This window comes from Rhizobium alarense (assembly GCF_021555155.1).
GTDB lineage: Bacteria > Pseudomonadota > Alphaproteobacteria > Rhizobiales > Rhizobiaceae > Rhizobium_D > Rhizobium_D alarense.
Window position 1 is genome coordinate 35,558 of the sequence record NZ_JAKGBU010000001.1, and the last position, 47,730, is coordinate 83,287.

55 protein-coding genes, 1 other RNA gene and 1 pseudogene are annotated in these 47,730 nt (G+C 64.5%); 28 read left to right on the plus strand and 29 right to left on the minus strand.

Annotated elements, in window-relative coordinates:
• Positions 1 to 297: 297 nt before the first annotated feature.
• From ftsH to LXM94_RS26110, 9 genes are all read right to left on the minus strand, one after another.
• The gene (gene ftsH, locus LXM94_RS00165; RefSeq protein ID WP_235769123.1) at positions 298 to 2,232 is read right to left on the minus strand and encodes an ATP-dependent zinc metalloprotease FtsH; all 1,935 of its coding nucleotides are present in this window, start codon (positions 2,230 to 2,232) and stop codon (positions 298 to 300) included.
• A 206-nt stretch (positions 2,233 to 2,438) separates the two neighbouring features.
• The gene (gene tilS / locus LXM94_RS00170; protein ID WP_235769124.1) at positions 2,439 to 3,770 is read right to left on the minus strand and encodes a tRNA lysidine(34) synthetase TilS; all 1,332 of its coding nucleotides are present in this window, start codon (positions 3,768 to 3,770) and stop codon (positions 2,439 to 2,441) included.
• A gap of 11 nt (positions 3,771 to 3,781) precedes the next feature.
• Positions 3,782 to 4,762, minus strand: a complete 981-nt coding sequence (gene ybgF / locus LXM94_RS00175) for a tol-pal system protein YbgF (protein WP_235769125.1) — start codon at positions 4,760 to 4,762, stop codon at positions 3,782 to 3,784.
• A 154-nt stretch (positions 4,763 to 4,916) separates the two neighbouring features.
• Positions 4,917 to 5,441 carry a peptidoglycan-associated lipoprotein Pal gene (pal, locus tag LXM94_RS00180; protein ID WP_235769126.1) on the minus strand — a complete coding sequence of 175 codons (525 nt, stop codon included), beginning with the start codon at positions 5,439 to 5,441 and terminating at the stop codon, positions 4,917 to 4,919.
• 399 nt (positions 5,442 to 5,840) lie between these two features.
• Positions 5,841 to 7,145 (minus strand): Tol-Pal system beta propeller repeat protein TolB, encoded by a 1,305-nt coding sequence (gene tolB, locus LXM94_RS00185; RefSeq protein ID WP_235769127.1) that lies wholly within the window; start codon positions 7,143 to 7,145, stop codon positions 5,841 to 5,843.
• A 23-nt stretch (positions 7,146 to 7,168) separates the two neighbouring features.
• Positions 7,169 to 8,233, minus strand: a complete 1,065-nt coding sequence (locus LXM94_RS00190; protein ID WP_235769128.1) for a hypothetical protein — start codon at positions 8,231 to 8,233, stop codon at positions 7,169 to 7,171.
• A 9-nt stretch (positions 8,234 to 8,242) separates the two neighbouring features.
• Positions 8,243 to 8,695: a protein TolR gene (gene tolR / locus LXM94_RS00195; protein WP_235769129.1), complete on the minus strand. Its 453-nt coding sequence runs from the start codon at positions 8,693 to 8,695 to the stop codon at positions 8,243 to 8,245.
• A 21-nt stretch (positions 8,696 to 8,716) separates the two neighbouring features.
• Positions 8,717 to 9,433 (minus strand): protein TolQ, encoded by a 717-nt coding sequence (gene tolQ / locus LXM94_RS00200; protein ID WP_235769130.1) that lies wholly within the window; start codon positions 9,431 to 9,433, stop codon positions 8,717 to 8,719.
• 313 nt (positions 9,434 to 9,746) lie between these two features.
• The gene (locus LXM94_RS26110; protein WP_329605570.1) at positions 9,747 to 10,082 is read right to left on the minus strand and encodes a hypothetical protein; all 336 of its coding nucleotides are present in this window, start codon (positions 10,080 to 10,082) and stop codon (positions 9,747 to 9,749) included.
• Positions 10,083 to 10,288: 206 nt separating this feature from the next.
• Here LXM94_RS26110 and ligD point away from each other — a divergent pair, with 206 nt between their 5' ends.
• The gene (ligD, locus tag LXM94_RS00210) at positions 10,289 to 11,233 is read left to right on the plus strand and encodes a non-homologous end-joining DNA ligase (protein WP_408015566.1); all 945 of its coding nucleotides are present in this window, start codon (positions 10,289 to 10,291) and stop codon (positions 11,231 to 11,233) included.
• A 2-nt stretch (positions 11,234 to 11,235) separates the two neighbouring features.
• On the opposite strand, the gene ybgC is transcribed toward ligD, so the two are convergent.
• Positions 11,236 to 11,694, minus strand: a complete 459-nt coding sequence (gene ybgC / locus LXM94_RS00215) for a tol-pal system-associated acyl-CoA thioesterase (protein ID WP_235769131.1) — start codon at positions 11,692 to 11,694, stop codon at positions 11,236 to 11,238.
• Positions 11,695 to 11,852: 158 nt separating this feature from the next.
• On the opposite strand from ybgC, the gene LXM94_RS00220 reads away from it, so the two are divergent.
• From LXM94_RS00220 to LXM94_RS00230, 3 genes are read left to right on the plus strand one after another with little or no spacing between them, the layout of a single operon-like run.
• On the plus strand, positions 11,853 to 13,073 hold the full coding sequence (locus LXM94_RS00220; protein ID WP_235769214.1) for an NAD-dependent epimerase/dehydratase family protein: 1,221 nt from the start codon (positions 11,853 to 11,855) through the stop codon (positions 13,071 to 13,073).
• Positions 13,070 to 13,933: a glycosyltransferase gene (locus tag LXM94_RS00225; RefSeq protein WP_235769132.1), complete on the plus strand. Its 864-nt coding sequence runs from the start codon at positions 13,070 to 13,072 to the stop codon at positions 13,931 to 13,933. The genes LXM94_RS00220 and LXM94_RS00225 overlap by 4 nt, the downstream gene beginning before the upstream one ends.
• On the plus strand, positions 13,930 to 14,865 hold the full coding sequence (locus tag LXM94_RS00230) for an NAD-dependent epimerase/dehydratase family protein (protein ID WP_235769133.1): 936 nt from the start codon (positions 13,930 to 13,932) through the stop codon (positions 14,863 to 14,865). Before LXM94_RS00225 ends, LXM94_RS00230 begins: the two co-directional genes overlap by 4 nt.
• A gap of 36 nt (positions 14,866 to 14,901) precedes the next feature.
• Here LXM94_RS00230 and LXM94_RS00235 read toward each other — a convergent pair whose 3' ends face one another.
• From LXM94_RS00235 to tkt, 4 genes are all read right to left on the minus strand, one after another.
• Positions 14,902 to 16,101 carry a phosphoglycerate kinase gene (locus LXM94_RS00235; RefSeq protein ID WP_235769134.1) on the minus strand — a complete coding sequence of 400 codons (1,200 nt, stop codon included), beginning with the start codon at positions 16,099 to 16,101 and terminating at the stop codon, positions 14,902 to 14,904.
• 12 nt (positions 16,102 to 16,113) lie between these two features.
• Entirely contained in the window at positions 16,114 to 16,677 is a 564-nt protein-coding gene (locus LXM94_RS00240; RefSeq protein ID WP_235769135.1) for a putative glycolipid-binding domain-containing protein, read from the minus strand.
• A 4-nt stretch (positions 16,678 to 16,681) separates the two neighbouring features.
• On the minus strand, positions 16,682 to 17,683 hold the full coding sequence (gene gap / locus LXM94_RS00245) for a type I glyceraldehyde-3-phosphate dehydrogenase (RefSeq protein WP_235769136.1): 1,002 nt from the start codon (positions 17,681 to 17,683) through the stop codon (positions 16,682 to 16,684).
• Positions 17,684 to 17,755: 72 nt separating this feature from the next.
• A complete protein-coding gene (tkt, locus tag LXM94_RS00250; protein ID WP_235769137.1) occupies positions 17,756 to 19,738 on the minus strand; it encodes a transketolase in 1,983 nt (660 codons plus the stop codon).
• Positions 19,739 to 20,069: 331 nt separating this feature from the next.
• Here tkt and LXM94_RS00255 point away from each other — a divergent pair, with 331 nt between their 5' ends.
• Together LXM94_RS00255 and LXM94_RS00260 are read left to right on the plus strand one after the other, a co-directional pair.
• Positions 20,070 to 20,342 (plus strand): DUF4164 domain-containing protein, encoded by a 273-nt coding sequence (locus LXM94_RS00255; protein WP_235769138.1) that lies wholly within the window; start codon positions 20,070 to 20,072, stop codon positions 20,340 to 20,342.
• A gap of 43 nt (positions 20,343 to 20,385) precedes the next feature.
• A complete protein-coding gene (locus LXM94_RS00260) occupies positions 20,386 to 20,757 on the plus strand; it encodes a cell division protein ZapA (protein ID WP_235769139.1) in 372 nt (123 codons plus the stop codon).
• A gap of 47 nt (positions 20,758 to 20,804) precedes the next feature.
• On the opposite strand, the gene LXM94_RS00265 is transcribed toward LXM94_RS00260, so the two are convergent.
• Together LXM94_RS00265 and LXM94_RS00270 are read right to left on the minus strand one after the other, a co-directional pair.
• Positions 20,805 to 22,094 (minus strand): peroxidase family protein, encoded by a 1,290-nt coding sequence (locus LXM94_RS00265; protein WP_329605571.1) that lies wholly within the window; start codon positions 22,092 to 22,094, stop codon positions 20,805 to 20,807.
• Between the two features lie 98 nt (positions 22,095 to 22,192).
• Positions 22,193 to 22,444: a hypothetical protein gene (locus LXM94_RS00270; protein ID WP_235769140.1), complete on the minus strand. Its 252-nt coding sequence runs from the start codon at positions 22,442 to 22,444 to the stop codon at positions 22,193 to 22,195.
• A 212-nt stretch (positions 22,445 to 22,656) separates the two neighbouring features.
• On the opposite strand from LXM94_RS00270, the gene ssrS reads away from it, so the two are divergent.
• Positions 22,657 to 22,814, plus strand: a non-coding RNA gene (gene ssrS / locus LXM94_RS00275) — 6S RNA.
• Positions 22,815 to 22,977: 163 nt separating this feature from the next.
• Here the strand turns inward: ssrS and tal are convergent.
• On the minus strand, positions 22,978 to 23,940 hold the full coding sequence (gene tal, locus LXM94_RS00280) for a transaldolase (RefSeq protein WP_235769141.1): 963 nt from the start codon (positions 23,938 to 23,940) through the stop codon (positions 22,978 to 22,980).
• 307 nt (positions 23,941 to 24,247) lie between these two features.
• Here tal and LXM94_RS00285 point away from each other — a divergent pair, with 307 nt between their 5' ends.
• Positions 24,248 to 25,231, plus strand: coding sequence for a sugar-binding transcriptional regulator (locus tag LXM94_RS00285; RefSeq protein WP_235769142.1), 984 nt, complete (start codon positions 24,248 to 24,250; stop codon positions 25,229 to 25,231).
• A gap of 9 nt (positions 25,232 to 25,240) precedes the next feature.
• On the opposite strand, the gene LXM94_RS00290 is transcribed toward LXM94_RS00285, so the two are convergent.
• On the minus strand, positions 25,241 to 25,513 hold the full coding sequence (locus LXM94_RS00290) for a helix-turn-helix transcriptional regulator (protein WP_235769143.1): 273 nt from the start codon (positions 25,511 to 25,513) through the stop codon (positions 25,241 to 25,243).
• 246 nt (positions 25,514 to 25,759) lie between these two features.
• Between LXM94_RS00290 and LXM94_RS00295 the strand changes: the two genes are divergently transcribed.
• Positions 25,760 to 26,353: a 5-formyltetrahydrofolate cyclo-ligase gene (locus tag LXM94_RS00295; RefSeq protein WP_235769144.1), complete on the plus strand. Its 594-nt coding sequence runs from the start codon at positions 25,760 to 25,762 to the stop codon at positions 26,351 to 26,353.
• Positions 26,353 to 27,174 carry a TIGR00282 family metallophosphoesterase gene (locus LXM94_RS00300; RefSeq protein WP_235769145.1) on the plus strand — a complete coding sequence of 274 codons (822 nt, stop codon included), beginning with the start codon at positions 26,353 to 26,355 and terminating at the stop codon, positions 27,172 to 27,174. The genes LXM94_RS00295 and LXM94_RS00300 overlap by 1 nt, the downstream gene beginning before the upstream one ends.
• A gap of 120 nt (positions 27,175 to 27,294) precedes the next feature.
• On the opposite strand, the gene LXM94_RS00305 is transcribed toward LXM94_RS00300, so the two are convergent.
• Positions 27,295 to 27,543, minus strand: coding sequence for a DUF2735 domain-containing protein (locus LXM94_RS00305; protein WP_235769146.1), 249 nt, complete (start codon positions 27,541 to 27,543; stop codon positions 27,295 to 27,297).
• Positions 27,544 to 27,988: 445 nt separating this feature from the next.
• Between LXM94_RS00305 and LXM94_RS00310 the strand changes: the two genes are divergently transcribed.
• The gene (locus tag LXM94_RS00310; RefSeq protein ID WP_235769147.1) at positions 27,989 to 29,029 is read left to right on the plus strand and encodes a glutamine synthetase beta-grasp domain-containing protein; all 1,041 of its coding nucleotides are present in this window, start codon (positions 27,989 to 27,991) and stop codon (positions 29,027 to 29,029) included.
• Between the two features lie 74 nt (positions 29,030 to 29,103).
• Here the strand turns inward: LXM94_RS00310 and LXM94_RS00315 are convergent, their stop codons facing one another.
• Positions 29,104 to 29,631: a pyridoxamine 5'-phosphate oxidase family protein gene (locus LXM94_RS00315; protein WP_235769148.1), complete on the minus strand. Its 528-nt coding sequence runs from the start codon at positions 29,629 to 29,631 to the stop codon at positions 29,104 to 29,106.
• 182 nt (positions 29,632 to 29,813) lie between these two features.
• Here LXM94_RS00315 and LXM94_RS00320 point away from each other — a divergent pair, with 182 nt between their 5' ends.
• The 3 genes from LXM94_RS00320 to LXM94_RS00330 all read left to right on the plus strand — a co-directional run bounded on the left by LXM94_RS00320 (position 29,814) and on the right by LXM94_RS00330 (position 32,091).
• A complete protein-coding gene (locus tag LXM94_RS00320; RefSeq protein ID WP_235769149.1) occupies positions 29,814 to 30,653 on the plus strand; it encodes an MBL fold metallo-hydrolase in 840 nt (279 codons plus the stop codon).
• Between the two features lie 15 nt (positions 30,654 to 30,668).
• Positions 30,669 to 31,172 carry a hypothetical protein gene (locus tag LXM94_RS00325; RefSeq protein WP_235769150.1) on the plus strand — a complete coding sequence of 168 codons (504 nt, stop codon included), beginning with the start codon at positions 30,669 to 30,671 and terminating at the stop codon, positions 31,170 to 31,172.
• Between the two features lie 172 nt (positions 31,173 to 31,344).
• Entirely contained in the window at positions 31,345 to 32,091 is a 747-nt protein-coding gene (locus LXM94_RS00330; RefSeq protein ID WP_235769151.1) for a YebC/PmpR family DNA-binding transcriptional regulator, read from the plus strand.
• A 54-nt stretch (positions 32,092 to 32,145) separates the two neighbouring features.
• On the opposite strand, the gene LXM94_RS00335 is transcribed toward LXM94_RS00330, so the two are convergent.
• Positions 32,146 to 33,147: an LLM class flavin-dependent oxidoreductase gene (locus tag LXM94_RS00335; RefSeq protein WP_235769152.1), complete on the minus strand. Its 1,002-nt coding sequence runs from the start codon at positions 33,145 to 33,147 to the stop codon at positions 32,146 to 32,148.
• Positions 33,148 to 33,317: 170 nt separating this feature from the next.
• Between LXM94_RS00335 and ruvC the strand changes: the two genes are divergently transcribed.
• The 10 genes from ruvC to LXM94_RS00385 all read left to right on the plus strand — a co-directional run bounded on the left by ruvC (position 33,318) and on the right by LXM94_RS00385 (position 38,648).
• Positions 33,318 to 33,830, plus strand: a complete 513-nt coding sequence (gene ruvC, locus LXM94_RS00340; RefSeq protein WP_235769153.1) for a crossover junction endodeoxyribonuclease RuvC — start codon at positions 33,318 to 33,320, stop codon at positions 33,828 to 33,830.
• A 55-nt stretch (positions 33,831 to 33,885) separates the two neighbouring features.
• A complete protein-coding gene (locus LXM94_RS00345) occupies positions 33,886 to 34,149 on the plus strand; it encodes an AbrB/MazE/SpoVT family DNA-binding domain-containing protein (RefSeq protein ID WP_235769154.1) in 264 nt (87 codons plus the stop codon).
• Positions 34,130 to 34,546, plus strand: a complete 417-nt coding sequence (locus tag LXM94_RS00350; RefSeq protein ID WP_235769155.1) for a type II toxin-antitoxin system VapC family toxin — start codon at positions 34,130 to 34,132, stop codon at positions 34,544 to 34,546. Before LXM94_RS00345 ends, LXM94_RS00350 begins: the two co-directional genes overlap by 20 nt.
• 124 nt (positions 34,547 to 34,670) lie before the next feature.
• Complete coding sequence (locus tag LXM94_RS00355) at positions 34,671 to 34,925, plus strand: AbrB/MazE/SpoVT family DNA-binding domain-containing protein (protein ID WP_235769156.1); 255 nt, start codon at positions 34,671 to 34,673, stop codon at positions 34,923 to 34,925.
• A gap of 1 nt (position 34,926) precedes the next feature.
• Positions 34,927 to 35,340 (plus strand): type II toxin-antitoxin system VapC family toxin, encoded by a 414-nt coding sequence (locus tag LXM94_RS00360; RefSeq protein WP_235769157.1) that lies wholly within the window; start codon positions 34,927 to 34,929, stop codon positions 35,338 to 35,340.
• 13 nt (positions 35,341 to 35,353) lie between these two features.
• Positions 35,354 to 35,971: a Holliday junction branch migration protein RuvA gene (gene ruvA / locus LXM94_RS00365; protein ID WP_235769158.1), complete on the plus strand. Its 618-nt coding sequence runs from the start codon at positions 35,354 to 35,356 to the stop codon at positions 35,969 to 35,971.
• A 60-nt stretch (positions 35,972 to 36,031) separates the two neighbouring features.
• A complete protein-coding gene (locus tag LXM94_RS00370) occupies positions 36,032 to 36,316 on the plus strand; it encodes an AbrB/MazE/SpoVT family DNA-binding domain-containing protein (RefSeq protein ID WP_235769159.1) in 285 nt (94 codons plus the stop codon).
• Entirely contained in the window at positions 36,313 to 36,711 is a 399-nt protein-coding gene (locus tag LXM94_RS00375; protein WP_235769160.1) for a PIN domain-containing protein, read from the plus strand. The genes LXM94_RS00370 and LXM94_RS00375 overlap by 4 nt, the downstream gene beginning before the upstream one ends.
• Complete coding sequence (ruvB, locus tag LXM94_RS00380) at positions 36,708 to 37,748, plus strand: Holliday junction branch migration DNA helicase RuvB (protein ID WP_235769161.1); 1,041 nt, start codon at positions 36,708 to 36,710, stop codon at positions 37,746 to 37,748. The genes LXM94_RS00375 and ruvB overlap by 4 nt, the downstream gene beginning before the upstream one ends.
• Positions 37,749 to 38,648, plus strand: a complete 900-nt coding sequence (locus tag LXM94_RS00385; protein ID WP_235769162.1) for a metallophosphoesterase — start codon at positions 37,749 to 37,751, stop codon at positions 38,646 to 38,648.
• A 23-nt stretch (positions 38,649 to 38,671) separates the two neighbouring features.
• On the opposite strand, the gene LXM94_RS00390 is transcribed toward LXM94_RS00385, so the two are convergent.
• From LXM94_RS00390 to LXM94_RS00400, 3 genes are all read right to left on the minus strand, one after another.
• Entirely contained in the window at positions 38,672 to 38,926 is a 255-nt protein-coding gene (locus LXM94_RS00390) for a DUF2312 domain-containing protein (protein ID WP_235769163.1), read from the minus strand.
• 161 nt (positions 38,927 to 39,087) lie between these two features.
• Positions 39,088 to 39,396: a DUF1244 domain-containing protein gene (locus tag LXM94_RS00395; RefSeq protein ID WP_235769164.1), complete on the minus strand. Its 309-nt coding sequence runs from the start codon at positions 39,394 to 39,396 to the stop codon at positions 39,088 to 39,090.
• Positions 39,397 to 39,427: 31 nt separating this feature from the next.
• On the minus strand, positions 39,428 to 40,219 hold the full coding sequence (locus LXM94_RS00400) for an N-formylglutamate amidohydrolase (protein WP_235769216.1): 792 nt from the start codon (positions 40,217 to 40,219) through the stop codon (positions 39,428 to 39,430).
• Positions 40,220 to 40,520: 301 nt separating this feature from the next.
• Between LXM94_RS00400 and LXM94_RS00405 the strand changes: the two are divergent.
• Positions 40,521 to 40,895, plus strand: a pseudogene (locus LXM94_RS00405) (DUF1036 domain-containing protein); the annotation flags it as partial.
• Positions 40,895 to 42,334 (plus strand): pyruvate kinase, encoded by a 1,440-nt coding sequence (pyk, locus tag LXM94_RS00410; protein ID WP_235769166.1) that lies wholly within the window; start codon positions 40,895 to 40,897, stop codon positions 42,332 to 42,334. The pseudogene LXM94_RS00405 and the gene pyk, both read left to right, overlap by 1 nt.
• A 56-nt stretch (positions 42,335 to 42,390) precedes the next feature.
• Here pyk and LXM94_RS00415 read toward each other — a convergent pair whose 3' ends face one another.
• The 4 genes from LXM94_RS00415 to LXM94_RS00430 all read right to left on the minus strand — a co-directional run bounded on the left by LXM94_RS00415 (position 42,391) and on the right by LXM94_RS00430 (position 46,188).
• Entirely contained in the window at positions 42,391 to 43,395 is a 1,005-nt protein-coding gene (locus LXM94_RS00415; RefSeq protein WP_235769167.1) for an alpha/beta fold hydrolase, read from the minus strand.
• A 415-nt stretch (positions 43,396 to 43,810) separates the two neighbouring features.
• Positions 43,811 to 44,329 carry a protease adaptor protein RcdA gene (rcdA, locus tag LXM94_RS00420; protein WP_235769168.1) on the minus strand — a complete coding sequence of 173 codons (519 nt, stop codon included), beginning with the start codon at positions 44,327 to 44,329 and terminating at the stop codon, positions 43,811 to 43,813.
• Between the two features lie 384 nt (positions 44,330 to 44,713).
• Positions 44,714 to 44,905, minus strand: a complete 192-nt coding sequence (locus LXM94_RS00425) for a DUF1192 domain-containing protein (RefSeq protein WP_235769169.1) — start codon at positions 44,903 to 44,905, stop codon at positions 44,714 to 44,716.
• Positions 44,902 to 46,188 (minus strand): MFS transporter, encoded by a 1,287-nt coding sequence (locus LXM94_RS00430; RefSeq protein WP_235769170.1) that lies wholly within the window; start codon positions 46,186 to 46,188, stop codon positions 44,902 to 44,904. Before LXM94_RS00430 ends, LXM94_RS00425 begins: the two co-directional genes overlap by 4 nt.
• A 178-nt stretch (positions 46,189 to 46,366) precedes the next feature.
• Between LXM94_RS00430 and LXM94_RS00435 the strand changes: the two genes are divergently transcribed.
• A complete protein-coding gene (locus tag LXM94_RS00435; protein WP_235769171.1) occupies positions 46,367 to 46,522 on the plus strand; it encodes a hypothetical protein in 156 nt (51 codons plus the stop codon).
• A gap of 86 nt (positions 46,523 to 46,608) precedes the next feature.
• Here LXM94_RS00435 and rpmE read toward each other — a convergent pair whose 3' ends face one another.
• Positions 46,609 to 46,830, minus strand: coding sequence for a 50S ribosomal protein L31 (gene rpmE, locus LXM94_RS00440; RefSeq protein WP_235769172.1), 222 nt, complete (start codon positions 46,828 to 46,830; stop codon positions 46,609 to 46,611).
• A gap of 189 nt (positions 46,831 to 47,019) precedes the next feature.
• On the opposite strand from rpmE, the gene LXM94_RS00445 reads away from it, so the two are divergent.
• On the plus strand, positions 47,020 to 47,730 hold a 711-nt coding region (locus LXM94_RS00445), incomplete at its 3' end, for an ABC transporter transmembrane domain-containing protein (protein WP_408015567.1).

Below are 47,730 nucleotides of genomic sequence, written 5' to 3' on the forward strand. Positions count from 1 at the left end.
CCGGCGTCATCGGGAAGACATTCGACTGACCGCGGATGCCGTCCGTACCGAAATAACGACGTTTCATGTGGACTCCTGCTGTCTCGGAACGGCCGCGATGTCGGAGAAGGCCCTTCTTCCGCCATGGCGCATATGGTCCGTTCTCTGGACGTTTCTTCGCGTCCGTCTCGCTTCTTTCTGCCACAAATCGCGGCAAAGAGCATCCACCGTGCCATCAGAAATGATTACAGCGCGTTACCGACGAGAAAGCCGGCCCCACAGGGGACCGGCCGGATCGTCGTACAGCGCGAGGTGGCGTTATTGCGGCTGCGGCTCCATGCCGCCTTCCGCCTCGCCATCCTTCGTGCCGGACGGCTTGTGGCCGGCCTTCGGGACAGCGGAGCCGCGGCTCGGCGGCGTATCGTCGCCAAGGTCGCGCGCCGGCTTCTCGCCGCGGATGAGCGCCTTGATCTCCTCGCCGGTCAGCGTCTCGTATTCGAGCAGCCCTTCGGCAAGCGCCACGAACTCGTGGTGTTTCTCGGTGATGATGCGCTTGGCTTCCGCATAGGCCTCATCGATCAGGCGGCGAATCTCGTTGTCGATCTTCTGCGACGTCGCCTCGGAGACGTTCTTCTGCTGCGACACGGAATGGCCAAGGAAGACTTCCTGCTGGTTTTCGCCATAGGCGACCTGGCCGAGCTGGTCGGAGAAGCCCCATTGCGTCACCATCGCGCGGGCGAGCTTCGTCGCCTGCTCGATGTCGGAGGAGGCGCCGGACGTGATGTTGTCCTTGCCGAAGGTGATCTCCTCGGCGACGCGGCCGCCCATCATGATGGCGAGGCGCGAGACCATCCACTTGTAGCTCATCGAATAGCGGTCGCCCTCGGGAAGCTGCATGACCATGCCGAGCGCGCGGCCACGCGGAATGATCGTCGCCTTGTGCAGGGGATCGGCCATCGGCACGTTCAGGGCCAGGATCGCATGGCCGGCCTCGTGATAGGCCGTCAGCTTCTTTTCGGCTTCGGTCATGGCGGAGGAGCGGCGTTCCGCGCCCATCATGATCTTGTCCTTGGCATCCTCGAACTCCGCCATGGTGACGAGCCGCTTGTTGCGCCGCGCCGCCATCAGGGCAGCCTCGTTGACGAGGTTCATCAAGTCGGCGCCGGAGAAGCCGGGCGTGCCGCGGGCAAGCACCTTGAGGTCGACATTCGGCGCCAGCGGCACGTTGCGGACATGCACCTTGAGGATGCGCTCGCGTCCGACGATGTCCGGGTTCGGCACGACGACCTGACGGTCGAAGCGGCCGGGACGCAGCAGCGCCGGATCGAGAACGTCCGGGCGGTTGGTCGCGGCGATGAGGATGATGCCCTCGTTCGCCTCGAAGCCGTCCATTTCGACGAGCAACTGGTTGAGCGTCTGTTCGCGCTCGTCATTGCCGCCGCCGAGGCCGGCACCGCGGTGGCGGCCGACGGCGTCGATTTCGTCGATGAAGATGATGCAGGGTGCGTTCTTCTTCGCCTGCTCGAACATGTCGCGCACGCGGGATGCGCCGACGCCGACGAACATCTCGACGAAGTCCGAACCGGAAATCGTGAAGAACGGCACGTTGGCTTCGCCTGCGACGGAGCGCGCGAGCAGCGTCTTGCCCGTGCCGGGCGGACCGACGAGCAGCACGCCGCGCGGGATGCGGCCGCCGAGGCGCTGGAATTTCTGCGGATCGCGCAGGAACTCGACGATTTCCTCAAGATCCTGCTTGGCCTCGTCCACGCCGGCGACGTCCGCGAAGGTCACGCGGCCATGCGCTTCGGTGAGCAGCTTCGCCTTGGATTTGCCGAAGCCCATCGCGCCGCGCGAACCGCCCTGCATCTGGCGCATGAAGAAGAGCCAGACGCCGAGGATCAGCAGCATCGGCAGCAACGTGCCGATATAGCTCAGGAAGCCGGACGAACCGTCGGTCTCCGGACGCGCGTTGATCACGACATTCTTCGCCTCCAGCCGCTGCATCAGCGCATCGTCGATGGTCGGCGAATAGGTCTGGAACGTGGTGCCGGTCTCGACATAGCTGCCGATCACCTTGTTGCCGGTGATGACGACCTCTTTCACCCGGTTCGCCTCGACCTCCTTGAGGAATTGCGAATAGGGGATATCCCGCGAGCCGGTCTGGGCCGGGCTGGTCTGGAACATGCTGAAGAGGGCGATCAGCAGGAGAGCAATGATTGCCCAGAGGGCAAAGTTGCGGAAATTTGGGTTCATCGAGTTTCCCAGGCACTTTCTCGGCCCCGACTTCACGGGCCGCTTTCGTTCCGCCTAACATAGGGTCGTCGCCGGGCCTTGCCAAGGCGATCCGGGCGCTACCGAGCCATTTCCGACAATATCGTCAACGCATGGGAGCCGCGTTCGGTTTCCGCCAGCGGAAAACTGCAGAGGAACCGGCCCGCAGCCACGCGCGTCCGACCGACTTATAGCACAACGCCCGGTCCGGCGTCGTCATTCGTCGGCGGCGGCGGGAATCTTTCGCGGCCGACGAGCGTCGCAAGGGCATTTGCCATCTCCAGGTCGAAGACCGGCAGAAACCGGTCGAAGGGCGCAAGCGCCCGGATCCGGGAGATTGCCCCGCCGGCCAGGTCCTCCGTGCCCTCGATTTCCGGCAAAGCCCGAACGGCGCGCTTCAGAACGCCGTCCGGAACAGCGTTTCCGTCGCCCGCCATGCCGGGATTGCCTGCCCGCACCGTGAGCACCACGGCCAGGTCATTGACGATGGTGTAGCGACCGTCCCAGACGAGCCGGCCCTTCGGCGGCACCAGGTCCGCCGGCAGCCCGCGGGCCTCCCGGTAGAGGTAGAGACCGTCGCGGCGGCGGTCGAACACGACGCGTCCGGCTGTCGTGCGCGACAGAATGCCTCGTCCGAGAAAGGCGGAAAGCCGTGCGGCCGCTTCCGCTCCGGGGGGATGGCGGCGACCGCCGAGCACCGCCACGAGGTACAGCAGGGCGCGCCAATGGGCAGGATCGCTGCCGAGCACCGCGAGCCCCTGCCGGTCGATCGCCCCGACATCCGGCGCCGGCATGCGGACATGATCTGCGATGAAACCCGCCGCGCGCCGCGCAAGATCCTGGCGCCACGCCTGGTCCGACGTTCGGACAGGCGGGAGGCCGCCGCCGCTTTGCCGCATCCGGACCCGCTCGAAACGCGGATTCTCGTTGCTCGGGTCGTCGATCCAGCCGACGCCCTGCTGCGCCAGATAACGGCGGATCGCGGCGCGATCCACCGCCAGGAGCGGCCGCAGGATCCAATGCCGGCTGTCGAAGAGCGTCGCCGGCGCGATGCCGGAGAGCCCCGCGCCCGCCGCGCGTCGCACGCTGCGCATCGCGATCGTCTCGCGTTGGTCGTCGGCGGTGTGGGCGACCAGGATCGCGTCCGCCGCCTCGACCCGTGCGGCGGCCGCGAGCAGGTCGTAGCGGGCTTCGCGCGCTGCCTCCTGCAAGCCGCTTGCCGGTCGCGGCCCCTCCCAGCGAAGCGTGCGGTGGGGAATACGCAGACGATGACAGAGAGCGGCCACGAGGTCCGCCTCCGCGGCGGAGCCGGCGCGCAGGCTATGGTCGACGGTACAGGCGGCAAGGGAGATGTCGCGGCGCCCGGCGCGCGCCAAAACGTCGTTCAATCCGACGAGCAAGCCGGTGGAATCGCTGCCGCCGGAGACGGCGACCAGCAGCCGGGCGGGCCGACGAAAATGCGTCAGGAAATCTGCGAGCGCGGAAAGAAGCCGATCGGATGGGGGCGCGTTCCCCGTCATGGCCGGGGTCGTCAGCAGGACAGCCGGCTCTGCTCGCTGGAAACCTTGGTCTTGACCGCCTTCGAGGCGCCCGGATAGCGCTTGTTGACTTCGCGCAGGGTTGCGCAGGCGGTTTCACGGTTGTCGAGCGCTGCGAGCGACATGCCGAGCTTCAGGAGCATTTCCGGCGCCTTGGTGGAGGCCGCATAGGTCTGGTGGGCATTGAGGAAGGTTTTCGCCGCCTCGTTGAAATTGCCCTGGGAATATTGTGCCTCGCCAAGCCAGAAGCTGGCATCCGCCGCCTTGTCGCCTTCCGGATAGATGTCCAGATAGTCGCGGAACTCTTTTTCCGCGAGCTGGTAGTCGCCGGACAGCACATGGCCGTAGGCCGCCTGGTAGATGTCGTCCGGATTGTCAAGGGAAGCGGTCGACTGCCCCGAAGCCTGCGGCAAGCCGGTGTCGACGCCCGGAAGCGATGTCTCGTTGGAGATCGAAGCGCTCTGGCTGGTATCGGTGTTGCGCTCGGCCCCGATAGGATTGCCGCTCTCGTCGAACCGGATCGTGCCGAGCTGCTCGATCGTCTGTCCCACGTCGTCGGTCCCGGCGGATTGATCCGCCGGGATTTGGGTGTTGGCGGCAACGTCGGACTGGTCCGCGCTATCCGCCGGACGCTCGAGCGCGCCGTTCTGCCCGGAGGTCGCACCTGCTCCCTTTTCCAGGTCCTGGAACCGGAACTCGTTGTCCTCCTGCGCCTTGCGGAGTTGCTCCTGCATCTGCAGAAGCTGGAAACTCATCTCCTCGATGCGTCCGTTGAGCGAACGAATCTGCTCCTCGAGCTGGCCGATGCGCACGTCGGTGGCCTGCGCGAGAACGATATCGCCCTTCTCCGCCGTCCTGCTGTGTGCCGGCAGGAAACCGTTCGCCAGCCCCGACAGCGGATTGGCGAGCATCGGCTGAACCGGACCCGCAACCGCCGCCAGACCGAGAACACCTGCCGCAACAAGTCTCTTCATATGTCCTAGCCCCATTTCGTCAGAAACCGCGCGTTGCCGCGCTCGGCGCAGATTTTTCCATATGGCTCCAAAAAGCAACGGAGTTCGGCCAAAGTGTGTTGAAAAAAGAAAAGGCGGCCCGCAGGCCGCCTTCGCATTCCGGATTTTCCGGCGATTACATCGCGGCGCCGCCAAGGACGGTGACCGCGCGGCGGTTCTGCGACCAGCAGGAAATGTCGTCGCAGACGGCGACCGGCTTTTCCTTGCCGTAGGAAATCGTGTTCATGCGGTTGGCAGGAACGCCGCGGCCGGCGAGATACTGGCGCGTCGCGGCCGCGCGGCGTGCACCGAGCGCGAGGTTGTATTCACGCGTGCCGCGCTCGTCGGCATGGCCCTCGATCGTGATCGCATAGTTCGGGTAGCGCTGCAGCCACTGCGCCTGCTTGTCGAGCGTCGCGGCCGCGTCGGCGCGGACCGACGAGGAATCCGTGTCGAAGAAGATGCGGTCGCCGACATTCACCGTGAAGTCCTGCGGCGAACCGGGCGTCGCATTGTTGAGGCCGAGATCGCCGGCACTGTTCGGCAGGTTCTTCTTCGACGCGCAGCCGGCAAGCGCGAGCGTCATGCACAACGCGATCATGACCGGGTTGCGGGCGATGGACTGCATGCGGCTCGTCGCCGGGGCGTGAATTCGGCTCATTGGGCCGGTCTCCTTGCAAAGTTCGATACGGAACATGGATTCGATCAGGGTTGCCAGACTGTAAGCGGACCCGGTTAACCCGCGATCAACAGCTATGGTAAACAAATTCTTGTCGAATGCCGAAAGGCTGCTAGATCAGCACTTTGCGGCGAGAAAACGGCACGTCCGCGCCGACCTCCGGACAGTCCGCGCCAATTGCCCCATTTCATGCCGGCCGTCAATTCCGTGAACATGCGTGGCCGGAACGCGACATCCGATACATTCACGCCGGCGTCGTGCGAACGGCCGTCCGGCGTGAAGAACGTCCGGCCGTGGCTTTCCCACGCGCGATGGCCAGGCCGTCGCACGGCCTGGCCATCGATCTGTCTGTCTCAAGCTTGGACGAGGCGAAGGCGCCGGTTATTCGAGCAGCGGCGACCAGGCGGGGTCGGAGGCGTAACCGTTCGTCGGAACCTGCTGCTCGTTGTAGCCGGTCAGGTCGATCGAGAAGAGCTGCGGACCGCCCGCGCCGGCATTCTGGCGGAAGAACATCAGAACGCGGCCGTTCGGGGCCCAGGTCGGGCCCTCGTTGTGGAAGCCCGTCGTCAGAATGCGCTCGCCCGAGCCGTCCGGCTTCATCACGCCGATCGAGAATTTGCCGCCCGACTGCTTGGTGAAGGCGATGAGATCGCCGCGCGGCGACCAGACCGGCGTCGAATAGGCGCCGTCGCCGAAGGAGATGCGGTTCTGGCCCGAACCGTCCGCACCCATGACGTAGAGCTGCTGGCGACCGCCGCGATCGCTTTCGAAGACGATCTGGCTGCCATCCGGTGAGTAGGACGGCGACGTGTCGATCGCGGCGGTCGACGTCAGCCGGGTCGTGGTGCGTGAGCGCAGGTCCATCGTGTAGATGTTGGCATTGCCTTCCTGCTGAAGGCTCATGATGACGCGCTGGCCGTCGGGCGAGAAGCGCGGCGCGAAGGTCATGCCGGGGAAGTTGCCGACGACCTCGCGCTGGCCGGTCTCGAGCTGCAGCAGATAGACCCGCGGCTGGTTGCCCTCGAAGGACATGTAGGTGATTTCCTGCCGGCTCGGCGAGAAGCGCGGCGTCAGCACGATGTCGTTGGAGTTGGTCAGCGCCCGTGAATTGGCACCGTCCTGGTCCATGATCGCGAGCTGGCGCTTGCGGGCGTTCTTCGGGCCGCTTTCGGCGACGTAGACGACGCGGGTGTCGAAATAGCCCTTCTCGCCGGTGATGCGCTCGTAGATGGCATCGGCGATGATATGGGCGACGCGGCGCCAGTTTTCCGGCTGGGTGAAGAACTGCTGGCCGGTCATCTGCTGGCCCGCGAAGGTATCCCACAGGCGGAATTCGGCACGCAGACGGCCATCGCCCTCCTGGGTAACGCGCCCGACGACGAGTGCCTGTGCGTTGATGACCTTCCAGTCCTCGAAGCGCGGCGGCTGGTCGGGGTTGGAAATCTTCTCGATGAAGGCCTGCTTGGCCACCGGCGCGAAAAGACCGGAACGCTTCAGATCCGCGGCGATCACATCGGTGATGCGCTGGCCGAGATCGCCGGTGGCGACGAAATCGGTGACGGCGATCGGCAGCGGCTCGACATTGCCCTTGTTGATGTTGATTTCCACGAGCGCCCAGGCCTGCGGCAGAAAGGCTACCAGGCCGGTCAGCACGACCAGGAAACGGAGAAGAACGCGTCTCGACATATAACTAGGCCTTCCCTAGGTTCTCACATCATTTCGCTTGGATCGAAGTTCACGATGACTTCGCTCCAGGCGTCGTATTTTTCGGGTGGCAGCCCCCTGAAGGGCCGCGATTTCATGATGGCGCGCCGCGCGCCGCCGGCAAGCGCGCGCCGGGCCGCTTCCGAGCCGCCGGTCGCCACGACCTCGGGTTCGCCGATGATGTCGCCGTTCTGGTCGAGCCGCATCGACACCTTGATGCGCACGTCCTGCGCATCCGCCATGCCGGGGATGATCGACCAGTTGTTCTGGATCTGGCCACGCAGCGCGTCCATCTCGCTCATGCTGAGCTTGGACCCGGTGGTGGTCTTCTTGCCGCCGAGCGACGCTTCCTCGGTCGAGCGCTTGGCGCCACCGCCCTTGCTTTCTGTCTTGTTGAGAAGTGCCGCCACCTCGTCGGCGTTGAAGTCGCTCTCCTTGGCGGAGGCGGACTTCCGCTGTTCGCGCTTCTCCTCGTTCTTGCGCTCCGGCGTCTTTGCCGTCTGCGCCTCGGCCGTTTTGGGCCGTGCGACCGGCACCGGAACCTTTTCCGGCAGCGCCTCGGCGTCGGCGTTTTCGGCGGGCGCCTGCTCCGCCGGTTCCTGATCGGGGACCGGGTCCGGTTCCACCTCCTGCTTGGCTTCGGGCAGCGCCGCGACCTCCGTCGCGGGCTCGCTGGCGGGCTCTTCCTGCTTGACCTCTTCGGCCTCCTCCTCAACCGGCTCCGGGGTCGGCAGCGCCGTCTCGGATTTCTCGGGCGCAGCGGCCGTCTCGACGTTCTGCGGCTTGTCTTCCGGCGTCGGCGGCGTCTTCAGGTCGATCTCGTTGTCGCCGGTGTTCTCCGCATTCTCCACCTCCGTCGGTCTGGTGGTGGGAATGGGATTGGATTTCTCCTTGAGGGTCGCCTTCTTGTCGCCCTGCTGGATCTGGGTGAATTCCTCGATCGGCACGATGTCGACCGGCATCGCCTCGACGTCGGCGACGTCGAAACTCTCGGGACTGCCAAGCGAGACGAGCGCCATGGTGAGCACCACGGCGTGCAAGACTGCGGATGTGGCAAGGCTGCCCTTCATCGCGGTTGACTACCCGTCCTGCTTCTGCTCGGTCACCAGACCGATATTCGTGAAACCTGCGTTCTGGATACGCGACATGACGTCGGCAATGACGCCATAGGGCGCCTGCCCGTCGCCGCGCACGAAAATGCGCTCGGTATAGCCCGTCGTCGCGACGGCCTGCAGCTTGGCGGCAACCTCCTCCGCGGGGATCGCCGTTTCCTGCAGAAAGATTTCGCCGTTGGCGCGCACGGAAATGGTGATCGGCTGTGTGTCGGCGTTGAGCGCCTTGGCGGCGGTCTTCGGCAGGTCGATCGGCACGCCGACCGTCATCAGCGGCGCGGCAACCATGAAGATGATGAGCAGCACGAGCATCACGTCGACGAAAGGCGTCACGTTGATCTCGCTCATCGGCGCGCGCCGGCCGCCGCCGCGGCGCCTGCGGCCGCTCCCGGAATTCTTGGCTCCGACTGACATGCCCATGGGATCGCCTCCGTGTGCCGGTTACTGCGCCGCCTGGCGCGGCTGAAGCTTCTCGTCGATCTGGCGCGACAGGATGGCCGAGAACTCGTCGGCGAAGCCTTCCATGCGCGCGGTCAGCTTGCCCGCGTCGGCGGAGAACTTGTTGTAGGCGATGACCGCCGGGATGGCCGCGAGCAGGCCGATCGCCGTCGCGAGCAGCGCCTCGGCGATGCCGGGCGCGACGACCGCGAGGCTCGTCTGCTTCGATCCGGCGATCGCCTGGAACGAGGTCATGATGCCGACGACGGTTCCGAAGAGGCCGACGAACGGCGCCGACGAGCCAATCGTCGCAAGCGAGCCGAGCCGGGCTTCGAGTGTTTCGGACTCGCGCGCCAGCGTCACGTCCATGGCCCTGTCGATGCGCATCTGCAGCCCGATCGGCGATCGCGCGCCGCGCTCGAAACTCTTCTTCCACTCCCGCATGGCGGCGACGAAGATCGCGCTCATGCCCGAGGTCTGCCGGTCCGACAGCGTTCGGTAGAGCTCCTCGAGCGACTGCCCCGACCAAAACACCTGCTCGAAACCGTCAAGCTGCCGGCGCGCCCTGCCGTAGGACAGCGTCTTGTCGACCACGATGGCCCAGGTCCAGACCGAGGCGACCAGAAGCCCGATCATCACGAGCTTCACCACGAATCCGGCCTGCATGAAGAGCGCCCAGAGGGAGACGCTGCCTGCCGCTTCCAATCCGACTTGTTCCATAGACTTCAGTCCCCGAATCCAAATACCCGGCGCCGGCGCCTGCTGCTCCGGACCGGGTTCCATTCCCGTTCGCCACCGGCCCCTGGGAGGTGGAGCCGAGCGGCGCTTCACAACACGGCACAGCCGACCGGGGTTTCCCGCACCTGCTCCGCATGCCGTCAAGAATGTCCGGTTGATGCCGCCGGCCGCCATGCCGGTCAAATGCTACAGCCTGCCTTCTTGCCGTCAATTTTGGTTAAAGGATGACGTGCAGTGCACAAAACCCTAATGAAGCAAGTAAGACAACATTATGGTTAAGGGATTGTTACGGTCGTCACGTCCGCGGAAATTGGGTGTTCGCGGAACCAAGCGAATGGCCGTGCATTTGAGCGCCATGAACGTCACGTCCGTCTCCGATCCATCCGCCGGACGCCCGTCCGTGAAATCCGATCGCCGTGACAGGCTGGTACTGGCCCTTTGTGCCCAGTTGAAGGCGGAGCGTGAGACCCCGGAAGCGCTGGAAGAGGCAATTGCCGGTGGTGTGCTCCCGCACGCGATCCTGCCCGCCATCGCCGCCGATCCGGTTCGGCTCGTCGCCAGCGACGACATCGCGGCTATCGAGCGCCGCCTCGCGGGCGAGCCCCGGAATGACGGGGATGGCCACAGGCAACCATCGCCAGCCTCCCGACCCGCTGGAGGTGACGGTGGCAGCACGCGCCCTCTGGAAAGGCCAGCTTCGCCCAAAGGACGGAAAGCTCAGGTTTCATGTCCGCGGTGGCCGCCGTAGGACTGCTGGCCCCCTCGTCAGGACGCGGCCGCGCGGGGAGGGAAGCGCAAAAACCGGCTGCGGATCAAGGACCAGGCAAGGAGACCGCCATGACGGATAAGAACACCGGCGCCGGAACGTCCGCCGCACGCGGGAAGGACGACGGCGACTGGGTGGCCGGCGTCAGGATCTCGCATCCCGAGCGGGTGCTCTTCAAGCCCGAAGGCATCCGCAAGATCGACCTCGCCCGCTACTACGAGGCCGCGTCGGAACGCTTCCTCGAACATGCCCAGGGGCGGCCGGTCTCGCTGCTGCGTTGCCCGCAGGGGGACATCGCGCACTGCTTCTTCCAGAAACATGCGAGCGACGGTTTCCCGGAGGCGATCGGCCAGGTGCCGATCCGGGAGAGCGACGGCGGGACGGAGAACTACATGGTCATTCGCGACGTCGAGGGCCTGGTCGCCGCCGTGCAGGTGGGGACGATGGAATTCCACATCTGGGGCTCGACCGCCGCGGAACTCGAAAATCCGACGCGCATGGTCTTCGACCTCGACCCGGATGCGGGGCTCGACTTTGCCGACGTGCGCAAGGCCGCCGTGGACCTGCGCGGTGTGCTCGACGCCGTCGGGCTGAAATCGCTCGCGATGGTGACCGGCGGCAAGGGCGTGCATATCGTCGTGCCGCTCGATGGCCGGGCGGAGTGGAGCACGGTCAAGGATTTCGCCAAGGCGCTTGCGGTGCGCCTCGCCGACGCAGCACCCGACCGGTACATCGCGACCATGTCCAAGGCCAAGCGGAAGGACCGGATCTTCATCGACTGGCTGCGCAACGAGCGCGGGGCCACGGCCGTCGCGCCCTACTCCGTGCGCGCCCGCAAGGGCGGCCCCGTCGCCGTGCCGATCAGCTGGGATGAACTCAAGACCCTCAAGGCTGCGAACGGATTTGCGATAAACGAGGCACTGGAACGGCTGGGCGGGCCCGACCCGTGGCGTGAAGCCGGCACATGGCGCCAGTCCGTCACGAAGGCCATGGTCGAGGCGGTCGGCGCCTCATGAGCTCAAGCCTCAGGCGCCGCCGAAAGGAACTGTTCCGCCAGCCCCTCCGGCAGGCGACGCGGACGTCCCTTGCGGTTGACGACGGCGATGATGACCCTGGCGGCGATCAGAAGCTGCTCGCCGCAACGGATTTCCTGGCCAAGCACCATCTTGGCGCCGCCCGCCTTCTCCGTCGATGTCAGGATCGTCAGGATGTCGTCCATGCGGGCAGGCGCCTTGAAATCGATCTCCATCCGGTGGACCACGAAGGCGACGCCCTCGCCGTCAGCGGCCTCGATCAGCGAGCCCTGCTCGACGCCCAGCACACGAAGATAGTCGGTGCGGCCGCGTTCGAGGAAATGCAGGTAGCGCGCGTGATAGACGACGCCGGAAAAGTCCGTGTCCTCGTAATAGACCCGCTGTTCCAGCCGGTGGCCCTGCGCCGTCAGCACGCCCGCAAGCGCATGATTGAAGTCCGTCATCGTGCCGTCATCGATCCCTGGCCGCCCGCGGCGGACCCTGCATTCGGCGGGTTCTGTGGACGAGCGGGCGGCAAATTGCAAGGGTTGCACTGCTGTCACAATTCATCACTATCACGACCGCAGTCCTAATCCACGGGGAGAGTCGCATGCAGGCGCCGATGAAGATCGCAGTCCTTGGAGGAGATGGCTTCGTCGGCTGGCCGACGTCGCTGCACCTTTCCGCCGCAGGCCACGAGATCCATATCCTCGACAATCTTTCCCGCCGCTGGATCGACACCGAGCTCGGCGTGCAGTCGCTGACGCCGATGGACTCGATCCAGGAGCGGACCCGGATCTGGCACGAGCAGACCGGACGGCGCATCCACTTCCACCTGATCGACCTCGCGCGCGACTACGAGCTGTTGAAGAACTGGCTGCGCGCGGAAAAGCCCGATGCCGTCATCCATTTCGCCGAACAGCGCGCGGCGCCCTATTCGATGAAGAGCGACCGTCACAAGAACTATACGGTCAACAACAACGTCAACGCGACCCACAATCTGCTGAACGCCCTGGTCGAGACCGGCGTCGACGCGCATCTCGTGCATCTCGGCACGATGGGCGTCTATGGTTATTCGACCGTCGGCGCGGCGATCCCCGAGGGTTATCTGCCGGTCGGCATCGGGACGATGGACGGCCGGACGGTAAGCCAGGAGATCCTCTACCCGTCCAATCCGGGTTCGATCTACCACATGACCAAGTGCCTCGATCAACTGCTCTTCCAGTTCTACGCCAAGAACGACGGGCTCCGCGTCACGGACCTTCACCAGGGCATCGTCTGGGGCACGCATACCGAACAGACACGGCTGCACCCGCAGCTCATCAACCGCTTCGATTATGACGGCGACTACGGCACCGTGCTCAACCGCTTCCTGATCCAGGCGGCGATCGGCTACCCGCTCACCGTGCACGGCACCGGCGGCCAGACCCGCGCCTTCATCCACATCCAGGACTCGGTGCGCTGCATCGAGCTGGCGCTCGGCAATCCACCCGCCCGCGGCGCAAGGGTCGAGATCTTCAACCAGATGACGGAGACCCATCGCATCCGCGACCTCGCCGAACTGGTGGCGGGCCTGACGGGTTCGGACATCGCCTGGCTGCCCAACCCGCGCAAGGAAGCGGCGGAAAACGACCTCGTCGTCGAGAACGACAAGTTCCGCGCCCTCGGCCTCGATCCGATCACGCTCGGCGCCGGCCTGCTCTCGGAGATCGTCGATGTGGCGAAGAAATTCGCCTATCGCGTCGACCGGTCGCGCGTGCCGGCCGTCTCGGCCTGGACCCGCGACATCGCCGCCACGATCAACCACGATCCGGAAGGCCGGAGGCTCAAATCGGTCTCATGACACCGCTTGCGGATCCCGACGAGGGGCTGAGGCGCCAGGGTGCTGCGCGCTCGCGGGCGGCCTATGTGACGCTCGTGACCAATGCCGACTATGTCAAGGGCGCCGTCGCACTCGCGCGCTCGCTGAAGCATAGCGGCACGACTGCCGATGTCGTGATGCTTCACACCGCGGCGATCAGCATCGCCGAACGCCTGATGCTGGGCAGCCTCGGCTGCCGGCTCGTCGAGGCGGACCACCTGCCGCTCTCCGATGCCTTCAACGCGCGGCACGCGCGCCGGCAGCTTCACGACACGGCCCCGTTCACCAAGGGCCGCAAGCCGGACTTCCACACGCCGCTCGACAACTTCATCAAGCTTCGGCTCTGGCAGCTCGTCGAATACGAGACCTGCGTCTTCCTCGACGCCGACGCGCTCGTGCTGCGCAATATCGACAAGCTGTTCCGCTACCCGGAATTCTCCGCAGCGCCGAATGTCTACGAGAGCCTCGCCGACTTCCACCGGCTGAATTCCGGCGTCTTCGTCGCCCGTCCGTCGGTCGCGACCTTCGAGGCCATGCTGAACCGGCTCGATACGCCGGATGTCTTCTGGAAGCGCACCGACCAGACGTTCCTCGAAAGCTTCTTCCCGGATTGGCACGGCCTGCCTGTCTTCATGAACATGCTGCAATATGTCTGGTTCACCATGCCGGCGCTGTGGGACTGGAAGAGCATCCACGTGCTGCACTATCAATACGAGAAGCCTTGGGAAGCGAACCATCCGAAAGCAGACAAGCTGATGCCTCTGATCGCGCTCTGGCACGCCTTCCACGAAGGAAAGCGCATCCCGGACCTGTCGACACTCACCAATCCGGAGCCCGCATGACGCGGGTGCTCGTTTCGGGCGGGACCGGCTATGTCGGCCGCTTCGTGGTCGAGCACCTCCTGGCACGCGGCTACAGGGTCGCCGTCGGCGGCAGGACCCCGCCCTTCGACGGCTTCTTCTCCGCGCCGGTCTCCTTCGTGCCGCTACGCCTCGATCCGGAAGCGGACCAGATCGACGCCTTCGAGAACGTCTACTACTTCGTGCACGCCGCCTTCGCCCACGCGCCGGGCCGCTATCGCGGCGGGGAAGGCGACGATCCGGACGGCTTCCGCCGCGCCAATCTCGGCGGCAGTGTGCGGCTCTTCGAGGCGGCGCGAGACGCGGGCGTCAGGCGCTGCGTCTTCCTGTCGAGCCGTGCGGCCTACGGCTCCCGGGTTCCGGGCGGCGCGCTTACCGAGGAGATGATGCCGCGGCCGGATACGCTTTACGGCCGGGTGAAGCTCGATACCGAACGCAGCCTGCAGGCACTCTGCAGCCATGCCTTCGTCACCGCCTCACTGCGCGTCACCGGCGTCTACGGGCCGGCCGGCCCCGGCCGGCGGGACAAATGGGCGGACATGATCGAAGGCTACCTTGCCGGCGAAAGCACCACGCCGCGGGCCGGCACCGAGGTGCACGGCGACGACGTTGCCGCGGCGGTGCGGCTCATGCTGGAGACGGATTCGCTGCGGGTAAACGGCGAGACATTCAACGTCTCGGACATCCTGACGGACCGCCACGAGATCCTGTCGATCGTGCGCGCAGCGACGCACTGTCCGCACGACCTGCCGCCGGAGGCCGATCGCGCGAGTCTCGAGGCCATGTCAACCGACAAGCTCGCGGCACTCGGATGGATTCCCGGCGGGACGACAAGGCTGCGCGAAACAGTCAAGGCGATGGCGCAGGCCGCGGCAGGCAGCCGGACGCGCCGGCAATCGGCCGACACGCCCTGACGCAAGGCGGTCCGCAGGCCGAAACCCGCGCCCGGCTCAGTTCTTGTGGTTCAGAATATCGACACCCGGCAGCGGCTTGCCTTCCATCCACTCCAGGAACGCGCCGCCGGCGGTCGAGACATAGGTGAAATCATCGGCGACACCGGCATGGTTCAGCGCTGCGACCGTGTCGCCGCCGCCTGCGACCGAGACGAGCCTGCCGGCCCGGGTCTCGTCGGCGGCATGTCTGGCCGCCGACACCGTGGCCGCGTCGAAGGGCGTGATTTCGAAGGCACCGAGCGGGCCATTCCAGACAAGGGTTGCCGCACGCGAAATCCAGTCGTTGACGGCTTCGACGGACTTCGGCCCGACGTCGAGCATCATCGCATCGGCGGGAATCGCACTGACGGGCACCGTCTCGTTCTCGGCCCCCGCCTTGAACTCGCGGGCAACGACACCGTCATCCGGAAGCACGATAGCGCAGCCCGATGACGCGGCTTCGATCATGATCTGCTTGGCGGTGTCGGCGAGATCATGCTCGCAGAGCGACTTGCCGACATCGGTGCCGCGCGCCGCGAGGAAGGTGTTCGCCATGCCGCCGCCGATGACCAGCGCGTCGACCTTCTTTACGAGATTCATCAGAAGATCGATCTTGGTCGAGACCTTGGCGCCGCCGACGATGGCGACGACCGGACGCGCCGGGTTGCCGAGGCCCTTTTCGAGGGCTTCGAGTTCGGCCTGCATCGTGCGGCCTGCATAGGCCGGCAGAAGATGAGCGAGGCCTTCGGTCGAGGCGTGCGCGCGATGCGCGGCCGAGAAGGCGTCGTTGACGAAGATGTCGCCGTTCTCGGCCAGCGCCGCGGCGAAGTCCGGCGTGTTCGTCTCCTCGCCCTTGTGGAAGCGGGTGTTTTCGAGAAGCAGGATGTCGCCGTCGTTCATCGCGGCGACGGCCGCTGCCGCCTTCTCGCCGATGCAGTCGGCCGCAAAGTACACGCGCGCGTCGAGCACCTGTTCCACCGCGGGCGCGATGAGGCCGAGCGACTGGTCGGCGACGGGCTCGCCTTTCGGCCGGCCGAAATGGGCAAGCAGAATGACCTTGGCGCCTTTGCCCGACAGTTCGAGGATGGTCGGCGCGACGCGCTCGATGCGGGTCAGATCCGTCACTTTGCCGTCCTTGACGGGCACGTTCAGGTCGACGCGCACCAGCACGCGCTTGCCGGCGATATCGGTGAGGTCGTCGAGGGTCTTGAAGGTCATGGGTGTCTCCCGTCAAAGTCTTTGGCAGAGTGTGGGATAGTCAGTCACGAGTCCGTCCTCGTCCACCGGCAGTTCGGCACGGAATGCACCGTCCTCGGCCTCGTAGAGATAGCGGCGTGCCGGGACAAGGCAGGTATAGAGCTGGCCGTCCACGACGGGCTCCAGCGTGTCGAAGGGAATGTAGAGCATCCGCAGCCGGGCTGTCCCCTGCGACGGGTCGAGATTCAGGCGGCGGATCGGCAATGTGTTGGTGAAGGGCGATCCCGACAGGTCGATGTCGATGCAGCCGTCGAATTCGGGACGCGGCGTACCGTCGGGACTGCGCCAGTGCCCGTCCCCGTCCGACGCCAGCGCCAGCTGCCGCCCGGTCGTGTCCTTCAGAAGGAGCGAACGAACCCGCCAGCCGCTGTCGCAATCGATCCGGTAGGACACGCCGTAGGACGCCGCGTCCCGTTCGCCGATGGCGACGCCTTCGGCCCGAACACCGCCGTCGACCGTCCGCACGGTCAGGTGTTCCAGCCCCTCCCCCTGAAGCGGACGCCAGCGCACCGTCTTGAGGGAAAGGGGCCTGAACATCGGTTTAGATCAGCTTGCCCATGGCAACCGCGGTGTCGGACATGCGGTTGGAGAAGCCCCATTCGTTGTCGTACCACGACAGGATCCGCACGAGGTTGCCGTCGAGAACCTTGGTCTGGTCGGCGGCGAAGTTGGACGAATGGCTGTCGTGGTTGAAGTCGACCGAGACGAGCGGGCCGGTGACGTAGTCGAGGATACCCTTCAGTTCGCCTTCGGCGGCGGCCTTGATGGCGGCGTTGACTTCGTCTGCCGTGACGTTGCGCTTCGGCACGAACTTCAGGTCGACGACCGAGACGTTCGGGGTCGGCACGCGGATCGCCGAACCGTCGAGCTTGCCCTTCAGCTGCGGCAGCACAAGGCCGACGGCCTTGGCGGCACCCGTCGATGTCGGGATCATCGAGAGCGCCGCGGCGCGGGCGCGGTAAAGATCCTTGTGCATCGTGTCGAGCGTCGGCTGGTCACCCGTATAGGAGTGAACCGTCGTCATGTAGCCCTTCTCGATGCCGAAGGCCTTGTCGAGCACGTAGGCGACAGGCGCCAGGCAGTTCGTCGTGCAGGACGCGTTCGAGATGACGAGGTCGTCCTTGGTCAGCGTGTCGTGGTTGACGCCGAAGACGATCGTCTTGTCGGCATTGTCGCACGGTGCCGAGACGATAACGCGCTTCGAGCCGTTCGACAGGTGGGCGGCCGCCTTGTCGCGGGTGGTGAAGAGGCCCGTGCATTCGAGCGCGATGTCGACGTCGCTCCAGGGCAGTTCCTTGGGGTCGCGGATCGCGGTCACGCGCATCGGGCCGCGGCCGACGTCAATCGTGTCGCCGGAGACGGTGACGGTGCCGGGGAACTTGCCGTGGACGGAATCGTAGCGCACCAGATGGGCGTTGGTCTCGACCGGGCCGAGGTCGTTCAGCGCGACGACCTCGATGTCGGTGCGGCCGGATTCGATGATGGCGCGCAGCACGTTGCGGCCGATGCGGCCAAAACCGTTGATGGCAACTTTCACAGTCATTGCGGGTCTCTCCCTGTCAAAGATTGATTGTCGAGATGGTGCGGCGCGCCCGGACGGCGCGCCGGTGCGGGATCAGGCGAGCTTCGCCTCGGCGGCCGCCACGACAGCCTCCGGCGTGATGCCGAAATGCTTGTAGAGCTCCTTGTAGGGGCCGGAGGCGCCGAAGGAGGACATGCCGATGAAGACACCGTCGGCGCCGATGAAATGATCCCAGCCCTGGCGGATGCCGGCCTCGACGGCAATCCTGACCGGCGAACTGCCGATGATCGCCTTCTGATAGGCGTCCGGCTGCTCGGCGAAGAGCTCGAAGCAGGGAACGGAAACGACACGGGTCGAAATGCCCTTTGCCGTCAGCGCCTGGCACGCCTTGACCGCAATCTCCACTTCCGAGCCGGTCGCAAAGATCGTCACCTTGGCATCGGAGGCCGAGATCAGGTCATAGGCGCCCCTGGCGCAGAGATTGTTCTCCTCGTACTCGGTGCGCACCGCCATCAGGTTCTGGCGCGTCAGCGCGATGCCGGACGGGCGGTGCTTGTTCTCAAGCGCAAGCTGCCAGCATTCGACTGTCTCCGTCGCGTCCGCCGGGCGGAACATCAGCAGGTTCGGGATGGCACGCAGCGCCGCCATGTGCTCGACCGGCTGGTGCGTCGGGCCGTCCTCGCCGAGGCCGATGGAATCGTGGGTCAGCACGTGGATGACGCGGATGCCCATCAGCGCAGCGAGCCGGATCGACGGACGGCAGTAGTCCGAGAAGATCAGGAAGCCGCCGGAATAGGGAATGAGGCCGCCGTGCAGCGCCATGCCGTTCATCGCCGCCGCCATGCCGTGCTCACGCACGCCGTAGTGGATGTAGCGGCCGGAAAAGTCGGTCGGCGTGATCGATGCCGTCTGGCTGGTCTTCGTGTTGTTGGAGCCGGTCAGGTCGGCCGAGCCGCCGATCGTCTCCTTGAGCACGCCGTTGATGACTTCCAGCGCGTCCTCGGAGGCCTTGCGGGTCGCCGGCGACGGCCTGGTTTCGGCAAGCTTCTTCTTGTAGGCGGAAATCGCCGGGCTCAGACTGCCTTCGAGATCGCCGGCGAAGCGGCGGATGAACTGCGCCCTCTTCTCGGCCTCGGTCTTCTCGAGGCGCTCGTCCCACTCCTTGTGGACCTTGTTTGAGCGCAGGCCGGCAAGCCGCCAGGCATCGAGCACGTCGGAGGGCACGCTGAAGGCCTCGGCCTCCCAGTTGAGCGCCTTGCGGGTAGCGGCGATTTCCTCGGCGCCGAGCGGCGAGCCGTGGACCTTGTGCGTCCCGGCCTTGTTCGGCGCGCCGAAGCCGATCGTCGTCTTGCAGGCGATCATGGTCGGCTTGTCGGATTTCTGAGCCATCTCGATCGCCGCAGCGATGGCGTCCGGATCATGGCCGTCGACGGCGATCGTGTTCCAGTTGCAGGCACGGAAGCGCGCATGTTGGTCGGTCGAGTCGGCGATCGAGATCGGCCCGTCGATGGAGATGTTGTTGTCGTCCCAGAAGACGATGAGCTTGTTGAGCTTGAGGTGACCCGCAAGGGCGATCGCTTCCTGGCTGATGCCCTCCATGAGGCAGCCGTCGCCGACGATCACATAGGTATAGTGGTCGACGAGATCGGCACCGAATTCGTCGCGCAGCTTCCGCTCGGCGATCGCCATGCCGACGGAGTTGGCGATACCCTGGCCGAGCGGACCGGTGGTCGTCTCGATGCCGGCGGCATGGCCGTATTCCGGGTGGCCCGCGGTCTTCGAGCCGAGCTGGCGGAAGTTCTTGATCTCGTCGATCGTTATGTCTTCGTAACCGGTCAGATAAAGCAGCGAATAGAGCAGCATGGAACCGTGCCCGGCAGACAGCACGAAGCGGTCGCGGTTCGGCCAGGACGGGTCCTTCGGATCGAAGGTCATGAAGCGGGTGAAGAGGACCGTTGCGATGTCCGCGGCGCCCATCGGAAGGCCGGGGTGGCCGGAATTTGCCTTCTCCACGGCATCCATGGAGAGGAAGCGAATTGCATTCGCCATCCGGTCGTGTTTTTCGCGAGAGATCATGACTGTTCCGTATAAATTCGGGGTGTCAGGGCCGATGCCGTCGAGCACCGGTTAGGAAGCGGCTGACACATAGCAGGTGGATCGCCGGAGTCAACGAATTCGGCGGTTTCAGCGGGCTTTCCGGGCTTATTTGCGACGCATTTCACGGGCATTCGCACGGCGGAGAAACACGAGTGGCCGGGCCGGCGCGGTCCCCATCCACAGGTCAGTCAACGCCGCACTTTTCACGCTGTTGACGCTTGAAGGGACCGGCGAATACTGTCTTCTGCGTGAGACATGCGACGCGCGGGGCGATTCGCGTGCGGGGTCCGGTCACCGGGCCGAAGGCGTTATGGCGGCGAACGAGAAAGTGACGATGGCGATCGAGGAATTGCGCCGGGCGATCAGCAGCCTGGACAATGCGCTCGACCTGCGTTTCGACAGGGAGCGGGATTACGGCGAGGTGGAAGGCGAAGTTCGCCGGGTCAACACCGACCGCTCGCGCCTCGCCCAGGAACTGGACCAGTCCGAATTCCGCGCCAACCGGCTCGAGGAGGTCAACCGCGAGGTCTCGCGCCGCCTCGTGACGGCCATGGAGACGATCCGCGCGGTGCTCGACCGCTAGGCAACGCCGACAATCCTCATCAATCGAACGAATTGAGACAGACATGGCACAGGTGACGGTGACGATCGACGGCAAGGCCTATCGGATGGCCTGCGAGGAAGGACAGGAAGACCACCTGACGGAACTCGCGGCCGACTTCGACCGCTATGTATCGCACTTGAAGGGGCAGTTCGGCGAGATCGGCGACCTGCGGCTGACGGTCATGGCCGGGATCATGGTGACGGACGAATTGTCCGACGTGCGCCGCCGCCTTGCCACCCTTGAAAAGGAGGTCGAGGCGCTTCGGAGCGGCCGCGACAGCGTGCTTGCTGAGGCATCCAAGGGTGAAGAGACGATCGTCGTCGCGCTCGGCGAACTGACCGCGCAGATCCAGGGCATGGCGGCGAAACTGTCGGGCAAGACGACGGTCAATTGAGATTGCTGTGCCGGGCCGTGCGACGCCGGGCACAGCAAATGCCATCATTAGACTGTCAACCGGTCCCTGGGCTTGACGGGTTCGGCACAGCTCCCCCCTTCGGGATAGACTCCCGCTGCGAAGAGGAAGGCCTCGATGGAACCAATGCGGAAGCGGCCGCCCTTCAGGGGGACCTCGATACCCTCCTTGGTGATACTGCGGGCGATTCCGTACTGGTTGATGTAGCTGTTCTGGTCTTTTTTCAGCAACCCGATGATACATTCGGCTACGATCCGACTTCCAACCACGCCAAGCGTTTCGCCGCCTGTCTGGATCGCGGCCTCGCGCAGCACGTAGTACCAGAGCGGCGTACGCGACAGGAAGCCGCCATCGGTCAGGACCGCCACGATGTCATCGTCCTCGCCTCTACAGATTTCCTCCGGGTTGAGCGGAATGATGCCGCAGGCCGCAGCGACGGCCTGGCCCGTCGGTATGCTCAGTGACAGAGCCCGCAGGAGATTGCGTTGCGCAAGATGCGCCATCACCGAATTTCCTTTCACGAAAGGCAGGAGATTGAGCTCGTCGGCGATCAGCGTGTCGATTCTTCGCGCGAAATTGACGGCCTTCGGCCCGAAGAAATGCTTCCAATCCACAGTGAATTTCCGCTCGAGAGCAAAGGCATTCGGTCCATCGGACAGCCTAGCGAGAATGTCTGGCGGCATTGGACGATTCGCCACCGAAACACCGAGGATCTGGCGAATCGTCAATTCGCCATCGCGCAGGCGATACTCCGGCCGGATCATCGAATGGCCGAAACGGAAAGCCGCTACGGAGAATTCGAGTGGCATGAACAGAGGCAGCCCGCCGGCGACGGAGCCATAGAAAGAAGGGCCGTTGCGTAGAACGTCGGAAACCACGTCCTCGTGACAGACTGTTTTCAGGTATATCTCGCCAACGAGATACTGATAGGTCCACCGCACGAGCTGACGAGCGCGCACGAACGCGGCGGCTCCCGTCACCTTGCCTTTGCTTTCGGTCTTGAGGCCGTCCATCACGGCGTTGTGGAAAGCGAGAAAGGCTGCATGCAACTGGCTGATGTTGATGTTTTCGTCGTTGCGCGCATCGGCGATCAATGCGGCACGCTCGTTTGACCTATGGCTGTTGGTCGATGATCGCGGTCTCGGCAGGTCGTGGGTCGGGCCGACATCCTGCAGCCGGAACTTATAGTCGGCCTCGTAGAGCGCCTGCGCGGCGGTCGCGGCACCGTTCGCGCCGGCGATCAGTCCCGGCCCGTCACCGTAAAGGCTGTCGAGATCGAGTTGCGGCCGGCGACCGTTTTTCAGAGTGGCGGCGACCACTTGCGGGTCCTGCGCCACGACCGGCAGGGCGCCGCCGTCCGGCGCAAAGATTTCGCTCGTCGGCGTTTCCCGATCCGTGCGGGCGGTCAGGTCGTGATCTATGAACTGGCCGAATAGGTGAAGAAAGACGAGCTTCGCGAGTCCTTCTTGCGCTTCCTGCCTGTTCCGGAGCCCTTGTCGGCCGCCATGGCCGCGCCGAGGGCGATCAGGCTGCGCGTCGTATCCTGACCTTCCGGCAATCGACAGCTCGCGGACGCCGCCAGGTCGGGAAACATGTATCCGAACGGCGTTGAGAACAGGATTTCCTCAGTGTCGGAAACGCCACCTGTATGAGAGATATGCTTCAACATCACATTTCCTCTCTCGGTCGTTTACTACCGCATACGTCCATATCATATGCAACCCTTGATCGCATTATAAATTTTCTGCAAATGGAAGGAGCGCGATGCATCGTTCCGGCACTGTTGCGGTTGCAAGAAGCCGGCGAACAGTACGAAGCGGTCTTGGGGGATGGCGCCGTTTCCTACTGGCAACGGACCCGGTTTCGTCCTATATCTGATCTTGCGGTCTGCGCTTCCCGATAGGAACAACAATCCCTGGGGCCATACGCGATCCAAGGGAGTTGTCCCTGACCGGACCCGTGGGTTCGGACACACGACGCCCACCTACATTAGTAGGCACCCAGGATCGTAAAACTCCATCGGTCGTTGCGGATCGCACTTTTCCTTTGCTGCTCGCCTGCAGCACCATTCAATCCCCTTGGCGATCGCATACGCCGCCGGCTCGCCTCCCGGCCCGGGCGGCTGATGCAGCTGGCGGAAGAACCCGAATGCAAACGGCCGCCCGGAGGCGGCCGTGACTGATCGCGTCAGACGATGGCGGATCAGGCTGCAGCCTTCATTTCCTTGTCGATCATCGCCCGCAGTGCACCGAGGTCCTTCGCGAAGGCGCGGATGCCTTCGGACAGCTTCTCGGTCGCCATCGCGTCCTCGTTCAGCATCCAGCGGAAGGCCTTCTCGTCGACCTTGACCGGGGCGACCCTGGCGAATTTTTCCGGCGAGAGCTTGCGTTCCAGCGTGCCTTCGGCCGCATCGAGTTCCTCCAGCAGCGCCGGGCTGATCGTCAGGCGGTCGCAACCGGCGAGTGCCTCGATTTCGCCGGTGTTGCGGAAGGAGGCACCCATGACGATCGTCTTGATGCCGTTCGACTTGTAATAGTCGTAGATTGCGCGGACCGACAGGACGCCCGGGTCCTCTTCGGCCGTGAAGGTCTTGCCGCTCGCCTTGACGTGCCAGTCGAGGATGCGGCCGACGAAGGGTGAGATGAGGAAGACGCCGGCATCGGCGCAGGCGATCGCCTGAGCCTTGTTGAAGAGAAGCGTCAGGTTGCAGTCGATGCCCTCCTTCTGGAGGACTTCCGCCGCGCGGATACCTTCCCAGGTGGAGGCAAGTTTGATGAGAATGCGCTCGCGGCCGATGCCGCGATCCTCGTAGGCCCTGATGATCTGGCGGCCCTTGTCGATCGAGGCTTCCGTGTCGAAGGAAAGGTCGGCATCGACCTCCGTCGACACGCGGCCGGGCACGAGCGCGGCAAGGGCTGCGCCGACAGAAATCGCGAGGCGATCGGCGACGGCGCCGACGACGCCCTCGCGGTTGCCGCCCTGTGACTGGCCCCAGCGGAGCGCTTCGGCGACCGTATCGCCGAACATCGGGGTGCCGAGCGCCTTGAGGACGATCGTCGGGTTGGTCGTGCAGTCGACCGGCTTCAGGCGGCGGACCGCTTCGATATCGCCGGTATCGGCGACCACCGTCGTCATCTGCCGCAATTGTTCGAGTTTGGAGGTCATGTTGGCAATCCCGTTCCTGTTCGCGACGGCGTCGTTCCATGCAGGAACGCCCGCGTCTTCCTCCTGTTCCAAAATGCCCGGAGAACGTCGCGGTCGGCGTGCTTCCTGTTCCGCCACCGCGCCCGCTCCAATACGCTTCCCCGCCCGCGGAGACCGCAGACGGGAACGGGCGGACTATCACTGCGGCACCGCTGGAAAGTCAAGCACTTTTGTACAATCACATAAACATATGTCGCGTTTTGCATTTCGTGGTATGACCCTGCAGGTGCCCCGGCGGGGCGGTGCCGGATTGCAGAGGTAATGACCAGTGGCGAAACTTCGACGCGGAATCCACAACGCCTATTCCGAAAGTGCGTCGCTCCGGCTGCGCGCCGCCTGGCTCTACTACAACCAGGGCATGACGCAGAAGGATGTCGCCGAAAAGCTCGGCATCAGCCGCAGCACGGTGATCCGCATGCTCGATGAGGCCGTGAAACGCAGCGAGGTGCAGATCTGGATCAACGAGGGCATCGGCGACTGCGTCGAGCTCGCGCTCGGCGTCGAACGGGCCTATGGCCTCGACGAGGCGATTGTCGTTCCGTCCGCCGACAGCGCCGACGGAACGGCAAAGAGCGTCGGTCTCGCGCTCGGACAGTTTCTGACGGAGGTGATACCGGACGACTGCACGATCGGAGTCGGCTGGGGCCGAACGCTGACCGCCTCGCTCGCGAGCTTCCGGCCCGCCCGCCGCGAAAGGGTGAAGGTCGTCTCGCTCCTCGGCGGCGTGGTCGAGGCGCATCACATCAACCCGATCGAATACACCTGGCGGCTGGCGAGCCAGCTCGGTGCCGAATGTTACCTGTTCCTCGCCCCGCTTCTCGTCGACAGCCGCGAGACGAAGCGCAGCCTGATCGAGAAGTGTGGCCTGAGGACGCTGTTCGAACGGGCGGAGAATATGGACATCGCGGTCGTCAGTTGCGGCGACATCAGCGCCACGTCGAGTTCGCTGTCGCGCGACTTCATCGCGCCAGACGACCTCAGGGAACTGGTGGCGGCCGGCTGCGTCTGCGACACGATGTGCAACTTCCTTGATGCAGAGGGCCGCACCATCGACCATCCGATCCGCGATCGCGTCATGTCGATCGACCTCGACACCGTGAAGAAGGCGCGGCACATCGTGCTCGTCTCCGGCGGCGCCCATCGCGCGGCCGCCATCCGCGCGACCATCCGGCGCGTCGGCTGCAACACGCTGATCACCGATGAGGGGGCAGCCCGCGCGATGCTGGCGCTGGCCGAGGTGAAGGCGGCCTGAGCCTTGCCCTCAAAGCAATCCGAAACGCGCCGCCCGGGTGATCGCGCCCGTGATGTTGCGCGCATCGAGTTTCTCGGTGGCGCTTTTCAACGCCTCGGCGACGCGCAGCAGTGCGACGTCCGTCGCAAGCACGATCTCCGCCGGCGTCCTGCCTTCGGCCGTCAGCGCGAGGCATCGATGTTCCAGGGCGGTGAGGACGGGAGGCTGCGGTCGATCCGGACCACCGGTGGGAGTCTGTGTCGTCATGGCGCCGCGATAATGGCATTCCGCCGCCGTGCCCACTGAGAAGTCGCGCTATGGTTTACGGGCTTCGTCCTTCCCGGCCCCGATCCGCGCCGCAACGCTGCGGTGCCGCGAGCATCGCGCCGCCCGGGCGCCCGTTTCGATTTGATACAGCCGAAGGCGGCGGACGCGCTGCGCGGTGCCGTGACCCGTGTCGCAAATGCCTGCCCGTGACGACCGCCAGGCGGTTGCCGGCATGCCGCGTCGCCGCTATGGAACGACAATGCAAACGGACGGGGCGACGACGTGACACCGAAGGAGATGAAGGCAGCGCTGCGCAACGAGCGGCTGGCGCTGCGCGATGCGATGGGCACGGAAACCCGCATCGAGGCAAGCCTTGCGATGGCCGAGCATGCTGGCGATCGCCTCGCCTTCGCGCCCGGCACCGTCATCTCCGGCTTCTCGCCGATCCGCTCGGAGGCCGACATTCGCCCGCTCATGGCGCGGCTCGCCGAACGCGGCGCGCGGCTTTGCCTGCCGGTGGTGCTCGACCGCGAGACGATCGTCTTCCGCGAACTGGTGCGCGGCGCGGCGCTGGTGCGGACCGGCTTCGGCACCACGGGGCCGGGACCGGACGCCGCCGTGCTCGATCCCTCGATCCTCTTCGTTCCGCTTTCCGCCTTCGACACCGCCGGACATCGCATCGGCTACGGCGCCGGCCACTACGACCGGGCGATCGACCGGCTACGCGCAAAGGGTCTCGCGCCGAAACTCGTCGGCATTGCCTTCGACTGCCAGGAAGTGGCATCAGTACCGGCCGAACCGCATGACGTGGCGCTCGACGCGATGCTCACCGAAAGCGGCTTCAGGGTGTTCAACGAGGCGGACTGGCTTAGCTGATGCGATTTCTCTTTCTGGGCGACATGGTGGGCAAGACCGGGCGGACCGCCGTATGGCAGCGGCTGCCGGGACTGATCGGTGACCTGAAACTCGACTTCGTCGTCGTCAACGGCGAGAACGCGGCCGGCGGCTTCGGCATCACCGAAGACATCTTCCTGGAGACGATCAATGCCGGCGCCGATGTGGTGACGACGGGCAACCACGTCTGGGACCAGAAGGAGGCGGTCACCTTCGCTGGACGCCACGACCAGTTCCTTCGTCCAGCCAACTATCCTGCCGGCACGCCGGGCCGCGGCTCCAACCTCTACTTCGCCCGCAACGGCGCGCGCGTGCTCGTCGCCAATGTGATGGGCCGCGTCTTCATGCATCCGGAACTGGACGATCCCTTTACGAGCGTCGAGGCGATCCTCGCGTCCTGCCCGCTCGGCGAACAGGCCGATGCCGTCATCTTCGACTTCCATGCGGAGGCGACGAGCGAGAAGCAGTGTTTCGGTCATTTCGTCGATGGCCGGGCGAGCGTCGTGGTCGGGACTCATACCCATGTGCCGACCGCCGACTGCCAGATCCTCAACGGCGGTACGGGGTACATGTCGGACGCCGGCATGTGCGGCGACTACGATTCCTCCCTTGGCATGGACAAGGAGGAGCCGCTCAACCGCTTCATCTCGAAAATGCCGAAGGGTCGCTTCGAGGCGGCAAGCGGCCCGGCAACCATCTGCGGCTTGTGCGTGGAGATTTCCGATCGGACCGGACTGGCGGAGAAGATCGCACCGCTGCGGCTGGGGCCACGCCTGGCGGAAACGCTGCCCGCCTTCTGGTAGGGCGGCACGGGCCAGGCCGCCGATCCTGCCATTTGCCCTTTAAGAGGCAGCGTCCGCGAACACGCCTGTGACGCCTGCCCAAATAATGCGCCGGCTGTGGATTTCCGGCCTTTTTGCCCCTCAGTCCAGCGGGCGAAGCACCGGGTTTGCGACGGCGGGCTTGTCCGCCTCGCGGATCGCGTCGGAGTGATACCAGCAGCTATCCAGCGCCGCCGCACAGACATCGGGAATTGCGCGCTCCCGCTCCTCCATTGCGCTAAAGCGCGATTTTTTCAGCGGAAACGGGATGATCTGTGCTGATTCGCGATAAAAACCGACTCGCATTCGTATCGCCTCCTTCAAGGTTCGAGGTTTTGCTTCACCTTTCAATATAGCAACTCTGCACAGTAATTGCTCTATTTGCCGAAAAAAATATCAGAGCGTGGCGACTTACCGGGCAAAAGCAACGCAACGAAGAGGTTAACTTTTATGCATATGTCTAAATTTTAGTCTATAATTTCGGCTGCCCGAACCGCGACACGGTAACCGGCATCCGAGAAACGACCTCCCGGCTTGCCGGTTCCAAAAATGTCCGGAAATCCGAAAAGCCTGAAATAACCTGCTCTCGGCACCCTGCGCGGGGCCTGCGGCCGGGACTCGGCCGTCAATTCAACCCCGCTTTGGGCGGAATGTCGCATGGCGCGCGTCCGCGTCGGCGGCAAACTGGCACGAGTCCTGCATTGGAAATGGTCATGCCTGCAAGGCAGACGCGATGACCTGCGCCTGCCTTGCAGGATCTCGCACCTCGCTAATCATAAGGATGAGAGAGAACGCAATGACGAAGTACAAGCTCGAGTACATCTGGCTCGATGGTTATACCCCGGTACCGAACCTCCGCGGCAAGACGCAGATCAAGGAATTCGAGACCTTCCCGACGCTCGAGCAGCTGCCGCTCTGGGGCTTTGACGGCTCCTCCACGATGCAGGCCGAAGGCCGCTCGTCCGACTGCGTGCTGAAGCCCGTCGCGCTCTATCCGGACCCGGCCCGCACCAACGGCGCGCTCGTGATGTGCGAAGTGATGATGCCGGACGGTGTCACGCCGCATCCGTCGAATGCCCGCGCGACGATCCTCGACGACGAGGGTGCGTGGTTCGGCTTCGAGCAGGAGTACTTCTTCTACCAGAACGGCCGCCCGCTCGGCTTTCCCGAGTCAGGCTACCCGGCGCCGCAGGGCCCGTACTACACCGGCGTCGGCTATTCCAACGTTGGTGACATCGCCCGCGAGATCGTCGAAGAGCATCTCGACCTCTGCCTCGCCGCCGGCATCAACCACGAAGGCATCAACGCCGAAGTGGCCAAGGGCCAATGGGAATTCCAGGTGTTCGGCAAGGGCTCCAAGCGCGCCGCCGACGAGGTCTGGATGGCACGCTACCTGCTTCTCCGCCTGACGGAAAAATACGGCGTCGACATCGAGTTCCACTGCAAGCCGCTCGGCGACACCGACTGGAACGGCTCGGGCATGCACTGCAACTTCTCGACCAAATATATGCGCGAAGTCGGCGGCAAGGCCTATTTCGAAGCGCTGATGGCGCAGTTCGACAAGAACCTGCAGGCCCATATCGACGTCTACGGCCCGGACAATGACAAGCGTCTGACCGGCAAGCATGAGACGGCGCCGTGGAACAAGTTCTCCTACGGTGTTGCCGACCGCGGCGCGTCGATCCGTGTTCCGCACTCCTTCGTCAAGAACGACTACAAGGGCTATCTGGAAGACCGCCGCCCGAACTCGCAGGGCGACCCCTACCAGATCGCTTCGCAGGTGCTGAAGACCATCTCGGAAGTTCCCACCTCCGATTCGGCCTCGGCTGCCGCCTGACGACCTGCCTCCCAAGCGCGAAACCCTGCGAGCATCTGCTTGCGGGGTTTTCGTTTGTTCGAATGATCGCCGCGCTACATCAGGCGTGCCGCCGGCGTCTCGCCGAAGAGGACATGGGTCTTCACGCCCACGTCCGGCTCCTCGTCGGGGTTGAAGTTCGCCTTGGCGATCTCCCAGCCGAATTTCAGGGTGCTGCGGGTTGACGCCCAGATCTCGGCGTCGTCGAGATGCAGCGCGACCATCGTCAGCTTCGGGTCATCCTTGCCATGGTCGAACCAGGCCTCGACGACCGAGCTCCAGTATTCGTCGATCTTGATCGGATCCTTGCGCACCTCGATACGCCCGGCGAGGCAGGCATGATAATCATGATCCTTGCCGACCACGCAGAAATGAGCACGCGCGCCCGTGCCGATGGCATCGACGATTTCGGCGTCGGATTTGGTGAAGAACCAGATCATATTCGTCTGCCGGTCGAGATGGGGCGCCATGGGCTGCATGTGCATATGCGCGCCCTCGATGCCGAGCATGCCGGCATGGATCCTGTCGATCTCGTCGAAGAGCTGCTCCTTGGGATTTTCGCGGGCTTTGCGGAGACTGGACATGTACCATTCCTTTCCTGTCTTGCAGTGCAACGGGACGGCTTTTGAACGTGCCGCGCGCCGCATGGTTCCCGGCTTCCGCCCTGTCCGGTGACACGATTGTGATTGGCCGGAACGGTACGATCGCTCGACCGGCAGGGTGCGACGCGGCATAGTTTTTGGCGGATCGATGACCGGAGCCGCCCATGCAGCCAGTGCCGCTCATTCTCGCAGCCGCGTCCCTCCTTCTGCTATGGTTCCTCGCCCCGCCGGCGCGGGCGCAGCAGGACGACCGTCCCGTCAGCCAGTGCCAGATGATCGCGCAGACCCTGCCGCAAGTCACCTTCGCGCGCTTCGAACCGGCGGGCACCCTGCTCGCCCAGGCCGACGAGAAGGCCGAGGTAAAGATCACCTATGTCGGACATTCGACCTTCTTCATCGAGACGCCCGGCGGCATCAAGATCGCGACCGACTACAGCGGCTGGTACAAGCCGCCGGCGCTGCCCGACGTGGTGACGATGAACAAGGCGCATTCGAGCCACTACACGCTCAGCCCCGGGCCCGGCATCCGGCACGTTCTGCACGGCTGGGACGACGACGCCCCGGAAGGAGCGGATCACCACGTGATGGTCGGCGACACTTATGTGCGCAACGTGCCGACCGACATCCGCTCCTGGGGCGGCGCCATGGAGCACAACGGCAATTCGATCTTCATCTTCGAGGTGGCCGGCCTCTGCATCGGCCATCTCGGCCACCTCCACCACGAACTGACCGACACGCAGTATGCCGAGATCGGTCGACTCGACATCCTGATGGTTCCGGTCGACGGCGGCCTGACCATGGGCGCGGAAAGCATGAGCGCCGTGGTCAAGCGCCTGCGCTCGGCGCTGATCCTGCCGATGCATCGCCGCGGCCCGCCGATCGGCCGGTTCCTCGCCATGTTCGGAGAGGACTTCGACACGGTCACCGACGACGATGCGACCATTGTCGTCTCGATCCGCAACTTGCCGAAGCGTCCGACCATCCATATTCTCGCCGGCGTCTGACGCCGGAGTTCCAGCATGCCCTTGCGCCGCGCCTTGATCGTCCTCCTGCTCGGCACCGGGCCGGCCTCAGCCGATGGCGGAGCGCCTTCCCCGACGGGACCGGCGCTCGATTCCGGCCAGCCGCAGCAGATGATCGACGAGCCGACATCGAAACAGCTTCCCCCTGCCCGGCTCGTCGACAAGGCCGAACAGTTCGTCATGCCCTCCGGCAATATCGGTTGCACCTATATTCCCGAAGGCGGCACCGACACCTACCAGCCTCCGGACGGCGGCCCGGAGCTTTCCTGCGATCGCGTCGAGCCGATCTATCTGCGCGCCGTGCTTGGCAGGTCGGGCAAGGCGGCCATCCTGAGGGACGTCGGCGACCCTGGCTGTTGCAGCGCCGGAACCGTCATCCCCTATGGCCAGACCTGGTCCGCGGGGCCTTTCACCTGCTATTCCGAGCGCACAGGATTGACCTGCGAACGCGAGGACGGTCACTCCTTCCTGCTGAGCCGGGCGCGCGTGCGCGCCGAGTGACGCTGCGCTCACCGCTTTGTTCATCTCGCTGCTGGACGGCGCGCGGCAATGAAATTATAAGGCGGCATTCCGAAAACCGGGGCAGCAGGCTGTCGCATTGTGAAGGCGTGCGTCCCGTCACACGATCAGGGCGGCCAGGAAACCACCGGACGCCGAACGAGACAGGGGTGCCATGGCTGGCCATTCACAGTTCAAGAATATCATGCACCGCAAGGGCCGGCAGGATGCCGTGCGGTCGAAAATGTTCTCCAAGCTTGCGCGCGAAATTACCGTCGCGGCAAAGACCGGCATGGCCGATCCGGGGATGAACCCGCGTCTGCGGCTGGCGATCCAGAACGCCAAGGCGCAGTCGATGCCGAAGGACAACATCGAGCGCGCCATCAAGAAGGCATCCGGCGGTGACGCGGAGAACTACGAGGAAGTGCGCTACGAGGGCTACGGCCCGGGCGGCGTCGCCGTCATCGTCGAGGCGCTGACCGACAACCGCAACCGCACGGCCTCCTCCGTGCGCTCGACCTTCACCAAGGCCGGCGGCGCGCTGGGTGAGACCGGCTCGGTCTCCTTTTCCTTCGACCGCGTCGGCGAGATCACCTACAAGCTTTCGGCAGGCGACGCCGATTCCATCATGGAAGCCGCCATCGAAGCAGGCGCCGAGGATGTGACGTCGGACGAGGACGGCCACACGATCATCTGCGGCTTCGAGAACATCGGCGAGGTTTCCAGGGCGCTCGAGGAAACGCTCGGCGAGGCCGAGACCGTCAAGGCCATCTGGAAGCCGCAGAACACCGTGCCGGTCGACGAGGAGAAGGCGCAGTCGCTGATGAAGCTCATCGACACGCTGGACGACGACGACGACGTGCAGAACGTCTATTCGAATTTCGAAGTCTCCGACGAGGTGATGGCCAAGCTTTCGGCCTGATCGACCGACAGGAACGGGAAGGGGCCGTGCGGAAACGCGCGGCCCCTTCGCGTTTCAGGCAGCCTTCGCGAGTTCCTGCCGTGCCTCGGCGAAGAGGCGGACGGATTTCAGCCTTGCGTCCATGTCGAAGATCGGCATGGAGACGATCAGTTCGTCGGCTTTCGTCAGCGACAGGAATTCGGCGATACGGCGGCGGACCTTGTCCGGACCGCCGACGACCGCATATTGCAGCGTATGCCCGACCATGATGCGCTCCTGTTCGCTCCAGAAGCCGTCCATCGAGGCGAGCGGCGGCGGAAAGGCATCCGGCGTGCCGCGCCGCAGGCGCACGAAGGATTGCTGCATGGAGGTGAAGAGATGATCGGCCTCCGCATCCGTCTCCGCCGCGGCCCCCATGACGCCCACCATGACATGTGGCCGGTCGAGATGTTGCGAGGGTTCGAAGCGCTCGCGATAGATCTCCAGCGCCGAAAGCAGCATGTCCGGCGCGAAATGCGACGCGAAGGCGAAGGGCAGGCCGAGCATGGCCGCCAGATGCGCCGAATAATGGCTGGAACCGAGCAGCCAGACCGGCACTTCGCTTCCGGCGCCCGGCACCGCGACGATGCGCTGGTCCGGCTTCAACGGCGCCATCAGGCCGATGAGCTCGACGACGTCCTGCGGAAAGTTATCGGCCGCCGCCTCCATGTTGCGGCGGAGCGCTCGGGCTGTCGCCATGTCCGTCCCGGGCGCGCGGCCGAGGCCGAGATCGATGCGGCCGGGAAAGAGCGCTTCCAGCGTGCCGAACTGCTCGGCGATCACGAGCGGCGAGTGGTTCGGCAGCATGATGCCGCCCGAGCCGACACGGATAGACCTGGTGCCCGAGGCGACATGCTGGATGACGAGGGAGGTGGCGGCGCTCGCAATGCCGCGCATGCCGTGGTGCTCGGCCAGCCAGAAGCGCTCGTAGCCGTGGGCCTCCGCCTCCTGCGCAAGCCGGCGGGAATTTGCAAGCGACTGGGCAACGGTGCCGCCTTCGATGACCGGGGAGAGGTCGAGGATGGAAAAGGGCACCATGGCGCTGCCTCGCTGTGAGCGGTTCTCATTGCAGTGGCATGTAGGTTCAATTTTCTTCCATCCAAGGCGCCACGGCGAGAAAACCGACCGGCACGGCCGGCCGATGCGTATGTTTTTGTTTTGTTCACATTTCGCTGGCAGGGTCCGGCCCGAGGGAATAGGGTTTGTCCATGCAGGAAACGATTCGCATCATCGGCATCGATCCGGGGCTTCGCCGCACCGGCTGGGGCATCATCGAGACACTCGGCAATTCGTTGCGTTTCGTCGCATCCGGCACGGTGACCTCGGACGGCGAGATGGATCTGGCGTCACGGCTCTGCCAGTTGCACGACGGCCTCGCCGACATCGTCCACAGCTACAAGCCGGACGAGGCAGCGGTCGAGCAGACCTTCGTCAACAAGGACGCGACGGCGACGCTGAAGCTCGGACAGGCCCGCGGCATCGCCATGCTGGTGCCGGCGCGCGCCGGACTTCGCGTGGCGGAATATGCGCCGAACGCCGTCAAGAAGGCGGTCATCGGCGTTGGCCACGGCGAGAAGCAGCAGATCCACATGATGCTGAAGGTGCTGATGCCGAAGGCCACCTTCACCGGCAACGATGCCGCCGACGCGCTCGCCATCGCCATCTGCCACGCGCACAATCGGCAGGGCCTGTCCGGCCGTCTCGCCAAGCTCGCCGGCTGATTTGTTCTTGACTTGTTCCAGCTCGGGCGATAAGTAATACCTCAGAGGTATTACCATGCGCGTTACGGAAAAAGGCCAGGTTACCATTCCCAAGGACATCCGCGATCGGCTGAACATCGGCCCCGGATCGGAGGTTGATTTTGTCGCTGACGAGAAGGGCGCGCGTTTGATCGTTGTCTCCGGCGGCAAATTTCGGGAACCCCAGGACTTCGAAAGCTGGATCAATAGCGTGAGCGGCACTTTCGACACCGGCGGCATGACGACGGACGAATATATGGAATGGCTGAGGGGGCCGCGCGATGACCTCGGTTCTGATTGACACGAACATCTTCATCGACGTCTTCGGACCGGAAACGCCGTTCAGGACCTGGTCGTCCAGGACCATCGTCTCGCTCAGGTCGCGGGCGCAGTTTGTCATGACGCCGGTCGTCTGGTCGGAACTGGCAGGCCTGTTGCCAAGCGAGGACGAGCTGGCGCTGGTGCTGTCGCGGCTCAACCTGCAGCGCGAGGCTTTGCCCTTTTCCGCAGCCTATCGGGCCGGTCTCGTGCACCAGCGCTATCGAAGGGCGGGTGGCCAGCGTGAGCGGACGTTGCCGGATTTCCTGATAGGCGCGCATGCGGAAACCCGGGGACATCACCTGCTCACCCGCGACACGGCTCGGTATCGTTCGTATTTTCCGTCGCTCGACATCATTTCTCCTGAAACCCACCCCTGACACCGCCAACTTCCTTGTGCGCAACGTGCGGAGGCTTTCCGGGCGGCTGGCCAAGCTCGTGGGGCGATTTGTTCTTGACTTGTTCCGTTGGTAAGAATATTCCTTACATTGTAAGGAGAGCGAGATGCGCGTCACATCCAAGGGCCAGGTCACCATTCCGCGCGATCTTCGTGTGCTCGCCGGCATCGAGCCGAACAGCGAGGTCGTGATCGGCCTCGACGGCGACACGGTGACCATTGTTGCGAAGGACAGGGTCAGGCAGGTCGAGGACCGGCAGCGGCTCGACCGGTTCCTGGAGGCGCTTCGCAGGCTGGAAGGCACCGGTGATCAGGCGATCGATGCCGACGAGCTGACACGCATCATGCGGGATCGCGATTGAGATGGCGACGCTCGTCGACACCAATGTGCTGGTGGACCTCGCGGTCCGCGATCCGCGCTGGCATCGATGGTCGAGCGACCAGTTGGCAGCGGCCGCCAGACGCGGCGCAGTCGTCATCAACCAGATCGTCTATTCCGAATTTTCCTATCGTTACGACGATCCCGATACAGTCGAGGCTCTGCTTCCCGAAAGCGCGTTCCTGCGCGAGGGGCTGCCCTGGGCGGCGGCCTTTGCGGCGGCACAGGCGTTCCGGCTCTATCGCACGCTTGGCGGGCGCAGGGAGCGCATGCTTCCGGATTTCCTGATCGGCGCCCATGCCGCCGTTCGCGGCTATCCGGTTCTCACCCGCGACCCGTCGGGATACCGATCCTATTTCCCGACAGTCGAACTCATCACGCCGGAGACGCATCCATGACACGAGGCCAGCGATGATCGGCAAACTCAAAGGCACCATCGACGAGATCGGCGAGGACCATGTGGTCGTCGACGTGCACGGGGTCGGTTATGTCGCCTTCTGCTCGTCGCGCACACTCGGCCGGCTCGGCAGCCCAGGCGAGGCGGCAGTCCTCTTCATCGAGACCTATGTGCGCGAGGACCAACTGAGGCTCTTCGGCTTCCTGACCGCACTGGAGCGCGAATGGTTCCGCCTGTTGCAGAGTGTGCAGGGCGTCGGCTCGAAGGTGGCGCTCGCCGTTCTGTCGACACTGACCCCAGGCGAACTCGCCAATGCGATTGCGTTGCAGGACAGGACCAGCGTGTCACGGGCACCGGGAGTCGGTCCGAAGGTCGCAATCCGCATCGTCACGGAACTCAAGAACAAGGCACCCGCCTTTGCCGGCGAGGCGGCGGCATCGATCGGGCTGAAGCAGGAACTGGGTGAAGGCGTCGCCGCCGCACCGGTTGCGGATGCAGTCTCGGCGCTCACAAACCTCGGCTATTCGCGCGACCAGGCGGCGAATGCCATCGCCGCGGCCTTGAAGAATGGCGGTGAAGGGGCGGATAGCGCGAAACTGATCCGGCTGGGGCTGAAGGAACTGGCGCGATGATTGCCGCAGTCGGCTTATCTTACTTGACTGCAAGCGTAAGAATTTTGAAGGATCGTAAGAATGGGTGCGTTCACGACCTTGACCTCGAAAGGGCAGTTGACCATTCCCAAGGAGGTGCGCGACGCCCTGAATTTGAAGCCGGGCACACGCTTCCATGTCGGCGTGCGCAACGGCCAGGTCGTCGCGGTTCCGAAGAACAAGAAACTGGCCGACCTTGTCGGTATTCTCGGCAAGCCGCCCAACGGGGTCAGCCTCTCCGTCGCGGAGATGTCGGAAGCCGTGATGGACGCTGCCGCGGACGATGACGCGCGCATCGTTCGTGAATGGAAGAACGGGACGTCATGATCGGGATCGATAGCAATGTCATCGTCCGTTTCCTCGTCGATGACGATGTCGAGCAGAATGCGGAAGCCCGCCGCTTTCTTCTGGCGCGGACAACGGACGATCCGGCCTATCTCAGTGCCGTTGCGCTGGCGGAGGCGATTTGGGTCCTGAACCGGAGAATGGCCTTTCCGATGCAACAGGTGGTATCGATGCTCAAGGATTTTCTGGCGAGCGACGCTCTTGTCGTGGAATATACCGAGGAACTCGACGCGCTCTTGAGCGAAGATGATACGCCGGCTGCCGACTTTGCCGACTATATGATTGCCTGGTCGGGCGCACGCGCCGGATGCCGCGCCACGATGACCTTCGACCGCACGACCGCCCGTGCCGTGCCCGGAATGGAACTTCTCGCATGAGTGATGCCGCCCGCCTCCTGACCCCAGACAAGCGTGGCGAAGACGTCGATACGGCGCTTCGCCCGCAGACGCTGGACGAGTTCACCGGCCAGGCGGAGGCGCGGGCGAACCTCAAGATCTTCATCGAGGCGGCGAAGAACCGCGGCGAGGCGCTCGACCACGTGCTCTTCGTCGGCCCGCCCGGTCTTGGCAAGACGACGCTCGCCCAGATCATGGCGAAGGAGCTCGGCGTCAATTTCCGCTCGACCTCCGGCCCCGTCATCGCCAAGGCGGGCGACCTCGCGGCCCTCCTCACCAATCTGGAAGAGCGCGATGTGCTCTTCATCGACGAGATTCACCGTCTCAATCCGGCCGTCGAGGAAATCCTCTACCCGGCCATGGAGGATTTCCAACTCGACCTCATCATCGGCGAGGGACCGGCGGCGCGTTCGGTAAAGATCGACCTGTCGAAGTTCACGCTGGTCGCCGCCACGACCCGCCTCGGCCTGCTGACGACGCCGCTGCGCGACCGCTTCGGCATCCCGGTGCGGCTGAATTTCTACACCGTCGAGGAACTGGAATTCATCGTGCGCCGCGGCGCGCGGCTGATGGGGCTCGGCATGACGGACGACGGCGCCCGCGAGATCGCACGCCGCGCCCGCGGCACGCCGCGCATTGCGGGTCGCCTCCTGCGCCGGGTGCGTGACTTCGCCGAGGTCGCCCGCGCCGAGGCCGTGTCCAGAACAGTCGCCGACGAGGCGCTGACGCGCCTGCTCGTCGACAATATGGGGCTCGACCAGCTCGACAGGCGCTACCTGTCGATGATCGCGCATAATTTCGGCGGCGGCCCGGTCGGCATCGAAACGATTGCCGCCGGGCTTTCCGAGCCGCGCGACGCGATCGAGGACATCATCGAGCCCTACATGATCCAGCAGGGCTTCATCCAGCGCACGCCACGCGGGCGAATGCTCACTGCCAACGCCTGGAAGCACCTTGGCCTGCAGCCGCCGAAGGATCTGGAAGCGACGCAGTTCCGGCTTTTTTCCGAGGAGGACTGAGTGCTGACGCGCCGGAGCTTCCTGAAGGCGATCGGCGGCTCCACGCTCGTTGGCCTCGCGCTCGGCAGTTATGCCTTTGCGGTCGAGCCGCTGGTGCGGCTCAGGATCGCGCGATACCGCCTGCAGCCGGCCGGCTGGCCCGCGGGGCGCCGGCTGAGGATTGCGGCCCTTTCCGACATCCATGCCTGCGAACCCTGGATGAGCGCAGCGCGCATCCGCGGCATCTGTGCCCGGGCGAACGCGCTCGAGGCGGACATCATCGTGCTGCTCGGCGACTACGTTTCCGGCATGCGGTTCCGGACGGGCGACGTCGCCGCTGCCGTCTGGGCCAAGGCGCTGGCGGATCTCGATGCCCCGCTCGGCGTTCACGCCATCCTCGGAAACCATGACTGGTGGGACGATGTCGATGCCCAGCGGACGCGCGGCCCGACGATTGCCGGGCGCGCCTTGCAGGACGCCGGGATCGCCGTCTATTCCAACCGGGCGCAGCGCATCGAGACGCCCGGGGGTCCGTTCTGGCTTGCGGGGCTCGAAGACCAATGGGCGCTGCTGCCGCGCGAAGAGCAGGCCCGTTACGGCATGACCGGCCTCGACGATCTCGACGGGACGCTTGCCACGGTGACCGACGACGAGCCGGTCGTCCTGCTTGCACATGAGCCGGACATCTTTCCGCGTGTCCCGTCACGGGTAAGCCTCACCCTGTCCGGACATACGCATGGCGGCCAGGTGCGGGTCTTCGGCTACGCGCCGGTCGTACCGTCGGCCTATGGCAACCGCTACGCCTACGGACATGTCTCGGAAGGCGGCCGCGACATCGTCATCTCCGGCGGCCTCGGCTGCTCGATCGCCCCGATCCGCTTCGGCTCGCCGCCGGAAATCACCGTTATCGACCTTGGTTGATCGGCTCCGCAGGACGGATCGGATCACTCCATGCCGAGCGCGGACATGTAGGTCTGCAGGATCGATTCCTCTTCCAGCCGCTCGTTGGCATCCTTCTTGCGCAGCCGGATGATCGTGCGGATCGCCTTGGTGTCGTAGCCGCGGCCCTTGGCCTCGCCGAGCACGTCCTTGATGTCGCCCTGGATGGCGGCCTTTTCCTCTTCGAGCCGCTCGATGCGTTCGATGAACTGCTTGAGTTCCGCCGCCGCGACGTTCTCGACGCCTGCCGTCTCGTTCATGTTCTGCTCCTGTGCTGTCTGGCGCAGGCCGCCGCTCCGCCGGATGGGCGACGGCGGGCCTGCCGTTCGTTTCTGGAAAAACCGTGGCGGTGGTCTGCCGTGAAGTTCAGGCGAGATCAAGGCCTATCCGCCGACACCGGCCGCTTTTCCTCGTTGCATCGTCAGTCGTGCTTGGGTCGGCTGCGCGCGAAGGCCGCCTTCTGCGCATCGTTCGCCTCGTGCTGGTGACGTTCGCGCCATTCGTCATAGGGCATGCCGTAGACGATCTCGCGGGACCCCTCTTTGTCGAGCGCGACGCCTGCCGCATTCGCCGCCTCGCGATACCAGTTGGAAAGACAGTTGCGGCAGAAGCCGGCGAGGTTCATCAGATCGATGTTCTGCACGTCACCGCGCTCCCGGAGATGCTCGACCAGCCGGCGGAAGGCCGCCGCCTCGAACTCCGTTCTCTGTTCCGGTGTCAGCTCGGCCATCATACGTGTCCTTTCATGCGCCGGCCGCCCCTCAATAGGGACCGGTCCGGGACGGAAACCGCTCGTAGCTGTGTAGCGTATCGCGGCAATTCAAGTCCGCGAGGATCGGCGCAAGCCGCGCAGCCCATTTTTCGACGCCGGCCCGGTCAGCGATCTCGTCTTGCCGCACTTCGATCAGCGCATGAGGAATACCCGCCGTCATGCAGTGCCGGAACATCGTGTCGCCGCGCAGCGCGCCGTCATAGGGCTCGTTGTCGCCCACCGTCACATGCGGAATCGCGCCGAGCGCTGCGATCAGCGGCACGACCGCCCGGTGGTCGCTGTCCCAGAGCACGGTGATTTGCCATGGCCGGACGAAAGTCTTCCAGCACGGCGTGAAGGAATGCAGCGAGATGACGAGCGGCGCCCGTCCCGTCGCGGCGGCAACCGAACCGATCACCTGCGACACGGCGCCGTGATAGGGACGATGGAAGGCCTCGAGCCGATAACGCGCTTCCTCCACGCTCAGCGGGTGGTTTCCCGGAACGATCGCTCCGTCTGAAAGCCGCATGATCAGCGTCGGGTCGTCCTCGCCGCGGTTCGGATCGATCAGAAGCCGCGAGAAGCGACTCATCACCGCCGGCACACCGAGCCGGGCAGCGAGGCTGCGGGTCAGCGGCTCGATGCCGATGTCATAGGCGATATGCCGGGCGAAGGCGCTTTCGGGCAGCCCGAGCCGGCCATAGCGATCCGGCAGCAGGTTGGTCGCGTGGTCCGCCAGAAGCACGAGGCCACTGCTGAAATCGCCGTCGATGATCTCGAAAGGCGTATCGTTGCCGTTCATCGCGTTCCGCCGCTGTTGAAGTCCCGTCACAGTCTGATGGCATGCGTTGAAGGGAACGGCAAGATTGCTCGTGCGCTTGCCGGCACCGCTTGAGGTGGTGCCGGCGGAGAGGCTGTAATCGTTGAGAGTTTCGTTGACATTCATGCCCCGCCGTCGCAAGAAAGCGCGTGACCAAATCAACGGAGTTCCATTGGAAACCGTGCTAGCACCGACAAAGACAGCTCCGCTTCGCGGCCTCCGGGCTCTGGCGCCGGCCGGCCTTTTCTTCGTCGTAGGCCTCTGCTCCTTCCTTTCGCCCGAGACGGCGCGCGCGGATTTCCGCGTTTGCAACGGCACCCAGAATCTCGTGGGCGTCGCGATCGGATACCGCGCGAAGGAAGGCTGGATTTCCGAGGGATGGTGGCAGGTGCCGGCAACGACTTGCGCCACGCTGATCGAGGGCGAACTGCAGTCGCGCTTCTACTATCTTTATGCCGAGGATGCCGCCCGCGGCGGCCGCTGGACGGGCGATGTCAACATGTGCGTCGCCGAGAACGAGTTCAAGATCGTCGGCGTCGAAGACTGCTTCGCGCGCGGCTTCCAGCGCATGGGCTTCAAGGAATACGACACGGGGCGGCAGGGAAGCTGGATGGTTCAGCTGTCCGATACGCCGGGGACGCAAGAAAGCCAAAATTGATGAAGCGGAACAGAAAAGTAAAGATCCTCGCCACGCTCGGACCGGCTTCCGCCGAAGAAGAGATGATCCAGAAGCTCCATGAGGCGGGGGCCGATCTGTTCCGCATCAACATGAGCCATGCCAGCCACGACGTGATGCGCACGCTGATCAGCCGCATCCGTGGCGTGGAGACTCGCTGTGGACGGCCGATCGGCATTCTCGCCGACCTGCAGGGACCGAAGCTGCGCGTCGGCAAGTTTGCCGCGGGCGCCGTCGAACTGAAGCCCGGCCAGACCTTCACCCTCGACGACCGCGACGAACCGGGCGACGAAACCCGCGTGTTTCTGCCGCATCCGGAAATCCTCGAGGCCGTGCAACCCGGGCACCGCCTGCTGATCGACGACGGCAAGCTGCATCTGCATGCGGACAAATGCGACGGTAAGAGCATCATCTGCACGGTCGTTTCCGGCACGAAGATCTCCGACCGCAAGGGCGTGAGCCTGCCCGACACGCTGCTCGGCGTCGGTGCGCTGACGGAAAAGGATCGCGTCGACCTCGATGCGGTGCTCGCCACGGGCAGCGTCGACTGGGTAGCGCTCTCCTTCATCCAGCGGCCGGAAGACCTTGCGGAAGTGCGCAAGATCGCGCGCGGCCGCGTCGGCATCATGTCCAAGATCGAGAAGCCGCAGGCGATCGAACGCATCGACGAGATCATCGAACTTTCCGATGCCCTCATGGTGGCGCGCGGCGACCTCGGCGTCGAGATGCCGCTCGAGGCCGTTCCGGGTCTGCAGAAACAGCTCATCCGCGCCTGCCGCCGCGCCGGCAAGCCGGTGGTCGTGGCCACCCAGATGCTCGAATCGATGATTTCGGCGCCGGTGCCGACCCGCGCGGAAGTCTCCGACGTGGCAACCGCCGTCTTCGAAGGCGCCGACGCGGTCATGCTGTCCGCCGAGTCCGCCTCCGGCGCCTACCCGGTCGAAGCGGTCTCGACCATGGCCTCGATCGCAAGCAAGGTCGAGCGCGACCCGCACTATCCGGGCATCATCTATGCCCAGCGGACGCCGCCGGAATCGACCGGCGCAGACGCCATTTCGCTTGCCGCACGCCAGATCGCGGAAACCCTTCGGCTTTCTGCGATCGTCTGTTACACCTCCTCCGGCACGACGGGCCTTCGCGCTGCACGCGAGCGACCGGAAGTCGCGGTGCTGGCGCTCTCGCCGGTCATCGAGACGGCCCGGCGCCTTTCCGTCGTCTGGGGCCTGCACTGCGTCGTCACGGGCGACGCGACCGACCTCGACGACATGGTGAACCGCGCCTGCCGCATTACGGTCAACGAGGGCTTCGGCAAGCCGGGTGACCGCATCATCATCTCCGCCGGCGTTCCACTCGGCACGCCGGGCGCGACGAACATGCTGCGCATCGCCTATATCGGTGCGGACGGAGCAAGCGGTTTGTAGTTGATTTTGCGCATGTCGCCATCGCGAAACCGCAGCGCACGTTTGCGCGACATGCCTTAGCGTGCAGCGTCGCCGGCGAGTCGGGCTTCCGCCCGCCTCGCCAGATCCTGCAGATCACGATCCTTGCCGGCGATCTTCTCGATCGCCGCGACGGCGACGTCCGTCACCACATGGTCCGGCTTGTGGCCGAGGTTACGGATCCACAGGAGTTCCGACCCCTTGATGTCCCGTGCGAGGCCGCGCGAGTGGATTTCCTCGAGCACAACCCCGTCACTGTCGCCGGTTATGATCACCGTCGGCGCCTCGATCTCGCGGTAATAGGGTTGGGTCTGGCGCACATAGGCCTGGAGGTTGGCGACGTCCGTCGCATTGCTGCGGAACGTTTCCGGACGCAGCACCAGGGCCGGACCGGTCTCCGCGACATAGGTCTGGGGGCGCGCATTCGGCGCGAAGACGAAACGTGTCCCGGCATCGAGCCGAGACAGGCCGGCCGGCAAGGCGACGAGGTGGTTGAAGAGCCAGCCGGCATAGCGGTTGCTCGCCACGCGATAGTACCAATCGACGCCGCCCGGCCACGGATGGGTCGCCGGCGCAAGCAGCATCAGGCCGAGAGTCTTTTCCGGATGGTAGAGCGCGAAGCTCGCAGCGATCGCTCCGCCGAAGGAATGGCCGACGATGATCGCCCTTGCGATCCCACGCTTTTCCATGAGCCGCGCGATCGCCTCTGCCTGACCGTCGGGATAGTCGTTCTCAACGCCTCCGCGATCGGAATAGCCGTGACCGGGCCGATCCACGAAGAGCATTTCAGCCCTGCCCTCGAGCGGCACGCGGAAGGCCGCCATCTGGTCGCGCAGATTGCCGCTTGCTCCGTGGATGAAGACGATCGGCGGCAGATCGGCCCCGGAAGAGCGCTGCACATGCACGCTGTTGAGGGCATAGCCGCCGACATCGATGCGCTCGCCGATATTGGGATATGCCCGCTCGATCTCCCGCACCTTGTGCGCCGTGTAGGCGTACCCCGCGAAACCGGCAAGCACCGGGCCAATCATGACTGCAAGCATCATCCTACACCGAAACCCCAGCACCTCTGTCGCCCCCGCCGGCCGCTGCCGGTGCACCTTGTACGCAGGTTCACGTCCACCGGTTCGCCGGTCGGGCGCCCTGATCGCAGGAAAAATGCACCGCCCTCTTGTGTCCATGGCCGAACGGCCTACATTGGAACCGTGTTCAACCAACAGAAAGGAAGGTGATCCAATGTCTAATGAGATTTCGGGCCTCGTGAAAGACTTGGGATTTGTGATGGAGAAAGCGGGGCAGTCCTCGCTCTGATCCACCCTTCCTGCGGGCATCGCGCCCGGTCCTGAACGAGGACCAAAGCTCATGGGGGCCACCGCAAGGTGGCCCTTTTGATTCCACAACCGGCCGCAAACGAAAAACCCGGCCGAAGCCGGGTCCGAAATCAGCCGTGCAGGCGGATCAGTTGCTGCTGAAGGCAGTCTGCAACAGGTTCAACTGCGCGCGCACGCTGTTCTGGTTGTCAGGCGCAAAGGTCTGGACCTCCTGCGGCCGGTACATTTCGCGGTCGAGCAGCGCCACGCGGTTCTGCAGACGGAGCGAACGCTCGATGAGATCGCGGAAGGACTCCGGCAGATCGTTCCAGCCGGGAGCCTGGCGATCGACGTTGAAGCCGTCGAGACGGACCTTGTTCTTTTCCGACATGACCTGATCGCGCGTCATCTCGCCATTGTTGACGGCGCGCTGCAAAAGCAGCCAGGACGCCATCTGCATCAGGCGCGTGGTGAGCCGCATCGACTCGGCCGCGTAAAGAACCGATGCCATGCGGGGCAGCACCTTGGAGGCCTGGCGGCCGGGACCGTCGAGGTAGCTTGCAGTCTCCTCGACGAGACCCATGCCTTCGGAATAGAGCGACTTGAACTGCGCCGACGATGCGGCGTGCCCAGCGAAGCTGATGGTGTTCAATCCTCTGTCGGACATGGTCTGGAATCCCGTCTAACGCATGACATTGCAGGTAACGCTGGGACCACAAGGGGAGTTCCCTCACGGCTTTTGGATGAGCGCAGGATGATCCCATAACCCATTTCGCGCAAGCGCAATCTTAAGAAAGGGTTAATCTCCACAATTCTTTGATCGCTCCGCGTCCGCAGTCGGGACTGAACAAAAAAAGAGCCGCGAAAGGCGGCTCTCAAGGTAAAACAGGGAGAAAATCAGACCGATTCCCCAAGCGGTGAAAATGTCTGAATCCGGAAGGCTCCGGATACGCGATTAATAGCTCATGAAGCTTAACGCCGGGTTAACTTTAAAAGGACGCTGCACCGTCATGCGGCAAATTCGGCACCTCTCGGCGACCTCCGCGCGGTCTCAGCGCCGGAACAGGTCTTCGGCCGCCGAACGGCTCGATGCCTTCTTTGCCTTTTCGTCTTCGAGGCGCAAAATCTCTTCTTTCAGCATCAGGATGCGCGCGGCAAGTTCGTCGGCCGACAGCAGCGACAGGTCGCTGCCGATCTCATGCCCCGCTTTTTTCGGCGGACGATCGTCGTCGATGTTCGTCATGCGGCCTTGTCCTCGAACTTCTCCGCACCCGCCGCTGGGCCTTCGTGGCCTCCGATGGCGCGCGGCGAGAGATGCAGGCTTTCAGGCGTCGTCAGCGTGCCCGGATTGATGGTGGTATAGGCGTCGCGTGCTGAGGCCGGCACGGCGGCGCGACGGCGGCTGCGGAAGATCGCATAGGCGGTAATCAGAACATGCGCCCAGCAGGTGACCATGAAGAGCGCATAGGGACCGACTGCCGACATGATCGGACCGCCGAGCGTCGGGCCGATGATGGTGCCGACACCATAAAGCAGCAGCAGGCCGCCGGAAACCTTCACGAAATCCTCGGCGCTTGCATAGTCGTTCGCATGCGAGACGGCGATCGGATAAAGCGCGTTGGCGGTCGCACCATAGATCGCGATCAGGACAAGCAGGACCGTCACGGAGGCCGGTTCGATCACGAACAGAAGGAGCCCCGAACTGGCGGCAACGGCCGCAAGCGCGGCAAGGACGAAGCGCCGGTCGATACGGTCCGAAAGGCGACCGGCCGGAAGCTGCATGGCGGCGCCGGCGAAGATCGTGACGCTCATCATGAGCGCGATCGTGCTCGGCGACAGGCCTGCATTGGCCCCGAAGACGGCACCGAGCGTGCCGAAGGCGCCGTTGGCGATGCCGATCAGCACGATGCCGACGCAGGCGATCGGCGAGGTGCGGAAGAGGGCCGGAATATCGAGCCGCACCTGCTTCAGCGGTTGTGGCGAGGCGGCCGTCGAGAGCGTCGTCGGCAGGAGTGCCAGGCAGTAGAGGATGCCCGCCACCATGAAGAGCATCGGCGTGCCCACATCGGCGAACGGCACCATCATCTGGCCGCCAACGACGCCGAACAGCGTAATCGCGATATAAAGCGAGAAGATCGCCCCGCGGCTTTCGTTCGTCGCACGCTCATTCAGCCAGCTTTCGATGATCATCGACGTGCCGGCCGTCGAGAAGCCTGTGACCGCACGCAGCAGCACCCACCAGATCGGATCAACGAGGATGCCCGTCAGGAGCGCAATGATGGCAATCAGCGAGGAGAACCCGGAGAAGGCGCGAACGTGGCCGATGCGTTTGACGACCGTCGGGGCGAAGAGGCAGCCGAGCACGAAACCCGTGGCCCAGGACGTACCGAGAAGGCCGAGCAGCGTCGTCTCGTAGCCTTCGAGCGATCCGCGCACCGGCAGGAGCAGGCTGTGCAATCCGTTGCCGAGGAACAGAAACAGCGTGCCAAGCAGGAGAGCGAAGACGGAGAGGAGGTTCTTTTGCATGACCGACCGCGAGTTGGATGGGTAAAACTATGGCGCATCGGCGCACATTTCCAGCCGAAACAGACATCAGACGGAAAGCGGCAGCTGCGCCGCCCCCCCTTGCCCATTTCGCGAGAACGACTGCTGATCCCTTGGAAAAATGTCGCCGGTGTGACAGGAACGGCCAAAGGGAGACCCCATGCCGAAAATCCTCGCCGCGCTGCTTCTCATCGCCATGCTGATCCACATCGTGCGCCCCCTCGGCCTGCCGGGGCTGCGTCAGCGCCGCGACTTCTGGAAGATCGCGGTGATCGCCATCGCTGTCATGATGCTGACAGTGCTGATCCGCCCGTGACGCGTCCCGCAGAATCAAAAACCCCCGGCGCAGCCGAGGGTTCGAATGAGGCTCTCGGGATCGGCGCATGCACGCCGGACGAGACCTTAGAGGCCGAGGCCTTCGAAGCGCTTCTTGAACTTCGAGACGCGGCCGCCGCGGTCCATGAGCTGCTGGTTGCCGCCGGTCCAGGCCGGGTGGGACTTGGGATCGATTTCAAGGTTCATGACCGCGCCTTCCGAACCCCACGTCGAACGGGTTTCGTACTCGGTGCCGTCGGTCATGACGACTTTGATCATGTGGTATTCGGGATGGATATCAGCCTTCATGACGCTCTTCCTGCTCGTTCCGTGGGCCAAATGTCGCAATCGGTTGCGGTGGGCTGGCCAAAGACGTAAATGAAGCCGCGGCCGGTCAGGCCAACGGCTTCCCAATTCGATGGCGAGCCTATACATGAAGGCCGCCGGGATAACAAGTGCCGAAAGCCAAAACCTGCCGCGCGCGGGAACGGGGGTAAAGTGACCGACAGAGTGCTAGACGGGGCGGCCGCAAAGGCAGGCCGCAAGTCGATCCGTCCGCTGGCGAAGCTCGTTCCCTATGTCCGCCACTATCGTGGCCTGGTCGCCGGCGCCGTCATCGCGCTCGTGGTGGCCGCCGTGACGACGCTGACCCTGCCGATGGCGGTGCGGCGCATGGTCGACCACGGTTTCTCCGAGTCCGACGCCGGCTTTATCGACACCTATTTCGCGATGCTCTTCGTGCTGGCAATCGTGCTGGCGCTTGCAAGCGCCTGTCGGTACTATTTTGTCATCACGCTCGGCGAGCGCATCGTCTCGGACCTGCGGCGGGACGTCTTCGGCCGGGTGACCCGGCTTTCGCCTGCCTTTTTCGACGAGAACCAGTCCGGCGAAATCGTTTCACGCCTGACGGCCGACACCACGCAGATCAAATCCGCCGTCGGCGCCACGGCTTCGGTGGCGCTGCGCAATGCCATCCTCTGTTTCGGTGCCATCGCGATGATGGTCTATACGAGCCCGAAGCTCTCGAGCCTGGTGATCGGCGCCATTCCGATCATCGTCTTCCCGCTCGTCGCTTTCGGCCGATCGGTCCGCCGCCGCGCGCGCGAGGCCCAGGACACGCTCGCCTCCGCCTCCGCCTATGCCGGCGAGGCGATCGGCGCGATGCGCACCGTCCAGGCGTTCAACGGCGAAGAGGCGTCGCGTGCCCGC

What these genes read in the sequence shown, in the direction of transcription:
- LXM94_RS00370 (WP_235769159.1), top strand. Translation starts at nt 36,032, where the DNA reads ATGGGTGCGTTCACGACCTTGACCTCGAAAGGGCAGTTGACCATTCCC.
- ybgC (WP_235769131.1), bottom strand. Translation starts at nt 11,694, where the DNA reads ATGACGGACTTCAATCATGCGCTTGCGGGCGTGCTGACGGCGCAGGGC.
- gap (WP_235769136.1), bottom strand. Translation starts at nt 17,683, where the DNA reads ATGACTGTGAAAGTTGCCATCAACGGTTTTGGCCGCATCGGCCGCAAC.
- LXM94_RS00300 (WP_235769145.1), top strand. Translation starts at nt 26,353, where the DNA reads ATGCGATTTCTCTTTCTGGGCGACATGGTGGGCAAGACCGGGCGGACC.
- rpmE (WP_235769172.1), bottom strand. Translation starts at nt 46,830, where the DNA reads ATGAAGGCTGATATCCATCCCGAATACCACATGATCAAAGTCGTCATG.
- LXM94_RS00260 (WP_235769139.1), top strand. Translation starts at nt 20,386, where the DNA reads ATGGCACAGGTGACGGTGACGATCGACGGCAAGGCCTATCGGATGGCC.
- LXM94_RS00395 (WP_235769164.1), bottom strand. Translation starts at nt 39,396, where the DNA reads ATGGCCGAGCTGACACCGGAACAGAGAACGGAGTTCGAGGCGGCGGCC.
- LXM94_RS00270 (WP_235769140.1), bottom strand. Translation starts at nt 22,444, where the DNA reads ATGTTGAAGCATATCTCTCATACAGGTGGCGTTTCCGACACTGAGGAA.
- tolR (WP_235769129.1), bottom strand. Translation starts at nt 8,695, where the DNA reads ATGGGCATGTCAGTCGGAGCCAAGAATTCCGGGAGCGGCCGCAGGCGC.
- LXM94_RS00355 (WP_235769156.1), top strand. Translation starts at nt 34,671, where the DNA reads ATGCGCGTCACATCCAAGGGCCAGGTCACCATTCCGCGCGATCTTCGT.
- pal (WP_235769126.1), bottom strand. Translation starts at nt 5,441, where the DNA reads ATGAGCCGAATTCACGCCCCGGCGACGAGCCGCATGCAGTCCATCGCC.
- LXM94_RS00235 (WP_235769134.1), bottom strand. Translation starts at nt 16,101, where the DNA reads ATGACCTTCAAGACCCTCGACGACCTCACCGATATCGCCGGCAAGCGC.
- LXM94_RS00255 (WP_235769138.1), top strand. Translation starts at nt 20,070, where the DNA reads ATGGCGGCGAACGAGAAAGTGACGATGGCGATCGAGGAATTGCGCCGG.
- tkt (WP_235769137.1), bottom strand. Translation starts at nt 19,738, where the DNA reads ATGATCTCTCGCGAAAAACACGACCGGATGGCGAATGCAATTCGCTTC.
- LXM94_RS00390 (WP_235769163.1), bottom strand. Translation starts at nt 38,926, where the DNA reads ATGAACGAGACGGCAGGCGTCGAGAACGTCGCGGCGGCGGAACTCAAG.
- ruvB (WP_235769161.1), top strand. Translation starts at nt 36,708, where the DNA reads ATGAGTGATGCCGCCCGCCTCCTGACCCCAGACAAGCGTGGCGAAGAC.
- ybgF (WP_235769125.1), bottom strand. Translation starts at nt 4,762, where the DNA reads ATGAAGAGACTTGTTGCGGCAGGTGTTCTCGGTCTGGCGGCGGTTGCG.
- LXM94_RS00320 (WP_235769149.1), top strand. Translation starts at nt 29,814, where the DNA reads ATGCAGCCAGTGCCGCTCATTCTCGCAGCCGCGTCCCTCCTTCTGCTA.
- tolQ (WP_235769130.1), bottom strand. Translation starts at nt 9,433, where the DNA reads ATGGAACAAGTCGGATTGGAAGCGGCAGGCAGCGTCTCCCTCTGGGCG.
- LXM94_RS00435 (WP_235769171.1), top strand. Translation starts at nt 46,367, where the DNA reads ATGCCGAAAATCCTCGCCGCGCTGCTTCTCATCGCCATGCTGATCCAC.
- LXM94_RS00225 (WP_235769132.1), top strand. Translation starts at nt 13,070, where the DNA reads ATGACACCGCTTGCGGATCCCGACGAGGGGCTGAGGCGCCAGGGTGCT.
- LXM94_RS00400 (WP_235769216.1), bottom strand. Translation starts at nt 40,219, where the DNA reads ATGAACGGCAACGATACGCCTTTCGAGATCATCGACGGCGATTTCAGC.
- LXM94_RS00425 (WP_235769169.1), bottom strand. Translation starts at nt 44,905, where the DNA reads ATGACGAACATCGACGACGATCGTCCGCCGAAAAAAGCGGGGCATGAG.
- tal (WP_235769141.1), bottom strand. Translation starts at nt 23,940, where the DNA reads ATGACCTCCAAACTCGAACAATTGCGGCAGATGACGACGGTGGTCGCC.
- LXM94_RS00330 (WP_235769151.1), top strand. Translation starts at nt 31,345, where the DNA reads ATGGCTGGCCATTCACAGTTCAAGAATATCATGCACCGCAAGGGCCGG.
- LXM94_RS00325 (WP_235769150.1), top strand. Translation starts at nt 30,669, where the DNA reads ATGCCCTTGCGCCGCGCCTTGATCGTCCTCCTGCTCGGCACCGGGCCG.
- LXM94_RS00350 (WP_235769155.1), top strand. Translation starts at nt 34,130, where the DNA reads ATGACCTCGGTTCTGATTGACACGAACATCTTCATCGACGTCTTCGGA.
- LXM94_RS00240 (WP_235769135.1), bottom strand. Translation starts at nt 16,677, where the DNA reads ATGTTCAGGCCCCTTTCCCTCAAGACGGTGCGCTGGCGTCCGCTTCAG.
- rcdA (WP_235769168.1), bottom strand. Translation starts at nt 44,329, where the DNA reads ATGTCCGACAGAGGATTGAACACCATCAGCTTCGCTGGGCACGCCGCA.
- LXM94_RS00315 (WP_235769148.1), bottom strand. Translation starts at nt 29,631, where the DNA reads ATGTCCAGTCTCCGCAAAGCCCGCGAAAATCCCAAGGAGCAGCTCTTC.
- LXM94_RS00190 (WP_235769128.1), bottom strand. Translation starts at nt 8,233, where the DNA reads ATGAAGGGCAGCCTTGCCACATCCGCAGTCTTGCACGCCGTGGTGCTC.
- LXM94_RS00430 (WP_235769170.1), bottom strand. Translation starts at nt 46,188, where the DNA reads ATGCAAAAGAACCTCCTCTCCGTCTTCGCTCTCCTGCTTGGCACGCTG.
- LXM94_RS00220 (WP_235769214.1), top strand. Translation starts at nt 11,853, where the DNA reads ATGAAGATCGCAGTCCTTGGAGGAGATGGCTTCGTCGGCTGGCCGACG.
- ruvA (WP_235769158.1), top strand. Translation starts at nt 35,354, where the DNA reads ATGATCGGCAAACTCAAAGGCACCATCGACGAGATCGGCGAGGACCAT.
- ligD (WP_408015566.1), top strand. Translation starts at nt 10,289, where the DNA reads ATGACGGATAAGAACACCGGCGCCGGAACGTCCGCCGCACGCGGGAAG.
- LXM94_RS00415 (WP_235769167.1), bottom strand. Translation starts at nt 43,395, where the DNA reads ATGCTTGCAGTCATGATTGGCCCGGTGCTTGCCGGTTTCGCGGGGTAC.
- LXM94_RS00230 (WP_235769133.1), top strand. Translation starts at nt 13,930, where the DNA reads ATGACGCGGGTGCTCGTTTCGGGCGGGACCGGCTATGTCGGCCGCTTC.
- tilS (WP_235769124.1), bottom strand. Translation starts at nt 3,770, where the DNA reads ATGACGGGGAACGCGCCCCCATCCGATCGGCTTCTTTCCGCGCTCGCA.
- LXM94_RS00310 (WP_235769147.1), top strand. Translation starts at nt 27,989, where the DNA reads ATGACGAAGTACAAGCTCGAGTACATCTGGCTCGATGGTTATACCCCG.
- pyk (WP_235769166.1), top strand. Translation starts at nt 40,895, where the DNA reads ATGAAGCGGAACAGAAAAGTAAAGATCCTCGCCACGCTCGGACCGGCT.
- ruvC (WP_235769153.1), top strand. Translation starts at nt 33,318, where the DNA reads ATGCAGGAAACGATTCGCATCATCGGCATCGATCCGGGGCTTCGCCGC.
- LXM94_RS00345 (WP_235769154.1), top strand. Translation starts at nt 33,886, where the DNA reads ATGCGCGTTACGGAAAAAGGCCAGGTTACCATTCCCAAGGACATCCGC.
- LXM94_RS00375 (WP_235769160.1), top strand. Translation starts at nt 36,313, where the DNA reads ATGATCGGGATCGATAGCAATGTCATCGTCCGTTTCCTCGTCGATGAC.
- ftsH (WP_235769123.1), bottom strand. Translation starts at nt 2,232, where the DNA reads ATGAACCCAAATTTCCGCAACTTTGCCCTCTGGGCAATCATTGCTCTC.
- tolB (WP_235769127.1), bottom strand. Translation starts at nt 7,145, where the DNA reads ATGTCGAGACGCGTTCTTCTCCGTTTCCTGGTCGTGCTGACCGGCCTG.
- LXM94_RS00360 (WP_235769157.1), top strand. Translation starts at nt 34,927, where the DNA reads ATGGCGACGCTCGTCGACACCAATGTGCTGGTGGACCTCGCGGTCCGC.
- LXM94_RS00335 (WP_235769152.1), bottom strand. Translation starts at nt 33,147, where the DNA reads ATGGTGCCCTTTTCCATCCTCGACCTCTCCCCGGTCATCGAAGGCGGC.